This is a genomic window from Streptomyces sp. NPDC031418 (assembly GCF_055581605.1).
Genome location: NZ_JBVIJC010000016.1, coordinates 113084 through 168066 on the forward strand (window position 1 = coordinate 113084; position 54983 = coordinate 168066).

Genomic DNA, 54983 nt, shown 5'->3' on the forward strand with positions numbered 1-54983 from the left:
AACCATCAAGGCGTTCGCCGCCGATCTCGTCGTACGCCTGGAACTCGGTGCCGGGGACGGCCTGCCCGGCTGAGCTGCCGGGGGCCGGCCGGGCGTGAAGGAAAGCTGAGGCGGCGGTTAAGAAAAGCTCGATGGACCCCGGCTCGCGCATACGGCAGATTGCAGGGTGATTCCACCCCTCTGACCCGGTGCGGGCTTCTTCGGTATGCCCGCGGCCGGGACCTCACCCACAGGAGCCGTACGCGTGAAGGCGCTGGTCAAGCAGAAGGCGGAGCCGGGACTCTGGCTGATGGACGTCCCGGACCCCGTGGTCGGCCCGGGTGATGTACTGATCAAGGTCATGCGGACCGGTATCTGCGGTACCGATCTGCACATCCGGGCCTGGGACGGCTGGGCGCAGCAGTCGATCCGGACGCCGCTCGTGGTGGGGCACGAGTTCGTCGGACAGGTGGTCGAGGTCGGCCGGGACGTGAGCGACATCCGCATCGGCGACCGGGTCAGCGGCGAGGGCCACCTGGTGTGCGGCAAGTGCCGCAACTGCCTGGCCGGCCGCCGGCACCTGTGCCGGGCCACCGTCGGCCTCGGTGTCGGCCGGGACGGCGCGTTCGCCGAGTACGTCACCCTGCCCGCGTCCAACGTGTGGGTCCACCGGGTGCCCGTCGACCTCGATGTGGCCGCGATCTTCGACCCGTTCGGCAACGCCGTGCACACCGCGCTGTCCTTCCCGCTGGTCGGCGAGGACGTCCTGATCACGGGTGCCGGCCCGATCGGCCTGATGGCCGCCGCCGTGGCCCGGCACGCCGGCGCCCGCAACGTCGTCATCACCGACGTCAGCGAGGAGCGCCTGGCCCTGGCGCGCAAGATCGGGGTCAACCTCGCCCTGAACGTCGCCGAGACCACGATCGCCGACGGGCAGCGGCAGCTGGGCCTGCGCGAGGGCTTCGACATCGGCCTGGAGATGTCCGGCCGCGCCGAGGCCATGCGGGACATGATCGCCAACATGACGCACGGCGGCCGGATCGCCATGCTCGGCCTGCCCGCGCAGGAGTTCCCGGTCGACTGGGCCCGGGTCGTCACCTCGATGATCACCATCAAGGGCATCTACGGCCGTGAGATGTTCGAGACCTGGTACGCGATGTCGGTGCTGCTGGAGGGCGGTCTCGACCTGGCCCCCGTGATCACCGGCCGGTACGACTACCGCGACTTCGAGGCGGCCTTCGCCGACGCCGCGAGCGGCACCGGCGGCAAGATCATCCTCGACTGGACCGCGTAAGCCGCGGATCGCGCACCCCCTCACCCCCGTCAGCACTTTCAGGAGTCCCCATGTTCGAGACCGTCCGCGACGACCTGCGTGCCACCCTCGACGAGATCCGCGCCGCCGGACTGCACAAGCCCGAGCGGGTCATCGGCACCCCGCAGTCCGCGACCGTCAACGTCACCGCCGGCGGCCGCCCCGGCGCGGTGCTGAACTTCTGCGCCAACAACTACCTGGGCCTGGCCGACCACCCCGCCGTGGTCGCCGCCGCCCACCAGGCCCTGGACCGCTGGGGCTACGGCATGGCCTCCGTCCGCTTCATCTGCGGCACCCAGGAGGTGCACAAGGAGCTGGAAGGCCGGCTCTCCGCCTTCCTCGGCCAGGAGGACACGATCCTCTACTCCTCCTGCTTCGACGCCAACGGCGGTGTCTTCGAGACCCTGCTCGGCGAGGAGGACGCGGTGATCTCCGACGCCCTCAACCACGCCTCCATCATCGACGGCATCCGCCTGTCGAAGGCCCGCCGCTACCGCTACGCCAACCGCGACATGGCCGACCTGGAGGCGAAGCTGAAGGAGGCGACCGAGGGCGGCGCCCGGCGCAAGCTGATCGTCACCGACGGCGTCTTCTCCATGGACGGTTATGTGGCGCCGCTGGAGGAGATCTGCGACCTCGCCGACCGCCACGGCGCGATGGTCATGGTCGACGACTCGCACGCCGTCGGCTTCGTCGGCCCCACCGGCCGCGGCACGCCCGAGCTGCACGGCGTCATGGACCGCGTCGACATCATCACCGGCACCCTCGGCAAGGCCCTCGGCGGCGCCTCCGGCGGCTATGTCGCCGCCCGCGCCGAGATCGTCGCCCTGCTGCGCCAGCGCTCGCGTCCCTACCTGTTCTCCAACACCCTCGCCCCGGTGATCGCGGCGGCCTCGCTCAAGGTCCTCGACCTGCTGGAGTCCGCCGACGACCTGCGGACCCGGCTCGCCGAGAACACCGCGCTGTTCCGCCGCCGGATGGCCGAGGAGGGCTTCGACATCCTCCCCGGCGACCACGCCATCGCGCCCGTCATGATCGGTGACGCGGCGAAGGCGGCCCGGATGGCCGAGCTGCTGCTGGAGCGCGGCGTCTATGTGATCGGCTTCTCCTACCCGGTCGTCCCGCAGGGCCAGGCCCGCATCCGGGTCCAGCTGTCCGCCGCGCACTCCACGGACGACGTCGACCGCGCGGTCGACGCCTTCGTCGCGGCCCGCGCCGAGCTGGAGTCCTGACCGGCCCGGATCTGCTGGGATAATTGACGGCATGATCGAGGCACGGCGGCTCCACATCCTCCGTGCGGTGGCCGACCACCGCACGGTCACCGCGGCAGCCGCCGCCCTCTACCTCACCCCCTCCGCCGTCTCCCAGCAGCTGACGGCCCTGGAGCAGGAGACCGGCCACCGGCTGGTCGAGCGCGGCGCCAAGGGCGTACGGCTCACTCCGGCCGGCGAGATCCTGCTCAGCCACACCAACGCGGTCCTCGCCCAGCTGGAGCGCGCCGAGGCCGAGCTGGCCGCCTACGGCTCGGGCGAGGCGGGTACGGTCACCGTGGCGGCCTTCGCGACCGGCATCGCGCAGGTCGTGGCCCCGGCGGTGGCCCGGCTCGCCCGCACCGCCCCGGGCATCGGCATCCGCGTCCAGGACGCCGAGGGCGACGCCAGCCTGCCCATGGTGCTGGACCGGCAGGTCGATGTGGCGGTCGCCGTCGAGTACCGCGGCGCCCCGCCCGCCGACGACCCCCGGCTGACCCATGTCCCGCTCTACGCCGAGCCCTTCGACGCCGTCGTCTCCCTCGGCCACCGCCTCGCCGACGTCGTCGAGGTGCCCCTCGCCGAGCTGGCCAAGGACCCCTGGATCAGCCCCTACCCCGGCAACCCCTGCCATGACGTGGTCGTCCTGGCCTGCGAGAGCGCCGGTTTCCAGCCCCGCCTGGAGCACTCCTCGGACGACTTCCGCGCCGTCGTCGCCCTCGCCGCCGCCGACGCGGGCGTGGCCCTCGTACCGCGTTCCGCGCTGCGCGGCATGGACCTGAGGGACGTGGCCGTACGCCCCGTCGACGGGGTGGCCCCGACCCGCCGGGTCTTCGCCGCCGTACGGCGCGGAGCGGAGGGACATCCGCTGATCCGCCCGGTGCTGGAGGCGCTGGGGGAGGCGGCACAGGCGTGAAGGTGCCGCGCTGAACGCGCCGAGGCCGGACCCACCCCCGCCGTGACCGAGCCGGCGCTGCCCCTGCCTGCGGCCACCGGCGGGGTGACTGTCAGTGGCAGGGGCTACGGTGCGTGGCATGCCGGATGCAGAAGACGTACGCCGTATCGCCTTGTCCCTGCCGGACACCACGGAGAAGGTCGCCTGGAGCATGCCCACGTTCCGGGTGGCCGGGAAGATGTTCGCGACCCTGCCGGAGGACGAGACCTCCCTCGCGGTGCGTTGTCCGAAGGACGAGCGCGACGAACTGGTGCTGGCCGAACCGGAGAAGTTCTGGATCGCGGCCCATGAGGCCCAGTTCGCCTGGGTGCGGGCGAGACTCGCGGCGCTGGAGGACGAGGACGAGCTGCGGGACATCCTCGCCGACTCCTGGCGCCAGGCGGCTCCGCCCCGACTCCTGGAGGCCTACCCGGAGTTGGGGCTGCTGCCGGGCGAGTGAGCGGTGCCGGGAGGGCGGTTCACACGCCCGCGGCCACCCGCCCCGCGCTCAGGAACCGGCCGATCCGCTGCCGCAGGCCGCTCGCGTCCAGCCCGTGCGCGGTGACATGTTCCTCGATGGTTCCGTAGCGGCGCAGCTCGCGGCGGCCGACACCCAGGCCCAGCACCCGGTGCGGCACGTCCGCGAGCGCCTCGCTCACCGCGGCCGTGGAGGTGCCCGCGAGGTACGGCTCGACCAGGACGACATCGGTGCCCGCGCCCTGTGTCGCCCGGCGCAGACCGGCCGCGTCGAAGGGCCGTACGGTCGTCGCGTACAGCACGGTCGTGTCCAGCCCCTCGGTGGCCGCCAGGACGGCGTCCAGCATCGGGCCGACGGCGACGACCACACCGGAGCGGCCCTCGCGGACGGTCAGGAACCCCTGGCCGTCGACCGCCCGGCCCCGCTGGTTGGCCTGCAAGGACAGTCGCACGTACACCTTGTCGTCGCCCGCGGCGACGGCGTGCCGCAGCAGGGTCTCGGCCTCGTCGGGGTGGCCGGGCACATGCACGGTCCAGCCGTCCAGGGTGTCCAGCAGCGCCACGTCGCCCGGAGCCATATGGGTGAAGCCGCCGGCCGGCCAGTCGAAGGAGGCGGCCGCGCTCACCAGCACCGCCCCGGTGTCCTGGTGGCCCAGGTCCAGCTTGACCTGCTCGAACGGCCGCTCCACGAGAAAGCTGGCGAAGGTGTGCACGACCGGCCGCAGCCCGGTGAGCGCCAGCCCGGCCGCCGCCCCGACCAGGAGCTGTTCGCGGATGCCGACATTGATCACCCGGTCCGGATGGCGGGCCATGGCGTCGCGGAAGGCGTCCTTGCCGATCTCGGCGAGGACCACGGCGACACGCGGGTCCTCGTCCAGCATCCGGGAGACGACGGGAGCGAAGCGGTCACGCATGGTGTCCATGGAAAGGTGTCCTTCTTTCTGGCTTTCTGGGCAGGAAGTGCGGGTCAGGCGTTCTTCGGTTCGACGCGGGCCACCACGGCGTGCGGCCGGCCGGGGTGCGGTGCCGTGAAGGCGGCGTACAGCGCCTCGTGGTCGCGTCCGTCGACGTTCACCGCCGACCAGCCCGCGGCCTCGAACCGGGCGGCGATCCCGCCCGGCAGCGCATGGCTGGCCGAGGAGTTGTCGATCACCACCGTGTGCAGCCGCTCCAGGGCGGCCGGCCCGGCGAACGCGATCGCCTCGTGATTGCTGCCCTCGTCCAGTTCGGCGTCGCCGATCAGCGTCCAGACGGCCGGGTCGTGCCGCCCCTGGGCGCGCAGCCCCAGTGCGGTGCCCACGGCGATCGGCAGGCCGTGGCCGAGCGACCCGCTGCCGATCTCGGCGCCGGGCACCAGCACCCGGTCCGGGTGGTGGCCCAGCGGGGAGTCGTACGACCCGAACCCGGGCAGCCAGTCCACCGGCAGGAACCCCTTCGCGGCCAGCACCGCGTAGTACGCCATGGGCCCGTGTCCCTTGCTCAGCAGAAACCGGTCGCGGTCCGGATCGTCCCGCCGCTCGGGACTCACCCGGAGCACCCGGTCGTAGAGCACCCACAGCACGTCGAGCGTGGAGGTGGCCGCCGGGCCGTGCTTCTCGTCGCCGGTCATCATGCTCATCAGCCCGGCCAGGTCGTCGAAGCCGTAGCGGCGGTCGGCGGAGCCGTGGGCGCGGTGTTCGTTCGCGGTGATCGTCATGACCCACAGCCTGCAACCTCAACCAAAGTCGAGGTCAACCACGGAAAGGGAGGAGCGAGCACCGAGTCGAGTGCGGTATTGTTTCTCTGCGCGTTGCGACCGGGGAAACCCCAGGTCAGACGGCATCGGGACGTGGCGCAGCTTGGTAGCGCACTTGACTGGGGGTCAAGGGGTCGCAGGTTCAAATCCTGTCGTCCCGACAGATGATGTCGGACATGTCCGCGGCTGAGGGGCTCTCTTCTGAGGGCCCCTCACGCATGTGCACACACCCGTGCCCCCGGCCGCCGACATCGGCCAGGGACACGGGTGGCTCGGTGGGGTCAGCGGGCGGTCAGCCGCCACAGGTGGTCGGCCGTGCCGTTGTCGGACCACTGGAGGACCTGGGCGCCCGGTGACGTGCTCATCCCGTCCACGCCCAGCAGCAGACCGCTGTTGTAGTTGGCGATCTTGTAATAGCCGTCGCGGGCCGGGATCACCTGCCAGAGGTGGTCGGCGGTGCCGTTGTCACCCCAGACCAGGGCGGTGCCACCGTCGCCGGTGCCCATGTCCCGGATGCCCAGCAGCAGCCCGCTCCTCTGGTTGACGATGCGGTACAGGCCGGAGCCGGCGGCCACCAGCGTCCAGTTCTGGTCGGTGCCGGTGGTGGCCGTGGCCTGGACCACCGAGGTGCCCTGAGCGGTGCCCCCGTTCAGGGTGTCCAGGGCGAGCCCGCTGTTCCGGTTGGTGATCTGGTAGCGCCCGGCCAGCGAGGTGGAGGTGCCGCTCGGGGTGACGACCAGGTGGTAGCCGTCGGAGGCGTTCATGGTCACCGGCACCGTGACCGAGCCGTTCGACACCGGGTAGTCGGCGTCGGAGACGGTGATCGGGCCGGGCGAGGCGGTCGTACGGCCCGTGCTGGGGGTGTACTCCAGCCTGACGTGGACCGTGCTGCCGAAGGCGGACAGCGAGGACAGGCCGCGCACGGTGACCGCGCAGGAGCCGGTGCAGCCGCCGGTGACGACGCTGAGCTGGTTGCCCGGGCCGTTCAGGGAGGCGATGCCGTCGATGCCCGTCTGCGCCGGGGGAGTGGTGACCAGCATGTTCCCCGACATGTCGCCGTACCACCGGTACATCCAGTACGAGCCGTTGGGTGAGCCGCCGGTGTCGGTGAGGGTGTCGCCGAGGGTGCCGTAGTGGTTCCAGAAGGCCAGCTCGGCGTCGTGCACCCCGGCCCGCTCGAACTTGGCGACATAGCCGATCAGGGCGCCGGGGACCCCCACCTCGTCGGGCTTGGCGTACTCCTCGACGGCGATCGGCCGCGGGCTGATGCCGAGGCTCGACTCCAGTGCGCGGTAGGCGGCGACATGCGCGGCGATGTCGTTGCTGCCTTGCAGCTCGTGCCAGGAGACGATGTCCGGGACGGTGCCGCTCGCCTTGGCGTCGGTGAGGAAGGTGCTCATCGCGGACTGGTTCCAGGTGGAGTAACTCGGGCCCTGCACCGGGGTCCTGGCGTCCTTGGCGCGGACCTCCCGGAAGGTGCGGGCCCATCCCGCGTCGAACGCGCCGGCGTGGGCGGTGTCCCAGGTCCAGTCGGGCTCGTTCCACAGCTCGTAGGCGGCGATGTTCGTGGCGCCGGAGGACTGCACGGACGCCACCTGCTTGTCCACCGCTGTAAGCCAGTCGCTCCAGCTCACCCATTTGTAGGGGAAGTTCGGATACCAGTCGGGCATCCGTACGACCACCTTCGCGCCGGCGCGGGCCGCCTTCGGCGCCACGGTCAGAGCGTCGCCGGCGGGCTTCGGCTCGCCGTTGGGGAGCTGGGAGCCGCCCGGCGCCATCTGCACGAAGGTGTTGGGCTTGAGCGCGCCGACAAGACCGTCGGCGGGCGTGCTGTCGTCGGCGAGGCCGTACAGGCTGCCGGTGGCGACATGGGTGACCGGGCGGAGGGTCCGGTTCGCGTCGACCACCAGGGTGGTGGCGGAGCTGGGGGCCGCCTGGGCCGGGGCCCCGGTGGCCAGGGCGGCGGTGGCGGCCAGGGCACACACGCCCAGGAGGGGGATGAGGGGTCTGGTGCGGCTCATGGGGGAACTCCTCGACGGAGGGGATGAGAGGGATGCGGGCGGTCAGTCCTTGACCGCGCCCGCGGTCACGCCCGCGGCCACATAGCGCTGGGCGAGGACCAGCAGGACCGCCGCGGGAACGGAGGCGACCACGGCGGTCGCCATGATCGCGTTCCACTCCTGGTTGTTGTTGCCGATGTACTTGTAGATCCCGAGGGTGATGGGCCGCAGCTCGCCGCCGCCGTCCAGGGTGGTGGCGAAGACGAAGTCGGACCAGGCCCACAGGAAGCTGAAGAGGGAGACCGTGACGAGCGCGTTCCGGCTCACCGGCAGCACGATCGACCAGAAGGTGCGGAAGGTGCCCGCGCCGTCGATCCGGGAGGCGGCGATCAGCTCGCCGGGGATGCCCGACATGAACGCCGTGAAGATCATGACGCCGAACGGCACGGCGATGGTGGAGTCGGCGACGATCAGACCCCACCAGGAGTTCAGCAGGCCGAGATCGAGGAAGATGCCGTAGAAGCCCATCGCCATGACGATGCCGGGGATCATCTGGGCGATCAGCAGGACCAGGCCGATCGCCCCGCCGCCGCGCGGGCGCAGTCGCGCCAGCGAGTAGCCGGCCGGCGCGGCGATCAGCAGGGTGAGGGCGACCGTGCCGAGGCCGATGAGCAGACTGGTGCCGAGATAGGGCAACTGGTCGTCCAGCACCGCCTGGTAGCCCGCGAAGGTCGGGTGCAGCGGCAGCAGGTCGGGCGGGCTCTTGCGCATGTCCTGCTGCGGGGTGAGGGACACGTTCAGCATCCAGTACACCGGGAACAGCATCAGCGCGGTGAGCAGGAGGCCGACGGCAGTGTGACGCCAGGACTTCACGCTTCCTGCCTCCTCTGGACGCGGATGTACAGCAGGCCGAAGACGAGGGCGATGAGGATGAGCAGGTTGCCGACGGCGGCCCCCGGCCCGAACTTCGGCAGCAGCGAGCCGAAGCCGAGCTGGTACGACCAGGTGGCCAGGGTGGCGGAGGAGTCACCCGGACCCCCCTTGGTCATGATCCAGATCAGGTCGAACACCTTGAGGGTGTAGACGAGGCCGAGGAGCAGGGTGATCGCCGACACCGGCCGCAGCAGCGGGAAGGTGATCCGGCGGAAGGTCTGCCAGGCGCTCGCCCCGTCCAGCGCCGCCGCCTCGTACAGCTCGGCCGGGACGTTCTGGAGCCCGCTGTAGAGGATGACCAGGTTGAACGGGATGCCGATCCAGATGTTCGCGATGATCACCGAGGCCAGCGCCCAGTGCGGCGAGGTGAGCCAGTCGACGGGAGCCACTCCGAGCAGGTGCAGCAGGTAGTTCACCACGCCCGACTCGCTGTTGAACATCCACGACCAGGTCGACGCCGACACGATCAGCGGCAGCAGCCAGGGCACCAGGAACAGCGCCCGCAGCACCGCCGAGAGCCGGAAGTGCCGGTTGAAGAAGACCGCGAGGGCGAGCCCGGCGGCGTACTGGAAGGCGATGGACACGAAGGTGAAGACCATCGTGTGCCGCAGCGCCGGAGCGAACGCCGGGTCGCTCAGCACCGTGTGGAAGTTGTCCCAGCCGGAGAAGGGCGCGTCGCCGGCCACGAAGGAGCGGACGGTGTAGTCCCGCAGGCTCAGATCGAGGTTGCGGTAGAGGGGATAGAGGTAGAAGGCGGCGAGATAGGCGATCAGCGGGGCGACGAACGCGAGGGCGGCGAGCCGGCTGCGGCGCCGCTGTCCGCGCCGCACCGGCAGCGGGCCGGGCCCGCCCGTCCCCGCTGCCGCCGCCCGCCGGGACCGCTCGGCAGGGGCGATGGTCATGGGTCCGGATCCTCAGTTCTTCCGCGCGCTCGCCTGGGCCGTGTCCAGGGCCGCCTTCGGGCTGCTGCCGCCGGACAGCGCGTTCTGCACGGCGGTCCACATCGGCTGCGAGATCTGCGGGTACCTGGTGCCGAGGCCGCCGCTGGTACGGCCGCGCGCCGCGGCGACCGCGGCCACCCAGGGCTTCAGCGCCGGGTTCTGCCTGACCTGCGCGGCCTGGACCGAGGCCGTCGGGGCCACGTACATCAGTGTGCTGTCCGTGGGCAGCAGACTGCTGTCGCTGGTCAGACACTCGACGATCTTCTTGCTGACGCCGTAGCGCGCCGAGTCCTTCTGCACGGGCACGGTGACGAACTCTCCGCCCGTCGGCACCGGCGCCGGACCGCCGTTGCGCGCCGGGATGCTGAGGACGCCGTAGGGGAACCCGGCCTTGCCCGCGTTGCCGAGCTGCCAGGTGCCGTTCTCGCCGAACGCGTAGGCGCCGGTGGCGAACTCCTGCCAGCTGGTGGTCTGGGTGTTCTGGAGGACGTCCTTGGGGGCGTATCCCGCGTCCACCCACTGCTTCCACAGCGACAGGGCGGCGACACCCTGGTCCGAGTCGAGCCGGGTCAGATCGCCGCCCGCGCCCCAGAACCAGGGCAGGAACTGGAAGCTGCCCTCCTCGGTGTTGATCGCGGAGAAGGTGATGCCCTTCTTCCCGGCCGCCTTGACCTTCTTCAGGGCGGCGGTCAGGGAGTCCCAGTCCTTGACCGAGGAGGGGTCGACACCCGCGGCGGACAGGACCCTCTTGTTGTAGTAGAGGGCGAGGGTGTTGGCGCCGATCGGCACCCCGTAGGAGGCGTGGCCGATGGTGCCCGCGCCGATGACGTTCTTCTGGAACGACGCGGTGTCCAGGCCGAGATCGCTGGTCTTGTTGAGGATCCCCGCCTCCACCAGCGTGGAGACGACCGGGTTGTCGACCAGCATCACATCCGGCGCGTTGCCCTGCTGGGCGGCCAGCAGCGCCTTGTTGCCCAGGTCGGTGGTGTCGTACGCGGTGCGCTTCACCGTCACCCCGGCCTTGGTGCCGCACGAGGAGACCAGCTTGCCCCAGGCCGAGGAGGCGTCGAACTGGGGGTAGGGGTCCCAGAAGGTGTACGTCCCCCCGGCTCCGCCCGAGGCGGAGCCCGAGGAGCCGGAACCACCGCCGCAGGCGGCGAGGGAGGCGAGCGCGCCGACAACGGCGACCGCGCGGAGCAGGGTACGACGGGTGGGTATCACGGGGCGACCTCGTTGTCGTGGAGGAGGGGCGGGGGAGGGCTCAGGAGGTGGGCAGCCAGACGCGCATCGCGCCGTCCCGGCGGTTGGCCCAGGCGTAGTAGGGGACGGCAGTCAGCTCGACGGGCTCGCCGTCCTGCCCGGCCGTGTCGCCGGCGGTGGTGTACGGCCACCAGCCCGCGTCCGGGATGCTGCGCCGCCGCCCGGCCGCGGTCACCGTGGTGACCCCGCCCAGCAGGTCCGGGCGGTGCCGGGCGGCGAGCGGGCGGGCCGGGTCCAGGACGATGGCGTCCAGGCCGCCGCCCGGATGGTCGACCTGCTCCAGGCAGTACACGAGCGGCCCGCGTTCGATCGCCACACAGCCGCGTACGGCGTCCACGCGCGGGTCGGCCGCGGTCAGCCGGGGTTCCAGGTCCAGCTCCAGCACGACCCGGTCGCCGGGCGCCCAGTGCCGCTCCAGTCGCAGCCAGCCGTCGGTCACCGGCGAGTCGTACGTCTCCTCCCCGCACCGCACCCGGAACTCCCGGCACCACTCGGGGATGCGCAGCGAGAGGGTCCAGGGACCGTCGGACCGGGTCTCCTCGACGGTGAGCGCGATCGTCCCGTGCCACGGGTAGTCGGTCTCGGCGCGTACGGCGACACCGGCGCCGGTATAGCGTCCGGTGACGTACTGGTGGATCTGGAGGCCGCCGTCGTCGCTGGTGGCGAGGTAGTGCTCCAGGCCGGCCAGCAGCCGCATCACGTTGGGCGGGCAGCAGGCGCAGCGGAACCACCGGGTGCGCCGGGCGGACTGGTCGCCGCCGGTGTCGGTGTGGCCGTCGCGGACCTGGAGCGGGTTGACGTACAGCCAGCGCTCGCCGTCCAGCGACACCCCGGCCAGGAAGCCGTTGAACAGGGTGCGTTCGATCAGGTCGGAGTAGCGGGTCTCGCCGGTGAGCAGGGCCATCCGCCAGCTCCACTGCACGGAGGCGATGGCGGCGCAGGTCTCGCAGTAGGCGCGCTCGTTGGGGAGTTCGTAGGGGTCGCCGAAGTCCTCCTCGTCGTGGTGCGCGCCGAGGCCGCCGGTGACATGGGTCTTGGTGGTGGTCATGGCGTGCCACAACCGCTCGGCGGCGGCGCGGAGTTCGGCCTCCCCGGTCTCGGTGGCGAGGTCGGCGGCGGCGGCCAGCAGATACAGCTGCCGTACGGCGTGACCCTCCACGGTGGCCGCCTCGCGCACCGGCACCCGGTCCTGGCAGTAGGCCTCACCGCCGAGCAGCCCGTGGCCGTGCCGGTCGACGAAGTAGCCGGCCAGGTCCAGATAGCGGCGCTCGCCGGTCTCCCGGTACAGCTCGACCAGCGCGGTCTCGATCTCCGGGTGGCCGTCGATGCCGTCGATGGGCTTGCCGCTGCCGGGCGGGCCGAAGACGGAGTCGACATGGTCGGCGAACCTGCGGGCGACATCGAGGAGTTCGGTCCTGCCGGTGGCCCGGTGGTGGGCGACGGCGGCCTGGATGAGGTGGCCCGCGCAGTACAGCTCGTGCCCCCACCGCAGGTCCTGGTACCGCTCGCCGCCCTTGACCAGCTGGAACCAGGTGTTGAGGTAGCCGTCGGGCTGCTGGGCGGCGGCGACCAGCGCGGTGATCTCCTCGACCTGTGCCTCCAGGTCCTGGTCCGGACCCTGGGCGAGCTGCCAGGACGCCGCTTCCAGCCACTTGTAGACGTCCGTGTCGACGAAGGGGTACGCGCCCTGGAACTCGCCCTCGGCGGTGCCGGCCGCGAGCCGCAGGTTGTGCAGGTTGCCCGCGGACTCCAGCAGCCCGGGACCCTGCGGGATGGAGGTGCGGGCGTTGACCTCGCGCCGGGCGTGCCAGAAGCCCGCGGTGACAGCGGCCGTGGCCGGACGCAGCGCGGCACGGGCGTCCGGACCGAGGCGGACCGGACCGACGCGGACCGGTCCGGCGGAACCGGGGGAGGCGGGGGAGGCGGCGGAAGCGGCGGAGCCGGGAGAGGCGGCGGAGCCGGGGGAGGCGGACGGGGCGGGGCTGGTGCGGGGCATGACTCTCCGGGGGAAGGGGGCCGGGACGACCGGCGGCCGGGCAAGGAGTGAGCAAGCCGTTGAGCAATCGTTTTCCTGCCCGAGAAGTAGAGGGGACCCGGGACCCGGGGTCAAGAGGTGTGGCAAGGGCTTTCTCATCTTTTCCGGGGACTGGCACCCGGCTGCCGCGCCTGCCAGGATGGTCGGATCGCCGTAGTCGAGGAAAAGGTTTGCTCGTGCCCGCTGCCCCAGATGCTCCAGGCTCTTCCCCCGCCGGCCGGGCCAGGCTCGCCGATGTCGCGGCGCTCGCGGGCGTCAGCGTGGGCACGGCCTCCAAGGCGCTCAGCGGCGCCGGCCGGATGCGCCCGGAGACCCGGCAGCGCGTGCTGGACGCGGTGACGGCCCTCGGCTTCCGGCCCAACCAGCACGCCCAGAGCCTGCACACCGGCCGCAGCTGGACCGTCGGCCTGATGACCACGGACGGCATCGGCCGCTTCAGCACCCCGGTCCTGCTCGGCGCGGAGGACGCGCTGGGCGCCGGGAAGATCTCGGTCCTGCTCTGCGACACGCGCGGCGACGCCATCCGGGAGCAGCACCATCTGCGCAACCTCATGGACCGCCGGGTCGACGGCATCATCGTCACCGGCCGGCGCACCGACGCGCGCCCGCCGCTGACCGGCATCACCGGGCTGGAGTCGGTACCGGTGGTCTACGCGCTCTCACCGTCGACGGACCCCGGCGACATGTCCGTCGTCTCGGACGACCGGCGCGGCGCCGAGTTGGCGATGGAACACCTGCTGTCCACCGGCCGCACCCGGATCGCCCATGTCACCGGCCCCGAGCACCACGCTGCCGCCCGGCACCGGGCCCGCCACGCGGTGCGGCACCTGGCACAGGCGGGTCTCGGGCCGGCCGGCGACCGGGTCCTCTTCGGCGAGTGGAGCGAGGCCTGGGGCCGCCGCGCGGTGGCCGCCGTCCTGCGCACGGCGCCCGACACGGACGCGTTCTTCTGCGGCAACGACCAGATCGCCCGCGGGGTCACCGACGCGCTGCGCGAACAGGGCGTCGGCGTCCCCGGGGACATCGCGGTCGTCGGCTACGACAACTGGGACACCATGGCGCTGGCGAGCCGGCCGCCGCTCACCACGATCGACATGAACCTCGCGGAGATCGGCCGGATCGCGGCCCTGCGCCTGCTGGAGGCGATCGACGAGGGCGAGGCCACACCGGGCGTGCGCACGGTGCCGTGCCGGCTGGTGGTGCGGGAGTCGACGTGAGGCGGGCCCGGCCCCGGGGCGTGCCCGCGCGCGGCAGGGAGAAGGCCCCGCGGTCTCGGGGCCGCCCGTGCGCGGCAGGAAGAAGGCCCCGCTTCCCGGCGCCGGGCGGCGGGAAGCGGGGCCCATGTCGGAGGGGCGGGGCGGGCGCTGCCCCGAGGCGCCGCTCGGGCCGGGGGAGGGCGGCTGCTCGCCGGTGAGGCGAAGGTGAGGCGAAGGTGGAGCGAAGCCCCCGGGCCGTCCCGAGCGGGCTGGATCAGCCGAGGTCGGCGGTGTCGCGGCGGGACACCGAGAGGAAGGCCACGAAGCCGATGATCGCCACGGTCCAGGCCAGGGTCACCGGCCCGAGCCCCCAGGCCAGTCCGCCCCGGGAGGCCGGCAGGGCCATCCAGTCGGCCAGCGAGGCGCCGAGCGGGCGGGTGATGACGTAGGCCGCCCAGAACGCGCTCACCGAGCCGAGCAGACCGGTGCGGTGGGCCAGGGCGGGCACGCAGATCGCCACGGCGAACAGCACGACCGAGCCGAGATAGCCGAGGCCGATGGTGGCGCTGAGGTCGCCCGCAGCCGTGCCCAGGGCGAACGTGGCGAGGACGGCCGCCCAGTAGAAGGCCTCGCGGCGGCGGGTGCGGACGGAGTGGATGGACAGCGTCCGCTCCACGGTGTGCCAGAGGGCGAAGACGGCGGCCAGGGCGATCAGGAACAGCGGGGTGGACAGGGTGTAGGGGACGCCGAGGCCGACGTGCAGCACATCCGCGGCCATCGTGCCGAACACGCTGACCATGACGATCGCCGTCCAGTAGATCCAGGCCACGTACCGGCGGGCGGCGAACTGGAGCACGAGCGCGGCCACGAAGGCGAGACCGCCGACCCCCACCGCCGGGATCGGCCCCAGCAGATGGGCCAGGAAGTCGGAGGCCGTCTCCCCCATGCCGGTGGTGAGGACCTTGATGATCCAGAAGTAGACGGTGACCGCCGGGACCTTGGTCGCAGTCTCGCGTACGCGCGCGCGTGCGTGGCCTGTGGGCCGGTGGTCGAGGACGTGCTCTGTGCTCATGATCCGCACCCAAGCACAACCCGCCGTTCCGGCCCCAGCCCCCTTTGCCATTGTTTTGTGGCCTCTGGTGCAGGAGTTGCCGCGGCCTTGGGTCCGGGATCAGAACACCAGGCCCACATGGGCGAGCGCCTGCTTCAGCAGGACCCCGTGCCCGCCCGGCATCTCGCTGTGCAGGGCCGCCGAAGCCGCCTCCTGCGGGCTGAACCAGACGAGGTCCAGCGCGTCCTGCCGGGGCCGGCAGTCGCCCGTCACCGGCACGATGTAGGCGAGGGACACCGCGTGCTGCCGGGGGTCGTGGTACGGCGTGATCCCCGCCGTCGGGAAGTACTCGGCGACGGTGAAGGGCTGGAGGGAGGCGGGGACCCGGGGCAGGGCGACCGGGCCGAGGTCCTTCTCCAGATGGCGCAGCAGGGCGTCACGGACCCGTTCGTGGTGCAGCACCCGACCGGAGACCAGGGTCCGGCTGACCGTGCCGTCCGGGCCGATGCGCAGCAGCAGCCCGATGCTGGTGACTTCGCCGCTGTCGTCCACGCGCACGGGCACGGCCTCGACGTACAGGATCGGCATCCGGGCCCTGGCCATTTCCAGCTCGTCCGTGGTCAGCCAGCCGGGCGTGGTTTCGGTCATGTCAGACATTGCTTGATCATACTTTCCGGGTGGGGCGCGCGCAGTGGTTGCGCGCCGGTTCGGATGCGGTCGGGGGCGGGGCTGTCAGGTGAGTCCGTAGAGGCGTCGGGCGTTGTCGCGGCCGGTCCAGGCGGCGATGCGCAGGGCGTCGGGCAGGCTCAACTCGTCGGCGTCCACCCGGCTTTGCAGCAGATCGGCGAGGCCCTGCCGGAAGCACAGCGCGCCCAGGTGGTGGAATTCGGCCACGCCGTAGGCGTCGGAGCTGTAGAGCAGCTTGCGGAACGGCGTGATCTCCAGTGCCTCCTCCAGCACCGCCCGGCAGCGGGCCGGACCGGTGTGGTGCAGGGCGAGGCCGACGTCCAGGTACACATGCTCGAACACGGCGGCGAGATAGGCGGCTTGGCGGTGGTACGGCCAGCAGTGCAGCAGCAGGACGGGGATCGTGCCGCCGGTCAGATGCAGCCAGTCGGTGAGCAGGGCGGGGTCGGCGCGGTGCAGCCGCAGGTCCGCGTCCCCGAAACCGGTGTGCAGTTGCAGCGGCAGCCCCAGGTCGACGGCGGTCCACAGCAGGTGCCGGACCAGGACGGGGTCGGTGAGCCGGCCGCCGTGCGCGAGCCAGCGGGCGGCCGCCGCGGTCACCTCCGCGTCGGTGGGCCGCGCCGGGTCCAGGGCGAAACCGGTGCGGTAGGCGGCGATCGACTTCACCGCCACCACGCCCGGCCGGCGGACGGCCGCCTCGGCGGACGCGCGGAGCGCGCCCGCGTACGCGTCCGGCTCGACGCCCCGCGCGGTCACCGCCTCGGCGAGCTGCTCCAGCCGTACGACCTCGCGGGCGGCGGCGCCGGCGGCCTCCGCCAGGGCCGCGGGTGAGGTCACCGGGTGCGGGGCGTAGCCGGTGTCCACGCAGAACAGCTCCGCTCCGGACGCCCGGAGGAAGCGGCGGTTGACCTCCTGCCAGCCGAGCCGGGAGCGGCGCTCCACATAGGCCTCGGGCGGTGCGTGCCGGGGCAGGTCGAGCAGGGGTGCGCAGTGCCGGCGTACGGCCACCCCGGCCGGCGTGTCGAAGGGCGAGACACCGGCCCAGGCCGCGCCCTCGGTGAGCAGGGACTCGAACTCCGCCGGCGCGAGGTCGGCGGTCACCGCGCCATGGCAGTGGTGGTCGACGAGCGGCAACCCTGCGAGAACCTCGTGCACCGGCCCGGACGCGATCACGGACACCACCTTCCCGGCCAGGTCGTCGGGATAACCCGGCGGAGCGTTGTCGGCATGGGCTGGTGCCGTGCGGGCATCGCCGGGTGCATGGCGGGTGTTCCCGGGTGGCTGCTCGGCGTGTTCCGGGGGCCCCGGTGCCTCCCCGGCGTCCTCGGGGACACCATCCGTGCTGCCCGGGATCCTCTCGGCACGCCTGGGTCCTTTCGTCGGTTCGTCAGTACACCCAGCGGTAGGCCGCCGCCACCCCGGCATCGTCCAGGTCTGCCACGGTCGCCGCCTCGCCGAGCCGGACGGCGGTGATCGCGTCGGCGAGGACCGGGCCCAGCGCGGCCCGCAGCACCGGGTCGGCGCGGAACTCCTCGACGGCCCGCGGCAGCGACTCGGGCAGCCGGTGCACCCCGCGGGCCGTCGCCTCCTCGGGGCCGTACCGGGCCGGGTCCCCGGTGATCTCCTCGGGCAGCCGCAGCGCCCCGGCCACTCCGTCGAGACCGGCGGCGATCACGCAGCCGAGCGCCAGATACGGGTTGGCGGCCAGGTCCACCGGCTTGACCTCCAGGTTGGCCTCCTGGTCGCGGCGGCCCGCCGTACCGGTGACCAGCCGCAGCGCGGCCTCGCGGGTCTCGTGGCCCCAGGCCGTGAAGACCCCGGCCCACTGGGACGGCCTGAGCCGCAGATAGCTGGCCGGGCTGGGGGCGGTGACCGCCGTCAGCGCGGGCAGACGGGCCAGGACACCGGCCGCGAAGGACTCCGCCGCGGCCGTCATGCCGTACCGCCGCTCCCCGCCCGCGTGCAGGTTCACGCCCGCGCGCCAGCAGGAGAGGTGCAGATGGCCGCCGTTGCCGACGCCCTCCGCGAGCACCGCGGGCGCGAACGACACCCGCAGACCGTGCCGCTGCGCGACCGCGCGGACGGTCTGCCGTACCAGCACACTGCGGTCGGCCGCCGCCACCGGGTCCTGCGCGCCCACCGAGATCTCGAACTGCCCGGCCGCGTACTCCGGATGGAGCTGGTCGACGGCCACGTCCTGGGCGGCGAGCGCGGCGAGCAGGTCGGCGGTGTAGTCGCTCAGCTCCACCTGGCGGATCGCGCCGTACGCCGGTCCGGACACCGCCGGGACGAACTCCCCGGCCGGCGCCGAGCCCAGCCCGACCGCCCACTCCACCTCGATCGCCGCCCGGAAGGACAGGCCGTGCCGCTCCGCCGCCCCGGCGACGATCCGGCGCAGAAAGGTCCGGGTGCAGCCGGGGTGCCGGGCACCCTCCTGGGTGATCCGGTCCACCGGCGCCCACGCCCAGCCGGGCTGCCCGGCCAGCACCGTCAGCCGGTCCAGGTCCGGGTAGAGCCGCAGATCGCCGTCGGGGGAGCCGAGGACGTCCGTGGCGACGATCGAGTCGTGCGCGAGGAACGTGTCGAACACCGGCGACATCCCGACCCCCGAGGACACGGCCGCCGCCAGCCGCGCCGTCGGGATCGTCTTCACCCGGCCGACGCCCGCGGTGTCCACGTACGCCAGTACGATCCCGTGCACGCCCCGCGCGGTCAGCTCGGCGGTGAGCGCGGCGGCCCGGCGCAGATCTCCGGGGCGGCCGCCGGGCACGGGGTCGGCAAGGGCGGTCATACGTCCTCCTCCGCGGGCTGTGCCGGGTGCACGGGCGGGTCAGGGTTTCATGGCCACCGCGCCGTACTGCGGCACCACGGCGGAGGCCGGCCCGGCGCGCCACTGCGAGCACGGCACCAGCCCCGGCTCGACGAGGTCGAGGCCCGCCAGGAAGGAGGCGATCTCCGCGTGGCTGCGGGCGGTGATCGGCGGGGTGGCGTGCGCGTTCCAGAACTCCATCGCGGCGGCGTTGCCCTCGCCGCCCACCTCGGCGTCGTACGTCGGATGGGTGAGGACGAGATGGCTGCCGGAGGGCAGGGCCGCCATGAGCCGGCGCACGATGTCCCGGGCCTCGCCGGTGTCCAGGACGAAGTTGAGGATGCCGAGCATCATCAGCGCGACCGGCCGGCTCAGGTCGAGGGTCTCGGCGGCGCGCTGCACGATGCTCTCCGGGTCGTGCACATCGGCGTCGACGTAGTCCGTGGCCCCCTCCGGGGAACTGGTCAGCAGCGAGCGCGCGTGCACGAGCACGATCGGGTCGTTGTCGACGTAGACGATCCGGGCGTCGGGCGCGATCCGCTGGGCGATCTCGTGGGTGTTGTCGACGGTCGGCAGGCCCGTGCCCACGTCCAGGAACTGCCGGATGCCGCGCTCGACGGCCAGGAAGCGCACCGCCCGCGCCAGGAACTCACGGTCCGCGCGGGCCACCGCCCGGATCACCGGGAACATCCCGGCGACCTGCTCACCGACCCGCTGGTCGACCTCGTAGTTGTCCTTGCCGCCGATCCAGTAGTTCCACACCCGGGCGTTGTGCGCCACGGTGGTGTTCAGCCCGCCCGGACCGGCCGTCGGATCACGCCCTTCGGTCACGTCGCCGCCCTTTCCGTGCACGGTTCCCCGCCGTCATTGTGCCGCCCGTTGATCGTGCTGTCCCGGGAACCGCGCACCACGGGCGGTCCGGGGCGGCCCCGGACCCCGCACAGGCATGCGGAACACTGGGGTGCCGTACCCCCGCCCCGACCGGAAGCAGGACATGCCCGCCACGCCCGCCCCCCTCCTCGACCACCCCGCCGGCCTGCCCGAGGGCCCCGCCGACATCCGGCTCGTCGTCACCGACATGGACGGCACCCTGCTGGACGACGCCAAGCGCACACCGGAGGGGCTGTGGCCGCTGCTCGCCGAGCTGCGCCGCCGCGGCGTGCTGTTCAGCCCGGCCAGCGGCCGCCAGTACGCGACGCTGGCCCGGCAGTTCGCCGAGGTCGCCGAGGGCATGGTGTTCATCGCGGAGAACGGCACCTATGTGGTCCGCGACGGCGTGGAGCTGAGCTCCGACCCGCTGGCGCCCGGGGTCGCCGCCGGGGTGGCCCGGACGGTACGGCGGCTGGCCGCCGACGGCGTGGACGTGGGCGCCGTGGTGTGCGGCAAGCGCTCGGCGTACGTCGAACGGACCGACGAGGCGTTCCTGGCCGAGGTGCGCAAGTACTACGTCGAGCACCGGGTCGTCGAGGACGTGACCGCGGTCGAGGACGACATGATCAAGGTCGCGGTGTTCGACTTCGGGGCCGCCGAGCGCTCCACCGCGCCCGCCCTGGCGGAGTTCGCCGACACCCACCGGGTGGTGGTCTCCGGCGAGCACTGGGTCGACGTCATGAACCGCACCGCGGACAAGGGCACCGCCCTGCGCGGCCTCCAGCGGGCGCTGGGCATCACCCCGGCGCAGACCATGGTGTTCGGCGACTACCTCAACGACCTGGAGATGCTCGACGCCGCCGAGTGGTCCTTCGCCATGGCCAACGCCCACCCGGAGGTCGTCCGCCGGGCCCGCCACCTCGCCCCGTCCAACAACGACAACGGGGTGCTGCGGACCATAGCCCGCGTGCTCGGCCTCTAAACGTCGGCCGGACCGGCGCGGGGGGCCGTCGGCCCGGCGGACGCGGGCCTCAGCGGACCGGCTTGCGGCCCACCGCGCCGTACAGCGAGATCGGCCCGGCGCCGTCCGGGGCGGTCTGCGGACGCCAGTCGGCGACCGACACGACGCCGGGGTCCAGCAGCTCCAGTCCGCGGAAGAAGGCGGCCACCTCCTTCTGCGAGCGGGCCACCAGGGTCACCCCGCCCGCCGCGTAGGCGGCGATGCCCTTGCGCACGTTCTCCGGCTCGAAGTCGGCCGTCATCGTGGACAGCACCAGACAGCTGCCCGGCGCCAGCGCGTCGACCAGGGTGGACACCAGGTCGTGGGCGCCGTCCTCGTCGGCGATGAAGTGCAGCAGCGCGATCAGCGACAGGGCCACCGGGCGGTCCAGGTCGAGGACGCGGGCGGCCTGCTCGAGGATCGCCCTCGGGTCCCGGGCGTCGGCCTGGACGTACTCCGTCACGCCCTCCGGGGTGCCGCGCAGCAGCGCCTGGGCGTGCACCAGCACGATCGGGTCGTTGTCGACGTAGACGACCCGGGCGTCCGGCGCCACCGACTGGGCGATCTGGTGCAGATTGGGCTCGGTCGGTATGCCGGTGCCGATGTCCAGGAACTGGCGGATGCCGTCCTCGGCCAGGGCGCGCGTGGTGCGGTGCATGAACTCCCGGTTGGCGCGGGCGGCCCGCGGGGCGCCCCCGTCGATGGCCGCGATGCTGCGGCCCAGCTCCTCGTCGACGGGGTAGTTGTCCTTGCCGCCGAGATACCAGTCGTACACCCGGGCCGGATGCGGCCGGGTGGTGTCGATGCGCTGCGCGGCCGGCTCGGTCCCCGTCACGTACTGCTCCTCGGCTCGGTCACCTACGTCAGTTGCGAGGAGAAGTCTGACACGATCACGCGCTGTGCAGGCACTCCTCGGCCACCCGCTTGTCCAGCGCGGCCCGCACCAACGCGGCCGCCAGCACGGCCGGTTCGGTGTTCCCGGCCAGCGCGGTCAGCTGGTCCGGGTCCTTCGGCAGGCCGAGCCGGGCCGCCCCGGACAGGGCCTTGTCGTCCAGATAGGGGGCGAGTTCGCGCCAGACGCGCTGGGCCTCGCGCAGGAAGATGTCGGCGCCGGCCGGCCCCACGCCCGGCTCCTCCTGGAGCAGTTCCCTGAGTTCTCCGGGGTCGCCGTGCGCCTCCCGGTGCAGCCGGCGCAGGTCACCGCCCCAGCGGTCCAGCAACAGCGCGGCGCCGTCGCCGAGTTGGGTGGCGGTGCGTTCGTCGTAGCGCCGGTAGCCGCCCCGGCCGAGCGCGTCGACCCGCTGCTGCCAGTCGGCCTCGGCCATGCGGCGCGGAGTGTCGAGGTGGTCCTCGTGCAGGGCCCGGGCGGCGGCCACCGCCACCGAGGCCCGGATCCGGGCGCTGAGCAGCAGGGCCAGCACGAGCAGCCGGTACAGCGGCTGCGGGGTGTCCCTCAGCCGGATGTCCGCCTCCTCCGCGTAGGTCCGCCCGTACCGGGACAGCAGTTCGTGCAGCACCCGTTCGTCGCGGTTCATGGCCGTGTCCGGCGCGGGCTCAGGGCTTGAGCGGGTCGTGGCCCAGCGACATCAGCTGGTGGCGGCGTTCGGTGTCCTCCGCCACGGGTTCCTCCTCGATGTCCACGAGGTCGGCGACCGTGTCCACGACCTGGTGCATCGCACCGATGTCGTCCGCGGTCAGGTCGGTACGGCGCTTCTGGAGGATGGCGAGCACGTGCTGGCCGAGCGGCGAGCCCGCCCGTTCGGGCAGCGGCTCGGTGCGCTCGTCGGCGTCCTGGACCCTGAGCCAGGCCGCGAGTTCCGCCGAGGTCATGTTGACCACGCGGTGGAAGTCCTCCCACAGCGCTTCGAGTTCGAGGGCGTCGGCCATGGGTCTCCCCTTCCCTCTGGGTTCTTTCGCTCTTCCTTCGGTCTTTCGTCCCCAGGCGGGTGCCCATCGCCAAAGGGGGCAAAACCGGCCTGGTCAGCGGGGCAGGACCTGGTCCAGGAAGCCGGTCACCTCGGCGAAGACCTCCTCCTTGACCGTCTCGTTGAACACCTCGTGCCGGGCCCCGGGGAAGATCCGCTCGGTCAGCCGGCCGCCGCTCAGCCGCTCGACGCCGATCCGGCTGCCGGGCAGCGGCACCAGCCGGTCGTCGTCGCCGTGCAGCCACAGCACCGGTACGCCGCCCGCGTCGCCGCCCCGGGCGACCGTCTCCAGGGTGCGGGCGAACGCCTCCAGCGTCGGCCGCTTCATCGGCCCGTGCCAGACCAGCGGATCGGCGGCGTACGCGGCGCCCACCGCGGGGTCGCGGGAGAGCGCGGCCGGGCTGATCGGGGTGTCCGGGATCTCGGGCAGGGCCAGCAGCCGCCCGGGCAGCTCCCAGGCCCCGATCACCGGCCCCGAGAGGATCAGCGCGCTCACCTCCGCGCCGTACCGCTGGACGTAACGGGCCGAGATCAGGCCGCCCATCGAGTGGCCGACGAGGACCAGCGGCAGCCCGGGGTGCGCGGCCCGGGCCGACTCGGCCACCGTGTGCACCTCGGTGACCACGTCCTCGAAGTCCTCGATCAGCACCCGCTCGCCGGCCGACCGGCCGTGCCCCCGGTGGTCGGGCGCGTACACCGCCGCGCCGTGCCCGCCGAGCACGCCCGCCAGTTCGTCGTACCGGCCCGCGTGCTCGGCGTACCCGTGCACGACGAGGGCCAGGAAGCGGGGCTCCGGGTGCGGCCACTCGCGTACGGCGATCCCGTCCGGGGCATGCTCGCGGACGTGGGGCATATCTCCTCCAGGTGCCTCGGTGAAGGTTCCGGGGGATCTTCCCAGCGGGCCGGTCCGAGGTCTATAGTCTAAAACTAGCAGTGCTAATTAACCGTGCTGCCGAACACACCCAGCCAGCTGATCCACAGCGTCGTCGGTCAGGAGTCACACCCGTGCGTCCCGTTCACTTCGCGGCCGCCCGCCGCACCCCCATCGGCAAGCTGCGCGGAGCCCTCTCCTCCGTGCGCCCCGACGATCTGGCCGCGACCGTCATCCGCCGGCTGGTGAACGACGTGCCCGCCCTCGACCCGGCCCGGATCGACGACGTCTACTGGGGCGCCGCCAACCAGGCCGGCGAGGACAACCGCAACGCCGCCCGGATGGCCGCCCTGCTCGCCGGACTGCCCGAGTCCGTGCCCGGCGCCACCGTCAACCGGCTCTGCGCCTCCGGCCTGGAGGCGGTCACCCTCGCCGCCCGGACCATCGCGGCGGGCGAGGCGGACATCGTGATCGCCGGCGGCTCCGAGTCCATGAGCCGCGCCCCCTTCGTCCTGCCCCGCCCCGACGAGGCGCTGCCGCCGCGCATCGAGACCTACGACACCCGGCTCGGCTGGCGCCTGGTCAACCCGGCCATGAAGGAGCTGCACGGCCTGCTGTCCATGGGCGAGACCGCCGAGGAGGTCGCCGCCCGGTACGGCGTCTCCCGCGACCGGCAGGACGCGTTCGCGCTGCGCAGCCACCAACTCGCCGCCGCCGCCCGCAAGAACGGGCACTTCGACGACGAACTCCTCTCCGTGGAGCGGCCGGACGGGATCGTGGTGGAGCAGGACGAGTGCGTCCGTGAGGACACCTCGCTGGAGAAGCTCTCCCGGCTGAAGCCGGTGTTCCGGCAGGGCGGCACGGTCACCGCGGGCAACGCCTCGCCGATGAACGACGGCGCCGCCGGACTGCTGCTGGTCAGCGAGGAGGCCCTGAACGAACTGGGCCTGGAGTCCCTGGGCCGCTATGTCGCGGGCGCCTCCGCCGGTGTCTACCCGGACGTGATGGGCATCGGCCCGGTCCCCGCCACCCGCAAGGCGCTGGCCCGGGCCGGCTGGGCGATCGGCGACGTCCAGGAGGCCGAGTTCAACGAGGCGTTCGCCGCCCAGGCGCTCGCCTGCGTCGACCAGCTGGGCATCGACCCCGACCTGGTCAACCCGACCGGCGGCGCCATCGCCCTCGGCCACCCCCTCGGCTGCTCCGGTGCCCGCATCCTGACCACCCTGCTGCACCGCATGCGGCGCACGGGCGCGGCCCGGGGCCTGGCGACGATGTGCGTGGGCGTCGGACAGGGCAGCGCGCTGCTGGTCGAACGGCACTAGAGCCACTCCTCGGCGCAGTCCCAACGGGGGGTCCCGCCAAGGGAATCCGGTACACCAGCCGCAGAAGGAAACGGAGCAGCACTCCATGGCAACCCTGTCCGTCGCCGCCATTCTCGCCGAGAACGCCCGGCGCCGACCCGACAAGACCGCCCTCGTCGAAGGGGACCTGCGGCTGACCTTCGCCGAGGCGTGGCGTCGGGCCCTCGCCCGGGCGGGCGCGCTCACCGCCCTCGGCGTCCGGCCGGGCGACCGGGTCGCCCTCATGGCCCCCAACACCGCGGAGTTCCCCCTCGCCTACTACGCGATCGCCGCGGCGGGCGGTGTCGTCGTCCCCGTGCACCTGCTGCTGTCGGTCGGCGAGGTCGAGCACGTCCTGCGGGACAGCGGCGCCGGCCTGCTGCTCGTCCACCCGGCCCAGGCGGACACCGGGCGCGCCGCGGCCGAGGCGCTCGGCATCCGCGTGGTCACCCTGGGCGAGGAGTTCGCGACCCTCGCGGCCGACGCCGAGCCGCTGCCGTCGTACACCACCCGCGCCGCCGACGACCCCGCCGTGGTCTTCTACACCAGCGGCACGACCGGCGTCCCCAAGGGCGCCGTGCTCAGCCACTTCAACCTGGTGATGAACGCGACCGTCAACGCCTTCGACGCCAACGACGTCCGCGCCGACGACATCGCGCTCGGCGCCCTGCCGCTGTTCCACGCCTTCGGCCAGACCGTCTCGCTCAACTCCACCTGGCGGGCGGGCGCCACCCTGGTGCTGCTGCCCCGCTTCGACGCGGCCCGCGCGATCGAGCTGATGGTGCGCGAGCGCGTGAACACCTTCCAGGGCGTGCCCACCATGTTCGTGGCGCTGGCCGCGGCCGCCGCCGACGCCGCGGAACTGCCCGCCCTGCGCCTGTGCATCTCGGGCGGGGCCTCGCTCCCGGTGGCCGTGCTGGAGCGGTTCGAGACCGCCTTCGGGACGCGGATCTACGAGGGGTACGGGCTGTCGGAGACCTCGCCCACGGCCACCGTCAACCAGCCGGTGTTCGGCACCAAGGCCGGCACCATCGGCCATCCGCTGTGGGGCGTCGACGTGGAGATCGCCCGCGCGGAGACCGAGGGCCGCATCGAACTGCTGCCGCCCGGCGAGCTGGGCGAGGTCGTCATCCGCGGCCACAACGTCTTCTCCGGCTACCTCGGCCGCCCCGAGGCCACCGCCGAGGCCCTGGTCGACGGCTGGTTCCGCACCGGTGACCTGGGCACCAAGGACGAGGAGGGGTTCCTCCGCATCGTCGACCGCAAGAAGGACGTCATCATCCGCGGCGGCTACAACGTCTACCCGCGGGAGGTCGAGGAGGTCCTGATGCGCCACCCCGGCATCGCCCAGGTCGCCGTCATCGGCCTGCCCGACGAACTGCACGGCGAGGAGGTGTGCGCGGTCGTCGTACCGGCCGGGGACACCGCCCCCGACGCCGCGGGGATCACCGAGTGGTCCAGGGAACACCTCGGCAAGCACAAGTACCCGCGGCGCGTGGAGTTCACCGACGCGCTGCCGCTCGGACCGAGCATGAAGGTGCTCAAGCGGGAGCTGCGGACGCGGTACGCCGGGTAGCGGCACACCGGTCGGATCCATGTGCATAGCATCGGTCCCCACATGGACACGATGACGCTCTGGCACATATCCGGCTGGGGGTTCGCGGCACTCGCCTGCGCGGCCCTGCTCGTCGGCTTCTCCAAGACCGCGGTGAGCGGGGCCAACACGGTCAGCCTCGCCGTCTTCGCCGCGGTCCTGCCCGCCCGCGCCTCCACCGGGGTGCTGCTGCCCATCCTGATCGCCGGGGACGTGCTCGCCGTCCTCACCTACCGGCGGCACGCCCACTGGCCCACGCTGTGGCGGCTGTTCCCGGCGGTCGCGGCCGGTGTGGTGGGCGGCACGCTGTTCCTGCTGTGGGCCGACGACGGGATCGTACGGACCTCGATCGGTGCGATCCTGCTGCTGATGGCCGGGGTCACGCTGTGGCGGCGGCGCCGGGCGGACGGGCCGGGGGACGCACCGGACGCCGTGACGACCCGGGCGGGCCGGCTGAAGGCCCGCTCGTACGGCGTGCTCGGCGGCTTCACCACCATGGTCGCGAACGCGGGCGGCCCCGTGATGTCGCTGTACCTGCTCTCCGCCGGGTTCCGGAAGCTGGGCTTCCTGGGCACGTCGGCGTTCTTCTTCCTCATCGTGAACGTGTCGAAGGTGCCGTTCAGCGCGGGCCTGGGCCTCATCGACGGCCGTTCGCTGCTGCTCGACGCCGCGCTCGCCGGGTTCGTCGTGCCCGGTGCGTTGTTCGGCACATGGGCTGTGAACAGGATCAACCAGCGACTCTTCGAACAACTCGTGATCGCGGCGACGGTCGTGGGCGGCGTCCAGCTGCTACTGCCCTAGCCCCAGCAGCCCCGGCAGGTCGGCGAAGGAGTCCAGGACATGGTCCGGGGCGCCGCTCGCGCCGTCGAGCGTCTCCTGCTGGAACTTCCCCGTCCGCACCAGCACCCCCGTCAGTCCGGCCCGCTGGGCGGCGAGCACGTCCGACTCCACGTCGTCGCCCACCATCAGCGCCTCCCCGGCGGCCACCCCGAGCCGGGCCAGCGCCGCCTCGAAGAACGCCCGCGACGGCTTGCCCGTGACCTCGGCCTCCGTCCGGGCCGCCCGCTCCAGCCCGAGCAGGAACGCCCCCGTGTCCAGCTGGAGCCCCGCGTCGGTCCGCCAGTACAGGTTGCGGTGCATGGCGACCAGCCGCGCACCCCGCTGGAGCTGCCCGAAGGCCCGGTTGAGCGCCGCGTAGTCGAACTCCGGCCCGGCACCGCCCAGCACGACCACCTCCGGATCGTCCTCGACCAGGGTGATCTCGCCGAGATCCGCCGCGATGTCCCCGCTGTTCAGCAGCGCACAGCGGGCGCCCGGGTAGCGCTGTGCGAGGTGTACGGCGGTGACGGCGGGCGCGGTCAGGATGTCCTCGGCCGCCACCTCGAACCCGGCCGCCCCCAGGGCCCCGGCGATCGACGCCCGGGTCCGGGACGTCGTGTTGGTCACCAGCGCCACGGGCAGACCCGCCGCGCGGATCCGGCGCAGCGCCGCCACCGCACCGGGCAGCGGCTTCCAGGAGACGGTGAGGACACCGTCGATGTCGATCAGCACGGCACGCACGGACGCGAGGGACTCCATCCTCCGACGGTAGCGACCCGGGCGCCGGTCGGGCCCTCACGACCTCGTACGCTCACCCCCATGCCCACGCACGTGCTGATCCTCGGCGGTACCACCGAGGCCCGACGGCTCGCCGCCGATCTCGCGGCCCGGCCCGGCATCCGGGTCACCACCTCCCTGGCCGGCCGGGTCACCCGGCCCGCAGCGGTCCCGGGCGAGGTGCGCACCGGCGGCTTCGGCGGCGCGGAGGGCCTGGCCGAGTGGCTGCGCACCCACCGGGTGGACGCCCTGGTCGACGCCACCCACCCCTTCGCCGAGGCGATCACCGCCCATGCGGCCCGCGCGGCGGCGGCCACCGGGACACCGGCGGTCGTGCTGCGCCGCCCCGGCTGGCGGCCCGGCCCCGGCGACCGCTGGTACGACGTCCCGTCCCTGGCCGGCGCCGCCGACGCGCTGCCCGGCCTCGGCCGGCGGGTCTTCCTCAGCACCGGGCGCCTCGGCCTCGCCGCCTTCGCCCACCTGACGGACCTGCACTTCGTCGCCCGCTCGGTGGAACCGCCCGAGCCGCCCCTGCCGCCGTCCACCGACGTGCTCCTCGCCCGCGGCCCGTTCACGATCGCCGAGGAGACGGATCTGCTGCGCCGCCACCGGATCGAGGTCCTGGTCACCAAGGACAGCGGCGGCGAGGCGACGGCCGCGAAGCTGACGGCCGCCCGCGAACTCGCGCTGCCCGTGGTCGTCGTACGCCGGCCACCGCTGCCCGCGGGCGTCACCGCGGTGCCCGACACGGCGGGCGTGCTGGCCCGGCTGGGGCTCGTCCCCGGGTGACCACCGCGGCCGCACAAGGGCCGCCCGGCGTGCGCGCACCCGGGGCTCAGCGCGCCCCGCTCGGCTCCGGTTCGGCCGCCGTGCGCTGGGGGAGGCCGTTGCTCAGGTCCTCCACCAGCAGCCGCTTGGCGATGGTGTCCACGGCCGCGCGCAGATCGGCGGCCGCCGGGTGGCCGATGTCGCGCTGCACCCGGTCCGCCAGCCAGGTGCCCCACGCATGGCTGATCACCTCGGCCTCGCGGCGGCCCGCCGGGGTGTGGCTCAGCAGGGAGCCGTGCCGGGTCAGATAGCCCTCGTCGACCATCCGGTCGAACACCGGCAGCAGCACCTCCGGCGGCAGATGGCGGCGGCCCGCGACCAGCCCGAGGCTCGCATGCCCCACCAGCCGGTTCAGCAGCTCCACCTGCATCACCGCCCAGGCCCCGGCGACATCCAGCCGGGTGTCGGACTCGCGGATGATCCGCCGGCCGGTCTCCAGATCGGTACCGCCGATGATCTTCGCCACGGCGGCCTCCAGCACTCGCTGCGAGTCCGGCCCGTGCGGGGAGGCGAAGCCCTCGCCCATGTCGGTCGAACCCATCCGCGCGCTGTCCCGCAGCGGCACCTGCTTGAGGAACAGGGCCACCAGGAAGCCCAGTCCCGCGACCGGCACCGTCCACAGGAACACCGTCTGGATGGTGTCCGCGTACGCCTGCACGATCGGCGCGGCGACCGGGGCGGGCAGCCGGTGCAGGCCGGTCGGGCTGGTGGCCGCCCGGGTCACCGTCGCCGCGTCCACGCCGCCCGCCCGCACGGCCGCGCCGATGCCGTCGCGCAGGTTCGGGGCGAGCGCGTTGGTGTAGATGGTGCCGAACACGGCCGTGCCGAACGAACTGCCCAGCGTACGGAAGAAGGTCACCCCGGAGGTCGCGGTGCCCAGGTCGGCGTAGGCCACGGTGTTCTGCACGGCGATGGTGAGCACCTGCATGCACAGGCCGATCCCGGTGCCCAGCACGAACATGTACAGCGACTCCAGCGCCGTCCCCGTGCCCGGCCCCATCAGGGACATCAGATACAGCCCGGCGCCCATCACCAGCGCGCCCACGACCGGGAACAGCCGGTACTTGCCGGTCTTGCTGACCACATTGCCGCTGAAGACCGACGCGATCAGCAGCCCGACGACCATCGGCAGCGTCCGCACCCCGGAGACCGTGGCCGAGTCGCCGTCGACGTACTGGAGATAGCTCGGCAGGTAGGTCATCGCGCCGAGCATCGCGAAGCCGACGATGAAGCTGAGCACCGAGCAGACCGTGAACACCGGGTTGCCGAACAGCCGCATGGGCAGCATCGGTTCCCGGGCCCGGGTCTCCACCCAGCAGAACAGCGCGAGCGCCACCACACCGCCCGCGAACAGCCCGAGAATGACCCCCGAGGTCCAGGCGTACTCGGTGCCGCCCCAGCTCGTCGCCAGGATCAGCGCGCTCGCGCCGACCGCGACCAACGCGATGCCCGGGTAGTCGATGACCGGCCGGGACGCCGACCGCACCACCGGGATGGTGCGCGCGGCGGCGATCACCACGACCACGGCGATGGGCACGTTGACGTAGAACGCCCACCGCCAGGAGGCGTGGTCGGTGAACAGGCCGCCCAGCAGCGGCCCGATGACCGTCGCCACCCCGAACACCGCGCCGATGGCCCCCTGGTACTTGCCGCGCTCCCGCAGCGGGATGACGTCCGCGATGAGCGCCATCGACGTCACCATCAGACCGCCCGCGCCGATCCCCTGCACCGCCCGCCACGCGATCAGCAGCGGCATGTCGGTGGCCAGGCCGCACAGGAACGAACCCGCGATGAACACGATCGTGGACACCTGGAAGACGGCCTTGCGGCCGAACTGGTCGCCGAACTTGCCGACCAGCACGGTCGCCACGGTCTCCGCGAGCAGATACGAGGTGACCACCCACGACATGTGCGCGGCGCCGCCCAGATCGGACACGATCGTCGGCAGGGCCGTGCCCACGATCGTCTGGTCGAGCGCCGCGAGCAGCATGCCGAGCACGATCGTCAGGAAGACGACGTTGCGCCGCCGGACGTCCAGCACCGGCGGCTCGGCGGCGGCCGGTGCGGAATCCGGGGTCTGCCGGGACGCTTCGTTCTCCTCGGTGACTGCCACGAGGCCACGATCACACGGGTGGATCAGTCACGCATGCGGGGCGGCCCGCCCGGGTGGGGTCAGGAGCTGCCGGGGTGCCGGCGCAGCAGATAGGTGTCCATGATCCAGCCCTTGCGCTCGCGCGCCTCCGCCCGCAGCCGCTCGATGCGCGGCGCGGCCTCGGCGAGCGGCCCGGACACGAGGATCTCGTCCGGGGTGCCTATGTACGCGCCCCAGTAGATGTCCATGTCCTCCCCGGTGTACTGCCGGAAGGCCTGGTGGGCGTCGAGCATCACCACCACGTCGTCCACCTCGTCCGGGAAGCCCTCGGCGAGCCGCCGCCCGGTGGTGATCTGCACCGGCCTTGCCACCCGGTTCAGCCCCGTGCGGTGCCGGGCGACCAGCGCGGAGACGCTGCTGATGCCGGGCACGACGTCGTACTCGAACCCCACCGACCCGCGCTCCAGGATCTCCTCGAGAATCCCGAGCGTGCTGTCGTACAGCGCGGGGTCCCCCCACACCAGGAAGGCGCCGGTGCCGTCCTCGCCCAGCTCCTCGGCGATCAGCTGCTCGTAGATACCGGCGCGGGCGCTGCGCCAGTCCTCGACGGCCGGCGAGTACGCGGCCCCGCCCGCGCGGCGGTCCCGCTCCGGGTCCCGGGCCTCCACCACCCGGTACGACCCCGCGGGCAGATGCGCGTCCAGTATGTCCCGGCGGAGCTGGGTGAGATCGCTCTTCACCTCGCCCTTGTCGAGCAGGAAGAACACGTCCGTGCTCCGCAGCGCCTTGACCGCCTGGAGGGTCAGCTGGTCGGGGTCGCCCGCGCCGATACCGATGACATGAATCTTTCGCACGCCCCGAGTCTGCCGCATGCCACTGACAACGCCTCCATCGCCTCCGGACGCGGCCCCGCCGACCGCCCGCCGGCCCCGGGAACCGGGCCGGAGCGCCGCGCCATCAACGTCACGGACCGAACCGGGGCGCCTCGCCGCCGGCCTCAGGGACCGAGCCGGGGCGCCTCGCCGCGCGCGTCCACCGGAGCGTTTTCGCGCTCCACCCGGGCGGCCAGCTCCCGCGCCCAGCGGGCCAGCCCCGCGAGGTCCAGCCCGTACGGCCGGTCCTCACCCCGCTCCCGCTCCCACTCCTCGACCCCGCCCGCGCCGCGCCGCAGCAGCCGGGCCCCGCCCACGGCGTTCCCCCGCGCCGCGTGCGTGAGCCCCACCGCCAGCTGGGCCAGCCCCCGCCACAGCCCGCGCTCCTCCTCCGGCCCCGACTTCCAGGCGTCCTCGAACACCTCGTGCGCGTGGAACGGCCGGCCCGCGTCCAGCAGCTCCTGGGCCTCCGCGACCGTCTCCCCGGGCGCCCGCACCACCCCCTCGGGCTGCCGCGGCACGCCCTGGGCACCGTACGGCAGCGGCCGCCCCAGCCCGTCCCGGGGCCGCGCGCTGCGGGCCCGCCCGTCCCCGTCCCGGTCCCTGGCCTCCGCACCGCTCACGTTCGTCATACGGCCGATTCTCCACCGCCGTGCGCCCCGCTCCCGCGGACCCTCTTCGGCGCACCCCCGAGCGTGGGGTAAAGTTCTGTTCGCGCGATCACGCGGGACACCGTGGGACGGCGCATCGGGACGTGGCGCAGCTTGGTAGCGCACTTGACTGGGGGTCAAGGGGTCGCAGGTTCAAATCCTGTCGTCCCGACAGAGTGCCCGGGGGTTTTCCCGGGTCAGGGCCTTGTTCCACTTCGGTGGGACGAGGCCCTTCGTCGTATCTCACCCGCGTCGACGATGTGTCGCCTTCTCTCGGCCGAAGAGCTGCGGTGTAATCGGGCCTCATGGCGCATCCGGGGACCCTGGTCCTGATCATGGCCGCGGCGGTGCTCGCGCCGCTGCTCGCGGAGAGCGCCGCGCGCCTGATCCGCGTGCCGCTGGTCATCTTCGAGATCGCCCTCGGGATCGCCGTCGGCCCCGCTGTGCTCGGCTGGGCCCGTCCCGACCAGGTCATCGACACCCTGTCCGACCTGGGACTCGCCATGCTGATCTTCCTCGCCGGGTACGAGATCGACTTCGCGGCGGTCCGGGGCGGCACCCTGCGCCGCGCCCTGGGTGCCTGGCTGTGCTCCCTCGTGCTCGGTATCGGTCTGGGCTTCGCCGTCGCCGGCGGGGACACCTTCAAGGCCTTCGTCATCGGCACCGCCCTGACCAGTACGGCGCTGGGCACGGTGCTGCCGATCCTGCGGGACGACGGCGACCTGCGCAGCCCCTTCGGCACGGTGATGGCGGCGTTCGGCGCGGTCGGCGAGTTCGGGCCGGTGGTCGCCATCGCGCTGCTGCTCAGCGGCCGCAAGCCGGGCGAGTCGACGGTGCTCCTGGTCGCCTTCGCGGCGCTCACCACGGGCGCCGTGTTCTGGGCGCTGCGCCCGCGCCCGCCCTGGTTCTCCCGGCTGACCGACACCACCCTGCACAGCAGCGGGCAGTTCGCCGTCCGCTTCGTCATGCTGCTCCTGGCCGGGATGCTGGGCCTCGCGGAGGTCTTCGGCCTGGACATCCTGCTCGGCGCCTTCGCCGCCGGCGTCCTCACCCGTCTGGTGCTGCACGGCGCCTCGCCCGAGCACAGCGCCGAGGTCCTCGGCCGGGTGGAGGCGCTCGGCTTCGGCTTCCTGGTGCCGCTCTTCTACATCGTCACCGGGATCGAGTTCGACCTGCACGCCCTGCTCCACGACGGGCGGGCCCTCGCCCTGCTGCCGGTGTTCCTGCTGCTGTTCCTCCTGGTGCGGGGCGGCCCGGTGTACCTCCTGGCCCCGCGCGGGCTGCGCCGGGCCGACCGCGCGACGCTCACCCTCTTCGCCGCCACCTGCCTCCCGCTCGTCGTCGCGATCACCACCATCGGCGTGGACCAGAAGGTGCTGCGCACCGGCGAGGCGGCGGCGCTGGTCGGGGCCGCGATGATCTCGGTGCTCGTGCTGCCGGTGCCGGCGATGCGTCTGCGGGCCGGCCGCGGCCGCGAGGAGCCCGTGTCCCTCGCCTCGGCGGAGTCCGAGACCTGGTGACGGCCGCCCGCTGACTCAGCGGTCGTCCTCGTGGCGTCCGGGGCGGGCCGCGGCCCTGGCCTGGACCCGTCTGCTCAGCGAGGCCGCCGCGGCGGTGAGGAAGACGAACGTGTACAGGATCTGGAGGATGGCCACGAGCCGGGCGGTCTGGCCGTGCGGCGTGATGTCGCCGTAGCCGATGGTGGCCACCGTGACGAGGGTGAAGTAGAGGGCGTCGAGACGGGTGTGCAGCCCGGGCACCTCGCCCGGCTGCCGGGCGAGCACGAAGTAGGTGCCGGCGAAGACCAGGATGGCCAGGGACATCAGGACGGGGATGACGAGTGCGGGGTGGACGTCCGGCCGGTCGCGGAGGATGTCGCCGATCTGCCGCAGGATCAGACTGGCGATCGCGGCCAGCACGACGACGAAGAGCGCCCAGCTCAGCCTGGGCCGCTCCGGACCGATGCCGTCGAGTGGCAGCAGGAAGTAGCCCGTGACCATCACGGCCACCAGGAGCACGGCGATGAACACGGGCTGCCAGCGGCGCTGCCCGCGCCCGCTCCCGGCATCCGCCCCGGTCATCGCCGTACCGCCCGCCCGGCCGTCCGGCCCGGGGCACGCCTCCCTCGCCGCTCCACCGGCAGCAGCTGCACGGTGACGAAGGCGACGACGGACGCGATCACGATCAGCGGCATCTGCTGGCGCGCGTCGGCACCGAGCAGCAGCACCGCCAGCACCGCGCTGGTCAGCGGCAGCCCGGTGACCGCCGCGGCCGCCGCCGCCATGCCCAGGGCGAGTGCCGGCGTCGTACCGAGGCCGGGCAGCGGCGCGCAGGCGACGGCCGTGGCCGCACCGATCAGCAGGGCCGGGAAGATCGGGCCACCGCGCATCGCGCCCAGACAGAGCGCCCAGGCCAGGCCCTTGCACGCGACCAGGGCGACGAGGGCGGCGACCGGCCAGGCGCTCGGCTGGCCGGCGAGCCGGCCCAGGGTCTGCTGGCCGGACAGCGCGGCCTCCTCCGGGGAGCGGCCGGTCAGCAGCGCATAGCAGGCGAGGCACCCGCCCACCGCCACGGCACAGGCCACGGTCGCCATGACGGTGTGCCCGCTGACCAGACGGTGGGTACGCCGGCCGAGTGCCCGGGCCGCCGCGATGAGGAGGGCGATGAGCACGGCGAGCGGAACCCCCCACAGGAAGTCACCCGCGTCCGGGACGGTGTCCGGCGGCAGCCGGGGCAGGGCCAGCGCACCGGTCGACAGGCCCGTCCAGTGGCCGAAGCCGGTGAAGACCAGCGATCCGGCGGCGCTCGTGAGCAGGCAGGGCAGCAGCAGCACGACGAGCCGGCTGCCGCCGAGCCCGGCCCCTTCGACGACCATGACGGCACCCGTCAGCGGGCCGCCCAGAATGGTGGAGATGGCCGCGGTGGACCCGGCGGTGGCGAGTACCGGCGTGCCCGGCGCGTCGGGGGCCTGTCGCAGGGCGCGTACGGCGAGCAGCGCGAGCCCGCTGCCGACGGCCATCAGCGGTGCCTCGGGGCCGAGGACGACGCCCAGCGGAAGCGTGGCCAGGGCGGCCACGGCCACACCGGGCAGCGCTTTCGGACCGAGCGGAGGTCCGCCCAGCCCCTGCACCGGCACATGACCGCCCCCGCCCGGAAACCGGGTGACGACCAGGGCGACGATCAGCCCCGCGAGCAGCAGGGCCGGCAGGGGCCACCACCAGGGGGCGCGGTGGTATCCGACGGCTTGCGGCAGCGCCTCCCAGACCTGGTGCTGGAGGGTGTGCTGGAGAGCGACGAAGAAGAAGGACGCGAGCGCGATGGGCACCCCGAGCAGCAGGCACAGCGCCAGCAGCCGCAGGTATCCGGGACTCAGCAGGGCCTGGCGCGTCGTGGGCGTGCCCTCGGGCTGCTCCACCGTGGCCGCCGTCAGTACCGCAGCGCCGTGCCGACCTCGGCCTTGACGCCGCCCGACAGCGTGTGGGTGCTGCGTGCCGTGCCGGTGGCGGAGGCTCCGGCGGCCACGTCCCGCACCGTGACGACCACCGTGTCCAGCAGGTTCCCCCCGGTGTCGCGGAAGACGACCTGGACGGCGAAGGACTTCGTGGCGTTCGCGGTGTTGTGCGCCGTCACGGTGACCGTGCTGCGTCCGGCGCTGTCCGTGCCCACCGCGCCGAGTTTCACATCGTCCTTGGCGTCGATGCCGCCCTTGACCGAGTCCAGCTTGCGCCGTGCCTCGGCGGTGGCGGAGGTGAGGGCCGCGGCGCCCTGGGAGGCGAGGGCGGAGGCCTGGGAAGCCGCCTTGCTCGCGGCACCGGACACCTTCTCCCCGCCGCCGCCCGAGCAGCCGCCCGCCCCCGCGGCGACGAGCGCCACCAGCGCGGCGACCGTCACGCCGCGCGCCATCCGTCCAGCCATGTCGCCTCCCGGTCGGCTCACTGGGGCCGTCACCTCAGTGAAGTGGCGCGGCGCCGGACCGGCATGCGGGGTACGGCCGGATGCGCCGGTGATTCACCCCGGCAGCCCTGCGCCGGCTACCCGGCCTCGGTGAGGAACGCGGTGACCAGCGGGCTCGCCTCGGCCCGGCACTCCTCGAAGTAGGCGTGACGGGCGCCGCGGAAGAGGTGGGTGCGGGCGTCCGGGATGCGGGCGGCGAGCAGGGGCAGGTTGTCGGGCGGGGTGAGGCGGTCCTCGTCACCGTGCAGGATCAGGGTGGGAGCGGTGATGGCGGGCAGCGCGTCCCAGGCGTCGTGGCCGTTGCTGGCGAGAAGATGACCGCGCCGGGCGTGCGGCGGCATGCCGGGGTCGCCGAGGGTGGTGTACGGGCCGGGGTGGGCCGCCTGCCAGGCGGGGGAGTACATCAGATCGGTCAGGGTCTGCCGTACGGCCTCCGGGTCGGGCCCGGCCAGGGCGCGCCGCACCGAGGTGTCCCGTTCGACGGCGTGCGGGCCGCCGGGGGAGGTGCAGCCGAGGACGAGCCGCCGTACCCGGTCCGGGTGGCCTGCGGCGACCCACTGGGCGACCCGGCCGCCCATGGAGGTGCCGTAGACGTCGGCCCGTTCGATGCCCAGATGGTCGAGGACGGCGATCACGTCGTCGGCGAACCGCCGGGTGGAGTACCCCTCGTGGGGCTTGTCGCTGGCTCCGGTGCCCCGGTAGTCCAGGGTGATCGTGGAGTGCGTGGCGTGGAAGTCCGCCCGGACGGTGTCCCACCAGTGGTGGTTGTTGGCCTGACCGGCGAGGAGCACCAGCGGGGGGCCGTCGCCCTGCCGCTGGCAGGCCAGAGCGGTGCCGTCCTGGGCGCGGGCGAAGGTGTGCCGGGGTCGGGTGGTCTCCGTCATGGGCACCCATGATGGCACCGCGGGCAACTCCGCCCGGACGCCGAGGGGTTCCTGCGAACCGGTCCGGCCCGGATCAAGGTCCTGCGCGCCGCCCGGCTCCTCTGCCACAGTCCCTTTCAGCGGGCACACACACGTCACGACTGGGGGTCACCCGGCATGAGCACTCTCGACATCCTGTCCGAGGACGAGCGGTTCGTCGTGCGCACGGTGCGCGACTTCGTCGACAAGGAGGTCCGACCGGTCGTCCGGGAGCTGGAGCACTCCGACACCTATCCCGAGGCGCTGGTCGAGCAGATGAAGCGGCTCGGCGTCTTCGGGCTCGCCGTCCCGGAGGAGTACGGCGGCACCCCCGTCTCCATGCCCTGCTACGTGCTGGTCACCGAGGAGCTGGCCCGCGGCTGGATGAGCCTGGCCGGGGCGATGGGCGGGCACACGGTCGTCGCCAAGCTGCTGCTGCACTTCGGCACCGAGGAGCAGAAGCGCCGGTATCTGCCCAGGATGGCCACCGGCGAGATCCGCGCCACCATGGCCCTGACCGAGCCGAGTGGCGGCTCGGACCTCCAGGCGCTGCGCACGGTGGCCCGCAGGGACGCCGACGGCTATGTGGTCAACGGGGCCAAGACCTGGATCACCAACTCCCGCCGCTCGCGGCTGATCGCGCTGCTGTGCCGGACCGACCCGGAGGCGAGTCCGGCACACCGGGGGATCTCCATCCTGCTGGCCGAGCACGGACCGGGGCTGACCGTCTCCCGCGACCTGCCCAAGCTCGGCTACAAGGGCGTGGAGAGCTGCGAGCTGACCTTCGAGGACTACCGGGCGCCGGCGGACGCGGTGCTCGGCGGGGTGTCGGGCAAGGGGTTCGGGCAGATGATGAAGGGCCTGGAGACCGGGCGGCTGCAAGTCGCCGCCCGCGCCCTCGGGGTGGGCCGGGCGGCGCTGGAGGACGCGCTCGCCTACGCGCAGGCACGGGAGTCGTTCGGCAAGCCGATCTGGCAGCACCAGTCGGTCGGCAACTACCTGGCCGACATGGCGACCTCCCTGACCGCCGCCCGTCAGCTGACCCTGTACGCAGCCCGGGAGGCGGAGGCCGGCCGCCGGGTCGACATGGAGGCGGGGATGGCGAAGCTGTTCGCCTCCGAGACCGCGATGCAGATCGCCCTCAACGCCGTACGCATCCACGGCGGTTACGGCTACTCGACCGAGTTCGACGTGGAACGCTACTTCCGTGACGCGCCCCTGATGATCGTCGGCGAGGGCACCAACGAGATCCAGCGGAACGTCATCGTCGGCCAGCTGGTCAAGCGAGGAGGGCTCGGCATCTGACCGGCCGGGGCCGCACGCGTCAGGACAGGGCCGCGAGGATCCGCCCGGCGACACGGGCGGCGGGGCCGGCGGGCGTCCCGTCGTCCGTCGCGCTCCCGCCCGGTACCGCCGCCTCGGTCCAGACCGCCACGGCGACGAGCCGGCCGTCGGCGTCCTGCCCGTAGCCGGTGAACCAGGACCGGGCGTGACCGGCGAGCGTGGTCCAGCCGGTCAGCCCGGTGACGTCGCCGGTGCCGGTGCCGGTGCCGAGGGCCGAGCGGAGCTGGTCGGCGGTGTGCCGGGAGAGGACCTGGCCGGCGGCTCGGGAGGTGAGGCCGTGCTGCGCGCCGCCGCCGCTCCCCGGGCGCACCCGTGCGACCAGGTGCGCGGCTGCCGCCCTGCCCCCGTCGGCCACCGCCGCCGAGATCCTCGCCGACTCCAGGGCCGTCACGGTGACATCGGCGCCGTTGCCGGTCAGGGCCGTCTGCCCGGCCGACCGCGGATCCGCCGGATAGACGCTGGGGGTGGCCCGGACCGGGATCCGCAGCGCGTCGTCGCCGAAACCGAGCCGCTCGGCCGTCGCGCGGAGGCGGGAGTGGCCCAGATCCGCCGCCAGCTTGGCGAAGACGTTGGAGCAGGCGAGGCGCAGGGCGGTGCGCAGGGACGCGTTCGCGCACCGGGGGGAGCCGCCGCCGATCCGGGCCGTGGTGCCCGGCACCGCGAACACCAGCGGGCTGTGCGTGGCCTGGTCCACGCTGGTGTAGAGCCCCTGCTCCAGCGCGGCGGCGGCGACCACCAGGTGGAACGTGGCACCGGGGGCGGTCGCCTCGCGCAGGGGCCGGTTCAGCAGCGGGTCGTCGGCGTCCCGGGTGACCTGGTGCCAGGCGCCGACGTCGGAGGTCAGGTTTCCGCTGAACGCCCCCGGGTCGTACGACGGGGTGCTCACCAGGGTGAGGACGGCCCCGGTCCGTACGTCGAGGGCGACGGCGGCGCCCTTCTCCTTGCCGAGGGCGTCGAACGCCGCCCGCTGGGCGCGGCCGTCGACGGTCGTCAGGACGTCCCCCGACACACCCCCCGGCGAGGTCCCGGCGCTCAGCACATCGTCGTAGACCGCCTCGAGCCCCGCCTGTCCGAAGGCCATCGAGCGGTAGCCGGTGACGGGCGCGTACAGCGCGCCGTCCGTGTAGGTGCGCCGGTACGGCACCTTCGCGAGGCCCGAGGGCCGGGACCCGGTGACGGCCCGTCCGTCCACCAGGATGTTCCCCAGCCCCGAACTCCCGTGCTTCTCCGCCGTCTTGGCCGTGCCCTGGGAACACCCCGCCAGCGTCGCGCCGAGCGCGGCGAGGAGTCCCGGGACCACCACCGCCCTGATGATCTTCTTATGCATGCCGGACACCCTAGAGGCGCGCGCGGGCGGGTGCCCTGCCGGTTGCGCGGCTCAGCCCTTGTGGGAGCCGAGGGCGGAAACCAACTCGACCGAACAAGGTGGGCGTCATGACACCCCCGCGTCCGCTCAGGCGTCAATAGGTCCGCACGCACCCGACCCTCCCTTGCCCGAACCGTGCCGTCCGCGTGATCGCCCGGTGCCGTTCGCCGTGAGGTGCGGTCTACTGGGCTCATGCGGCCCGGTGCGGGTTCCTCGGAAGGCCGGGGAGTGGATGGTTTGTACTTACATTCGGACCTGCTTGTGAAATGATGTCTTAACAAAGTATTGACAGTGGCCCCGCCAGGGACTTGTATCCCGTGCCAACGCAACAGCGTCCCTCCCCCGTCGCACGCACAGTGAGGTGCAGGAAAGATGGACCGCTCTTCTCGCTCCCGCTCCCGCAGACCGGCCCCGGCCCTGGCCGCGGCCGCCGCGGCAGCCCTCGTCCTCGCCGGCTGCGCCAGCAGTCACGGCGGCAAGAAGGCGGAGGAGGCGGCGCAGAACGCCTCGGCGGGCAAGGCGAACACGCCCCGGATGACGGTGGCCCTGGTCACCCATCAGGCCCCCGGTGACACCTTCTGGGACACCGTCCGCAAGGGCGCGGAGGCGGCGGCCGCCAAGGACAACATCAAGCTGGTCTACTCCGCCGACCCCAACGCCGGCAACCAGGCCAACCTGGTGCAGAACGCGATCGACCAGAAGGTCGACGGCATCGCGGTCACCCTGGCCAAGCCCGACGCGATGAAGGGCGTCCTCGGCAAGGCCCGGCAGGCCGGCATCCCGGTGGTCGGGCTGAACTCGGGGCTGAGCGACTGGAAGCAGCTCGGACTGCTGGAGTTCTTCGGGCAGGACGAGAGCGTGGCCGGCGAGGCGTTCGGCGACAAGCTCAACACCACCGGCGCCAAGAAGGTCGTCTGTGTCATCCAGGAGCAGGGCAACGTCGGCCTCACCCAGCGCTGCGGCGGCGTGCAGAAGACGTTCAAGGGCACCACCGAGACCCTGTACGTGAACGGCACCGACATGCCGTCCGTGAAGTCCACCATCACGGCCAAGCTGAAGCAGGACAGCTCCATCGACACGGTCGTCACCCTCGGCGCCCCGTTCGCCCTGACCGCCGTGCAGTCGGTGGGCGACGCGGGCAGCAAGGCCAAGATCGCCACGTTCGACCTCAACAAGGACCTGGTCAAGGCCGTCCAGAACGGGTCCATCGAGTTCGCCGTCGACCAGCAGCCCTACCTCCAGGGCTATCTGGCGGTCGACTCGCTGTGGCTCTACAAGTACAACGGCAACTACAGCGGCGGCGGGGTCCAGCCGGTGCTCACCGGCCCGGCCTTCGTCGACAAGTCCAATGTCGACAAGGTCGCGGAGTTCGCCGCGAAGGGGACCCGGTGATGAGCATGTCCCAGCAGGCTGAGCCGGCCCTCGGCAGGCAGCCGGCGTCCGGTCCCGGGCAGCGGGACGGCCGCACCGCCCGGCGCTCGCCGGCGCTGCGGCTGCTGGCCCGCCCCGAGGTGGGGGTCTTCCTCGGCGCCGCCGCCGTACTGGTCTTCTTCCTGATCACCGCGCCCGCCGTCCGCCAGGGCAGCTCGATGGCCACCATCCTCTACCAGTCGTCCACCATCGGGATCATGGCGCTGCCCGTCGCCCTGCTGATGATCGGCGGCGAGTTCGACCTCTCCGCCGGCGTCGCCGTGATCTCCTCGGCGCTCACCGCCAGCATGCTCAGCTACCAGCTGACCCTCAACGTCTGGACCGGCGTGGTCGTCGCCCTGATCGCGTCCCTCGCGATCGGCTTCTTCAACGGTTGGATGGTGGTGAGGACCGGCCTGCCCAGCTTCCTCATCACCCTCGGCACCTTCCTGATCCTCCAGGGCGTGAACCTCGCGGTGACCAAGCTGGTCACCGGCAATGTCGCCACCGACGACATCAGCGACATGGACGGCTTCGACCAGGCCAGAAGGATCTTCGCCTCGTCCTTCGACGTCGGGGGCGTGCAGGTGAAGATCACGGTGGTGTGGTGGCTGGTCTTCGCGGCGCTGGCCACCTGGGTGCTGCTGCGCACCAGGTACGGCAACTGGATCTTCGCGGTCGGCGGCAACAAGGAGAGCGCCCGGGCCGTCGGCGTCCCGGTGCGCTTCACCAAGATCAGCCTGTTCATGCTGGTCGGCTTCGGCGCCTGGTTCGTCGGCATGCACAACCTGTTCTCCTTCAACACCGTGCAGTCCGGCGAGGGCGTCGGCCAGGAGCTGATCTACATCGCCGCGGCCGTCATCGGCGGCTGTCTGCTCACCGGCGGCGCCGGCTCGGCGATCGGCACGGTCTTCGGCGCCTTCATGTTCGGCATGGTGCAGCAGGGCATCGTCTACGCCGGCTGGAACCCGGACTGGTTCAAGGCCTTCCTCGGCGTGATGCTGCTCGGCGCCGTCCTGATCAATCTGTGGGTCCAGCGCACGGCGACCCGGAGGTAACCGATGACCGACAAGAACACCGGAACGCACGGCGCCGTCCTCGCCGACACCCCGCCCACCGGCGAGACACCCCTGGTGGAACTGCGCGGCGCCGGCAAGTCCTACGGCAACATCCGCGCCCTGCACGGCGTGGACCTGACCGTGCACGCCGGCCGGGTGACCTGCGTGCTCGGCGACAACGGCGCCGGCAAGTCCACCCTCATCAAGATCGTCTCCGGGCTGCACCGGCACACCGAGGGCGACTTCCTCGTCGACGGCCGGCCGGTGCGCTTCAGCAGCCCGCGCGAGGCGCTCGCCCAGGGCATCGCCGCCGTCTACCAGGACCTGGCCACCGTCCCGCTGATGCCCGTCTGGCGGAACTTCTTCCTCGGCTCCGAGCTGACCCGGGGCCCCTGGCCGGTCCGCCGGCTGGACATCGCCCGGATGAAGCGGACCGCCGACGAGGAACTGCGCAACATGGGCATCGTCCTGGACGACCTCGACCAGCCCATCGGCACCCTCTCCGGCGGCCAGCGCCAGTGCGTGGCCATCGCCCGCGCCGTCCACTTCGGCGCCCGCGTCCTCATCCTGGACGAGCCGACGGCCGCCCTCGGCGTCAAGCAGTCCGGCGTGGTCCTGAAGTACATCGCCGCCGCCCGCGACCGCGGCCTCGGCGTCATCTTCATCACCCACAACCCCCACCACGCCTACATGGTCGGCGACCACTTCAGCGTCCTGCGCCTCGGCACCCTGGAGCTGAGCGCCGACCGCAGCCAGGTCAGCCTGGAGGAGCTGACCAACCACATGGCCGGCGGCGCCGAACTCGCCGCCCTCAAACACGAACTGGCCCAGGTGCGCGGCGTCGACGTGGACGAACTGCCCGAGGAGAACGACCTCACCGCGCCCGTGGCGACCTCGCCGGAAGGGAACTCCTGACCATGTCCCACGCCCTCGACCGGATCCGCGTCGGATCGGCCCCCGACTCCTGGGGCGTCTGGTTCCCCGACGACCCGCGGCAGGTCCCCTGGGAACGCTTCCTGGACGAGGTCGCCGAGGCCGGCTACGACTGGATCGAACTGGGCCCCTACGGCTACCTCCCGACCGACCCGGCCCGGCTCACCGAGGAGCTCGCCCGGCGCAACCTGAAGGTCTCGGCGGGCACGGTCTTCACCGGCCTGCACCGCGGACCCGCCGTCTGGGAGGAGACCTGGGCCCACGTCGGCCAGGTCGCCGCGCTCACCCAGGCGATGGGCGCCCGGCACCTGGTGGTCATCCCCTCCTTCTGGCGGGACGACAAGACCGCCGAGATCCTGGAGCCGCCGGAGCTGACCGCCGAGCAGTGGGCGCACCTGACCAAGGGCATGGAGCGGCTCGGCCACGAGGTCAGGGAGACCTACGGCCTCGACATCGTCGTGCACCCGCACGCCGACACCCACATCGACACCGAGCGGCACGTCGAGCGCTTCCTGGACTCGACCGACTCCGAGCTGGTCAACCTGTGCCTGGACACCGGGCACTACGCCTACTGCGGCGGCGACAGCGTCAAGCTGATCGAGACCTACGGCGAGCGCATCGGCTATCTGCACCTCAAGCAGGTCGACCCGCGGATCCTCGCCGAGGTGGTGGCGCACGAGGTCCCCTTCGGCCCGGCCGTGCAGCGCGGTGTGATGTGCGAACCGCCGTCCGGGGTACCCGAGTTGGGGCCGGTGCTGGAGGCGGCGCAGCGGCTGGGCGTGGATCTGTTCGCGATCGTCGAGCAGGACATGTACCCGTGCGAGCCGGACAAGCCGCTGCCGATCGCCGTGCGCACCCGGCGCTTCCTGCGATCCTGCGGGGCCTGAGCGGCACGGGCGGGAACCGGGTCCCGGCGCGGGGCCCGGTTCCTGCGGGATGGCAACGGATTCGGTCCACGGGTGGCCGGGAACCAACCCTGGGCACGCGGACGTTGTGCACGACGACGGGGGACGCCCGCGCAGACGGGAGGACGAGATGACACAACGCACCGAGTCCCGGGGAGCCGCCCAGGACTCCACCGACGCGGCGGAACACCGCCGCAGCCGCTTCGGCACCCTGCCCGAGCGGATCCGCCCGGAGGACACCGTGGAGACCAGGCCGGCGACCCTGCCGGACCCGGCACGGAACACCTACCACCCGGACGAGTGGCTGATCCGCTACTGCGGCTGACACACACCTGCGGCGCCGGGCGCGCCCGCCCGGCGCCGCAGGTGTGTGTCAGGCCCGGCGCACCTCCGCGATCGTCACCGGCCGGTGCTCGTGCAGCGACAGGGTGCAGGCCTCCGCGATCCAGCCCGCCTCCAGGGCGTCCTCGATGGTGCAGGGAGAGGGCAGGCCGCCGGCCACGACCTCGGTGAACGCGGTGAGCTCGGCGCGGTAGGCGTCGGCGAAGCGGTCCATGAAGAAGTCGTGCGGGGTCCCGGCCGGGAAGGTCGCCCCCGGCTCCAGCGAGCGCAGCGGAAGCTTGTCGTCCAGGCCCACGGCGACCGAGTCCGTGAAGCCGTGCAGCTCCATCCGGACGTCGTAACCCCGGGCGTTGTGCCGGGAGTTGGAGACCACCGCGATCGTGCCGTCGTCCAGGGTGAGCACCGCGCCGGTGGTGTCGGCGTCGCCCGCCTCCCGGATGTAACCGGCGCCCCGGTTGCCGCCCACCGCGTACACCTCGGTGACGTCGCGGCCCGTCACCCAGCGGATGATGTCGAAGTCGTGCACGGAACAGTCCCGGAAGATCCCCCCGGACGCGGCGATGTACGCGGCCGGCGGCGGTGCCGGGTCCAGGGTCGTGCACCGGACCGTGTGCAGCGCGCCCAGCTCCCCGGCCCGTACGGCGGCCCGCGCGGCGGCGAAGCCCACGTCGAAGCGCCGGTTGTAGCCGATCTGGATGGGCACCCCGCTGTCCCGCACCGCGTGCAGCACCGCCACGCCCTCCGCCATGGAGCGGGCCACCGGCTTCTCGCAGAAGACCGGGACACCGGCCGCGACACCGGCCCGGATCAGCGCGGGGTGGGCGTCGGTGGCCGCGGCCACGACGAGGCCGTCCACCCCGGCCGCGAGCAGCGCCTCCGGCGAGTCCGCGACCTCGGCCCCGAACCGCTCCGCGGCGGCCTTGGCGGCGTCCGCGAAGGGATCGGCGACCACGAGCGAGTCGACGGCGTCCAGTCCGGCGAGGGTCTCGGCGTGGAAGGCGCCGATGCGGCCGAGGCCGAGGATTCCGATACGCATGGGTGGTGCAACTCCTCAGATGCTGGGGACGGGGAGAGGAAGGATCAGTCGGTCACAGGAGCGGCGCGGCCCTGTCATTCTTGTCAGTACAAACCCCTCGCACCACCATCAGCACGCCATCAAAAAACCCTCAAGGAGCCGGTCCATGGGCCATCCGTTCCCGATCCGGGAGATCGCACGCCAGGCGGGTCTGAGCGAGGCCACCGTGGACCGGGTGCTGAACGGCAGGGGCGGGGTCCGGGAGAGCACCGCGCAGGAGGTGTACCGGGCCATCGCCGACCTGGACCGCCAGCGCACCCAGGTGCGCCTGGTCGGCCGTACCTTCATGCTCGACATCGTCGTGCAGGCCCCGGAGCGGTTCAGTACGGCCGTACGCTCCGCCCTGGAGGCGGAACTGCCCGCGCTGCACCCGGCGGTGGTCCGCTCCCGCTTCCACTTCCGGGAGACCGGTCCCGCGCAGGAGCAGGCCGCCACGCTGGACCGGATCGCCCGGCGCGGCTCGCAGGGCGTCCTGCTCAAGGCGCCGGACGTCCCCGAGATCACCGCGGCCGTCGGCCGGCTCACCGCCGCCGGGATACCGGTGGTCACCCTCGTCACCGACCTGCCCGCGAGCGGCCGGATCGGCTATGTGGGCAGCGACAACCGCGCCGCCGGGGCGACCGCCGCCTATCTGACGGGCCAGTGGCTCGGGGACCGCCCCGGCAATGTCCTCACCAGCCTCAGCAGCGGCTTCTTCCGCAACGAGGAGGAGCGCGAGATGGGCTTCCGGAGCGTGATGCGGGCCCGGCATCCCGAGCGCACGCTGGTGGAGATCGCCGAGGGGCAGGGCCTGGACGCCACCCAGTACGACCTCGTCCGCGCCGCCCTCGCCCGCGACCCGGAGATCCGCGCCGTGTACTCGATCGGCGGCGGCAACAACGCCACCCTGCGGGCGTTCGCCGACCTCGGCCGGGAGTGCGCCGTGTTCGTCGCGCACGACCTCGACCACGACAACACCCGGCTGCTGCGCGAGCACCGGCTGTCCGCCGTGCTCCACCACGACCTGCGGCACGATCTGCGCGAGGCCTGCCACGCGGTGATGCGCTTCCACGGCGCGCTGCCGCCCGCCGGACCGCTGCTGCCGTCGGCGATCCAGGTGGTCACGCCGTACAACATGCCTCCAGGCTGACCCAGCCGCCCTGCGCCGCCGACCGGGCCATGGCCTCCAGTACGGCCGCGCTGTGCACGGCGTCCGCGAGCGTGGCGCCGTACGGCGTGCCCTCGGCGATGGAGCGGACGAACCGGTAGGCCTCGATCACCTTCAGGTCGTCGTAGCCCATCGCGTTGGCCGCGCCCGGCTGGAACGCGGCGAACTCACCGGCGCCCGGGCCCACGTACACCGTGCTGACCGGCTGGTCCTGGTAGGTCGTACCGCGGCTGACACCCAGCTCGTTCATCCGGCGGAAGTCCCAGAAGACCGCGCCGCGGGTGCCGTGCACCTCGAAGCCGTAGTTGTTCTGCTCGCCGACCGAGACCCGGCAGGCCTCCAGCACCCCGCGGGCACCGGAGGCGAAACGCAGCAGGCAGTTCACATAGTCCTCGTTCTCGACCGGACCCGGTACGCCCCCCGAGGCGAGGGCGTGACCCGCCGTGGCGCCGGCCGGACGCGCCCGCTCCGGGAGGAAGATCGCGGTGTCCGCGGTGAGCGCGGCGATGTCGCCGAGCAGGAAGCGGGCCAGGTCGGCGCCGTGCGAGGCCAGATCGCCGAGCACCCCGCTGCCGCCGCGCTCCCGCTCGTAGCGCCAGGTCAGCGCGGACTCCGGGTGGGCCGCGTAGTCGCTGAACAGCCGGATGCGGGCATGGGTGACCGTGCCGATCTCGCCGGAGGCGATCAGCTCCCGGGCCGCCTCCACCGCGGGCGCGCCCCGGTAGTTGAAGCCCACCGTGCCCTGCACCCCGGCCCCGGCGACCGCGTCGGCCACCGCGCGGGCGTCCCCGGCGGTCAGGCCCACCGGCTTCTCGATCCACAGGTGCTTGCCGGCCTCGGCCATCGCCACCCCGATCTCCCGGTGCAGGAAGTTCGGCGCGGTGACGCTGACCGCCTGGACGCGCGGATCGGCGGCCACCTCGCGCCAGTCCCGGGTGGCGGAGGCGAACCCGAACTGCTCGGCCGCCTCCTCGGCCCGCCCCGGCACCTCCTCGGCGACCGTGACCAGCCGGGGCCGCAGCGGCAGCTGCGGATAGTGGTGCGGCAGCCGGGCGTACGCCTGGGTGTGCACCCGGCCCATCCAGCCGAACCCGACGACGGCGACACCCAGCGCTTCCACCATGAGAGCCCCTTGTGGTTGGACCGTTCCAACTCCTGTCGACGCCACCTTTGTGCGGACATAGCTGGGCTGTCAAGGACATTGACAGCGCCTCGGCCGCATGGAACGGTCCATCCCATGAGACCACCGACGATCCGGGATGTGGCCGAGCGGGCCGGGGTGTCCAAGTCGCTGGTCTCGCTGGTGCTGCGCGACTCCGGCCCGGTCCGCCCGGAGAAGCGGGACGCGGTGCTGCGGGCGGTACGCGAGCTGGGCTACCGGCCCAACGCGGCCGCCCGGTCCCTGAGCGAGCAGCGCACCCGGACCGTCGGCGTCCTCCTGGACGACCTGCGCAACCCCTGGTTCGTCGAGCTGCTCGACGGCCTGAACTCCCTGCTGCACACGGCCGGTCTGCACATGCTGCTCGCGGACGCCCGGCTGAACCGGCGACTCGGCCACGACCTCGCCGAACCCTTCCTGGACCTGGGCGTCGACGGTCTGGTGGTGGTCGGCACGGTCCCGGACGCGGGCGGAATCGGCGCGCTCGCCCGGCATCTGCCCGTCGTCGTGGCGGGCGCCCGCGAGCCGCGCCCCGACCGGGTCGACGTCGTCGCCGGGGACGACGAGCACGGCGCCCGGCTCGTCACCGAGCACCTCCTCGCCCTCGGCCACCGCAGGATCGCGCACCTCGCCGGCCATGGCGCCGTCGGCGAGCTGCGCCGGCGCGGCTTCGAGACGGCGATGCGCGCCCACGGCGCCGAGCCGCTCACCGAGCCCGGAGACCTGACCGAGGAGGGCGGCTACCGCGGCACGGTACGGCTGCTCAGCCGGGCCGAGCGGCCCACGGCGCTCTTCGCCGTCAACGACATGGCCGCCGTGGGCGCCCTGTCCGCGGCCGCGGAGCTGGGTCTGCGGGTGCCGGCCGATCTCTCGGTCGCCGGTTACGACAACACCAGCATCTCCCGGCTGCGGCACCTCTGGCTGACCACCGTCGACACCTCTCCCTACGAGATCGGCCGCCGCGCCGCCCGCTGTCTGCTGGACCGGTTCGAGCGGCCGGAGCAGGAGGGCGGCGTCCGGCTGGCCGCGCCGACCCTCGAGATCCGGGGCACGACGGCCCGGCCGCCTTCCCCTACAGCGTGATCGCGTACACCTTGCGCAGCGTCTCGTGCACGGTCCACGTCGTACGGTCGCCCGCGTGCAGCACCGCCAGGTCGCCCGGTCCCACGGTGAGCGTGGGACCGCCCTCGACCTCGATCGTCGCCGACCCGCTGACCACGACGAACACCTCGTCCGCCTCCGTGTCGGTGACCACGCCCGGCGTGATCTGCCAGATCCCGCGGAGCTGCCTGCCGTCCGCCGACTCCCAGACCACCTTTCCGGTGACCTCCGGGGCGCCGGAGACGATCTGCTCCGGGTCCAGGGGCTCGGGCTGGAGATCGGCGTCGGGGACATGGAGCGCGAAGCTGCGCGTGATCGGGGCGTGGCTCATGGGACGGACCCTAACGAGGCCGCACCCCCCGCCGCCGTCGACACTGTGTGCGGCATCGGGCCTGGTCGGAGGACACTTCGTCGGCCCACGCGAACTGGCGGCGGTGCGCGGCCCGGGCGATCGTGGAGTGCATGGCTGACTCCATGGCGGCCGCCGCGGCACCGCCTCGCACGCACGACACGCGCGAGGCCGTCCTCTTCGGCGGGGTCTACGGCGCCGTCCTCGCCAGCTCGATGGTCGCCGCGCTCAGCCAGTACGGCCGCACCTCCCCCGCGGGCCGCCGCTACGACGCCGTCTGGCTGCTGGTCACCGCGCTGGCCTCGGCCCTCGCCCACGGCTACGCCCACTACATCGCCGAGCGCGCCCCGCACCGCCGCTGGGACGCGCTGCGGGCGATGCGCGACGAGTGGCCGCTGGTCACGGCCGTACTGCCGACCGTGTTCCTTTTGGCGGGCGCGGGCTGGGGCTGGTGGCCCGCGAACGGCGTCGAGTACCCCGCCTTCGCCCTCAACATCGTGCTGCTCTTCACCCTCGGCCTGGTCACCGCCCGCTGGTCGGCCCGGCGCTGGCCGGCCGCCGTCCTCATCGGCCTGGCCGACGCGCTGCTCGGCATGATCGTGGTGGTGGCGAACGCGCTGATCAAATAGCCGACACCGGCCGGGCCGCCCGGCGGGCCCGGCACCGGCACCCGTGCGAGTGCGGTAGGGTTGACCTGCGTGATCACGCGGAACACCCCGCGTGCGAGTGCAACGGGACGTGGCGCAGCTTGGTAGCGCACTTGACTGGGGGTCAAGGGGTCGCAGGTTCAAATCCTGTCGTCCCGACGTGAGTCGGAAAAGGCCGTCGGCCGGGAGAAATCCCAGGCCGGCGGCCTTTTGCGCAGGGTGCTGCGGCAGCGGAACGGGAGCCCGCCCGCGGAAACGGCCCGCCAGGGACTGACGGGCCGTCATACGGGAGCGGGAACTACGCGCCGTTGAGGAACGGCAGCACGTCCACGGCATCGGTGATGCCGGGCGGCGGGCCGTCGACCCGGGTGCCCGGAAGCGCGTTCTGGATGATCATCGGTGCGAGCGTCGGGGTGGTGTTGACCTCGATGAAGTGGTTGACACCGAAGTTCTCCTGGAGGTCCGCGACGGATTCGATCAGGTTCGCGGGTTTGGTCCAGATGGTGAGTGACGCCTTCCTGACGGTGTCGGTTTCGATGATGGGCCGGCACTCGGTGGTGAAGTACAGCGGCGGCAGCACGGGCTGCACGGTCCGTTCCTCCGACCGCTGGATCGCCTGGAGGGCTGCCGGCTTGAACAGAGGGGTGTGGATGGGGAGGAGGGCGGCGAGCCGCCTGGAGGAGACTCCCTTGCGTTCCGCGTGACTCTGGAGAAGGTCCAGGTCGCCGTCCCGGCCGCAGACGACCGTCTGGTTCGGGGCATTGATCATGCCGACATAGAGGCCGTCCTCCGAGACCTGCCGGCACAACGCCCAAGCGGTCTGCTGGCCGGCGTTGAGGGCGAGCATTCCGCCCCGCAGCGAAAGCTTCTTGGCCTCCATGAAGCCCGTGAGCAGAACGTCGATCGTCTCTGCCATGGTCATGAGGTCGGTGATGACACTGCCGACGTTGAAGCCCGCGCCATGGCCGAGAATGATGGACGGCTGGACCTTCAGATCCAGCGCCATGTACACGGAGTACGGCACGAGCGTTGCCGAGACCAGGTTGTGGACGTACTCCGTTTCCTCACTCGGGGCCGGTCCGGAAGCGTCGGCGGTGAGCCGGGGTGTGACGGGTGGATGGCCTATGTCCGCGAGCTTCTCGTCGGTCAGCTCGAGGGCGGCGGCCACGCTCGGGTTGGTGTGGGCCAGCGTGCGCAGGATCCCTGCCGGATACGGGTTGCTGAACGGCGGAAAGGCCAGGGCTGTCGTGAGCGGCATGTGTTCTCTCCCGGGATATCCAGAAAACGGATTCGGCTCGTCTCGCTGCCGAATCCGTTTTCTGGACGACTAACGCGGGTCTGTCAGGACTGGGTCTCGGGACGCAGGTGGTTGAGGACGGTGGTGGCGATGGTGGTGAGAGGTGCGGTCATGACCTCGGAGGCCGGGATCGCGCAACCGGTGTGGCGGCGGATGTGGCCGATGAGCTCGGTGGCGGTCAGCGAGTCGGCGCCGAGCTGGTCGATGCGGCGGTTGACGTCGACGCGTTCGGGCGTGGTGTGGAGGCCGGAGGCCAGCCAGGACGTGAGGGCCTCCAGCAGGATCGGGCGGGCTTCCTCGGCGGTGGCGGCGGCCCGCACACGCGGCAGCAGGCTGTCGTCGTCGCCGGTGTCCGGCGTGTGGACCAGCGTGGCCGTACGCGGTGCGGTCACCGTGGGCAGGAAGGCCATCAGCGCCTGCTCCCGGCCCCGGGATTCGGCGACGACCGCCGTCACCGCGGTGTCCGGGTGGAGAAGCAGCGTGTCGAAGCGGTCCAGCGCCTGCGCCGAGGTCATCGGCAGGATGCCGTAGTCGCTCATCACCCCGGTGATTCCGGTGCGGTTCACGTACCCGACGTCGGAGATGGCGCCCAGCTGGAGGACACAGGCGGGCAGCCCGTCGCGCCGGCGCTGGCGCGCGATGTTCTCCAGGGTGAGGCTGGCGGCGGCGTACGAGGCCTGCCGCCTGTTGCCCAGCAGCGCGGCGAACGACGAGTACATCGCGAAGAAGTCGACGTCGCGTTCGCGGGTGTGGGCGTCGAGGAGCAGCGCTCCGGTGAGCTTGGGGTTCAGGACGGTCAGGTAGCGCTCGACCGTCAGGTCGGTGACCTCGTCGTCGTCGAGGACCATGGCGGCGTGGACCACACCGCCGAGCCGGCGTCCGCTCGCGTCGAGATCCCGGAAGAGCCGGTCGACGGCGCTCGGGTCGGAGATGTCGACGGCGCGGGCGTCCACCTGGACTCCCTGGTCGGTCAGACTGCTGACCAGGGCGACGGCGTTCTCGTTGCGTGCGGTGCCACGCCGGCTGACCAGCGTGAGGTGACGCGCTCCCCGGCGGACCAGGTGCCGGGCGGTCTCGGCGCCGAAGCCGTCGAGGCCTCCGACGACCAGATAGGTCGCCGCGGGATCCAGCACCGGCGTCTCGGGGGCGCGGTCGAGAAGAACCCCGTCGTCGAGGACGATGACGGTCTTTCCGGCCAGGTGACCGGCCAGGACGCCGTCCATGGCCGCGTAGACCTTGTCGGCGGAGTAGACCATGTGCGGCAGCGGCCGGCACTCGCCGCTGTCGATCACCTTTTGCAGCTCGTCCAGGCAGCGGTCCACCGTGGGGGAGGGCTGCTCGAACCAGCCGACGACGTCGACGGCGTGAACGGTGGCGTCCCGGTCCAGGGACGGCATGCTCAGCGGCGCGGCCTGCGGCTCGACGTCGAAGAAGTGCCCCCCGGGCGCCAGCAGGTCCAGCGCACGCCCGCGCAGGTCCGCACTGAGAGCGCTGAGGTTGAGTACGACATCCACGCCGCCCTCGGCGATCTTCCGGACCTCCTCGGCGAAGCCGGCATCACCCGAGTCCACCACCTGGTCGACCCCCGGAAGATCCAGCAGGGCCCGCAGAGCCGGCGTGGGGGCGCCGACGATGACGCGGCTCCCGGCGCGCTGGGCGAAGTCGATCGCCGCCAGCCCGGTCCCGTCGGATCCGCCCAGGACGAGCACGGTGTCGCCGGGACCCACACCCGCCACGTGTCCCAGGACGTGGTGCGTGGTCAGCTGGGCGATGAGCAGCGACGCCGCCGCGGCGAAGGTGACCTGCTCGGGCAGCTTGACGACCCGGTCGGCCCGTAGGTTGATGTGCGAGGCCAGCCAGCCGCCCTGCGTGATACCGGCGACCCGGTCTCCCGGGCGGATGCCGGTGACGTCGTCTCCGACGGCGGTCACGATGCCCGCGCCTTCGCAGCCGAGGTGGACGTCGCCCGGACGCGCGCCATGCGGCGGGAGCAGACGCCCGGTGGCGAAGAGGGCGTCCCGGCCGTTGAGGGCCGCGGCCTGCACACGGACGGTGATCTCACCCGGCGCGGGGGCGGGGACGCTGCGGTCCTGCCAGACCAGCCGGTGCGGGGTGCCCGCCTCGCCGTGGACGGCGAGCGCGAACTGCTCGTCGGCGCCGTGGACGCGGGTCTGCCGGGTCTCCGGCAGCGCCTGCACCCGCACGGCGAAGCGCCCGTGAGGAGTGATCACGCACTCGTCTTCGGCATCCGGGTGGGTGATCTCGTACGCCACGTGGCCGGCCGCCTGCTGTGCCGACTCCGCGGTTCCGCCGACGACACGGATCCGGTGGACGGTCAGCAGCGCCTGCTCGTTGGCCAGGGTGCGGGTGGCACCCCAGAGAGCCGCGCCGGTGTGCGTCATCGGGGCGTCCAGGCTGTCGGCGGTCGCGGCAGCGACCAGCCACAGGGTGGGCTGGAGATCGCTGCCGGTCTGCGCACAGGCGGCCGCCAGGGCACTGAGCTGCGCGAGGGCGTGAGCAGCACGCGCGGTGGTCTGCTCGACGGTCGCCTGCTCGGCGTCGTCGGCGACCAGGACGATGTCGACCGGCCCCGCGGCCGGCAGCAGCGCCGCCCAGTCCGACTGCGGCTGGAGGTCCGAGAGCACCACCTCGCGTGCTCCCGTGGCCGTCAGGGCCGCGGCCACGAAGCCGCCCAGACGGTCGGCGGAGCTGTCCCCGCTCTCGGAGATCAGCAGGCACGGAGCTGTCGCGCCGTCCGCCTCCTCGTCCTGCGGCGAGCCGACGGCTGCGGCGCCCGTGGCGCGCACCGCCGCGATGACCGACGCGGGAACGCCCTCGTACTCCGGCTGGGCGCTGAGGAATCCGCTGGTGGAGAACCCTGCCTCGGCCAGCACCGTCTTCCACTGCTCGCGGGTCAGCGCCGCGCCGGCCGGCCGCAGCTCGGTGTCGGTGGAATCCCAGAAGGAGTCCAGGATGCCGAACAGCGTCGCGACATAGGAGTTGGTGTGCAGCTCGAGGGCGACGAGCTGACCGTTGTCGTCCAGGAGCGTGGCGGCGTGCCGCAGGCCCTGGGTGATGTCGGTCGTCGTGTGCAGGGCGTTGCTCGCCACGACGAGATCGAAGGAGCCCGGGACGAAGCCCTGCTCGGTGGGGTCGATGCTCAGGTCGAGAGCCTGGTACTCGACGAAGTTGAAGGCGGCGAACCGGGCCTCGGCCTTGGGGAAGAACGCCGCGGAGACGTCCGTGTACACGTAGTGCGTACGCTCGGGCGGCAGGTGGGGCAGGATGCGCGCGGTGAAGCCGCCGGTGCCGGCGCCGATCTCCAGGATCCGCAACGGCCGGTCGGCCGGCCACTCGGCCAGGGCGGCCTCGAGGTAGGCCACGGCGGCGTCGGACAGATACGTCAGACCCGGGTCGTGGTTGTACACCTGCGCGGCGATGGGACCGGACTCGCCGAACAGCACCTCCAGTCCCTCTTCCGCACCGGTGAGGACGCCGGCCAGGCTGCGCCCGACCCATGCGGCGGCCTGCCACATCACGATGAGCTCGGGGAACTCGTTCAGCCGCTGCTGCAAGAGCTCCTCGGGCGCGGGGGTACCGCTCTGCACCCAGCCGCCGTCGGCACGGGCGGTCAGCAGCCCGTGCCGGGCCCCGATCGCCAGCATCATCTCGACCAGCGGGGACAGGATCTCCCTGACGCCGGCGGTCTTCAGGTCGTCGAGGGTGAAGACCCGTCCACCGACCGGTCCGTCCAGCT

At 72.7% G+C, this 54983-nt stretch carries 51 protein-coding genes and 3 tRNA genes (2 of these 54 running past the window's edge); 24 read left to right on the forward strand and 30 right to left on the reverse strand.

What is annotated here, in order from left to right; translation table 11 throughout:
• The 5 genes from ACZ5CZ_RS24165 to ACZ5CZ_RS24185 all read left to right on the forward strand — a co-directional run.
• On the forward strand, positions 1 to 73 hold the 3' portion of the coding sequence (locus tag ACZ5CZ_RS24165; RefSeq protein WP_385845798.1) for a GAF domain-containing protein. 503 nt of this gene lie to the left of the window's left edge; 73 of the gene's 576 nt are visible here — the last part of the coding sequence; its start codon lies beyond the left edge, outside the window; it ends in the stop codon at positions 71 to 73.
• 171 nt (positions 74 to 244) lie between these two features.
• Entirely contained in the window at positions 245 to 1273 is a 1029-nt protein-coding gene (gene tdh, locus ACZ5CZ_RS24170; protein WP_468945852.1) for an L-threonine 3-dehydrogenase, read from the forward strand.
• A gap of 50 nt (positions 1274 to 1323) precedes the next feature.
• Positions 1324 to 2523, forward strand: a complete 1200-nt coding sequence (locus tag ACZ5CZ_RS24175) for a glycine C-acetyltransferase (RefSeq protein WP_468945855.1) — start codon at positions 1324 to 1326, stop codon at positions 2521 to 2523.
• Positions 2524 to 2554: 31 nt separating this feature from the next.
• Complete coding sequence (locus ACZ5CZ_RS24180) at positions 2555 to 3457, forward strand: LysR family transcriptional regulator (protein ID WP_385845794.1); 903 nt, start codon at positions 2555 to 2557, stop codon at positions 3455 to 3457.
• A 118-nt stretch (positions 3458 to 3575) separates the two neighbouring features.
• Positions 3576 to 3935 (forward strand): MmcQ/YjbR family DNA-binding protein, encoded by a 360-nt coding sequence (locus ACZ5CZ_RS24185; protein ID WP_385845792.1) that lies wholly within the window; start codon positions 3576 to 3578, stop codon positions 3933 to 3935.
• Positions 3936 to 3954: 19 nt separating this feature from the next.
• Here the strand turns inward: ACZ5CZ_RS24185 and ACZ5CZ_RS24190 are convergent, their stop codons facing one another.
• Both ACZ5CZ_RS24190 and ACZ5CZ_RS24195 read right to left on the reverse strand, forming a co-directional pair.
• Positions 3955 to 4875 carry a transketolase family protein gene (locus ACZ5CZ_RS24190; protein WP_385845791.1) on the reverse strand — a complete coding sequence of 307 codons (921 nt, stop codon included), beginning with the start codon at positions 4873 to 4875 and terminating at the stop codon, positions 3955 to 3957.
• Positions 4876 to 4919: 44 nt separating this feature from the next.
• On the reverse strand, positions 4920 to 5648 hold the full coding sequence (locus ACZ5CZ_RS24195) for a transketolase (RefSeq protein WP_468945858.1): 729 nt from the start codon (positions 5646 to 5648) through the stop codon (positions 4920 to 4922).
• 126 nt (positions 5649 to 5774) lie between these two features.
• Between ACZ5CZ_RS24195 and ACZ5CZ_RS24200 the strand changes: the two genes are divergently transcribed.
• Positions 5775 to 5848: transfer RNA gene (locus tag ACZ5CZ_RS24200), tRNA-Pro, on the forward strand.
• Between the two features lie 120 nt (positions 5849 to 5968).
• On the opposite strand, the gene ACZ5CZ_RS24205 is transcribed toward ACZ5CZ_RS24200, so the two are convergent.
• The 5 genes from ACZ5CZ_RS24205 to ACZ5CZ_RS24225 are packed head-to-tail and all read right to left on the reverse strand — an operon-like array spanning position 5969 to position 12817.
• On the reverse strand, positions 5969 to 7708 hold the full coding sequence (locus tag ACZ5CZ_RS24205) for an RICIN domain-containing protein (RefSeq protein ID WP_468945861.1): 1740 nt from the start codon (positions 7706 to 7708) through the stop codon (positions 5969 to 5971).
• Positions 7709 to 7750: 42 nt separating this feature from the next.
• Positions 7751 to 8512, reverse strand: a complete 762-nt coding sequence (locus ACZ5CZ_RS24210; protein ID WP_468946013.1) for a carbohydrate ABC transporter permease — start codon at positions 8510 to 8512, stop codon at positions 7751 to 7753.
• A 44-nt stretch (positions 8513 to 8556) separates the two neighbouring features.
• The gene (locus ACZ5CZ_RS24215) at positions 8557 to 9522 is read right to left on the reverse strand and encodes a carbohydrate ABC transporter permease (RefSeq protein ID WP_468945863.1); all 966 of its coding nucleotides are present in this window, start codon (positions 9520 to 9522) and stop codon (positions 8557 to 8559) included.
• A 12-nt stretch (positions 9523 to 9534) separates the two neighbouring features.
• Entirely contained in the window at positions 9535 to 10782 is a 1248-nt protein-coding gene (locus ACZ5CZ_RS24220; RefSeq protein ID WP_468945866.1) for a sugar ABC transporter substrate-binding protein, read from the reverse strand.
• Between the two features lie 40 nt (positions 10783 to 10822).
• Complete coding sequence (locus tag ACZ5CZ_RS24225) at positions 10823 to 12817, reverse strand: glycoside hydrolase family 127 protein (RefSeq protein ID WP_468945869.1); 1995 nt, start codon at positions 12815 to 12817, stop codon at positions 10823 to 10825.
• Positions 12818 to 13032: 215 nt separating this feature from the next.
• Here ACZ5CZ_RS24225 and ACZ5CZ_RS24230 point away from each other — a divergent pair, with 215 nt between their 5' ends.
• On the forward strand, positions 13033 to 14073 hold the full coding sequence (locus ACZ5CZ_RS24230; RefSeq protein WP_385845782.1) for a LacI family DNA-binding transcriptional regulator: 1041 nt from the start codon (positions 13033 to 13035) through the stop codon (positions 14071 to 14073).
• Between the two features lie 253 nt (positions 14074 to 14326).
• On the opposite strand, the gene ACZ5CZ_RS24235 is transcribed toward ACZ5CZ_RS24230, so the two are convergent.
• The 5 genes from ACZ5CZ_RS24235 to ACZ5CZ_RS24255 form a co-directional block, all read right to left on the reverse strand.
• Entirely contained in the window at positions 14327 to 15124 is a 798-nt protein-coding gene (locus ACZ5CZ_RS24235) for a COG4705 family protein (protein ID WP_468945872.1), read from the reverse strand.
• 99 nt (positions 15125 to 15223) lie between these two features.
• Positions 15224 to 15751, reverse strand: coding sequence for an NUDIX hydrolase family protein (locus ACZ5CZ_RS24240; RefSeq protein WP_385845869.1), 528 nt, complete (start codon positions 15749 to 15751; stop codon positions 15224 to 15226).
• Positions 15752 to 15835: 84 nt separating this feature from the next.
• Positions 15836 to 16963: an amidohydrolase family protein gene (locus ACZ5CZ_RS24245; RefSeq protein ID WP_468945874.1), complete on the reverse strand. Its 1128-nt coding sequence runs from the start codon at positions 16961 to 16963 to the stop codon at positions 15836 to 15838.
• Between the two features lie 214 nt (positions 16964 to 17177).
• Positions 17178 to 18581, reverse strand: coding sequence for a type I glutamate--ammonia ligase (locus ACZ5CZ_RS24250; protein ID WP_468945877.1), 1404 nt, complete (start codon positions 18579 to 18581; stop codon positions 17178 to 17180).
• Between the two features lie 39 nt (positions 18582 to 18620).
• The gene (locus tag ACZ5CZ_RS24255; protein ID WP_468945879.1) at positions 18621 to 19430 is read right to left on the reverse strand and encodes an SAM-dependent methyltransferase; all 810 of its coding nucleotides are present in this window, start codon (positions 19428 to 19430) and stop codon (positions 18621 to 18623) included.
• A 163-nt stretch (positions 19431 to 19593) separates the two neighbouring features.
• Between ACZ5CZ_RS24255 and ACZ5CZ_RS24260 the strand changes: the two genes are divergently transcribed.
• Positions 19594 to 20451 carry a Cof-type HAD-IIB family hydrolase gene (locus tag ACZ5CZ_RS24260; RefSeq protein WP_468945881.1) on the forward strand — a complete coding sequence of 286 codons (858 nt, stop codon included), beginning with the start codon at positions 19594 to 19596 and terminating at the stop codon, positions 20449 to 20451.
• 49 nt (positions 20452 to 20500) lie between these two features.
• Here the strand turns inward: ACZ5CZ_RS24260 and ACZ5CZ_RS24265 are convergent, their stop codons facing one another.
• The 4 genes from ACZ5CZ_RS24265 to ACZ5CZ_RS24280 all read right to left on the reverse strand — a co-directional run bounded on the left by ACZ5CZ_RS24265 (position 20501) and on the right by ACZ5CZ_RS24280 (position 23247).
• The gene (locus ACZ5CZ_RS24265; protein ID WP_385845774.1) at positions 20501 to 21304 is read right to left on the reverse strand and encodes an SAM-dependent methyltransferase; all 804 of its coding nucleotides are present in this window, start codon (positions 21302 to 21304) and stop codon (positions 20501 to 20503) included.
• Positions 21305 to 21359: 55 nt separating this feature from the next.
• Positions 21360 to 22004: an HhH-GDP family DNA glycosylase gene (locus ACZ5CZ_RS24270; RefSeq protein ID WP_468945885.1), complete on the reverse strand. Its 645-nt coding sequence runs from the start codon at positions 22002 to 22004 to the stop codon at positions 21360 to 21362.
• Between the two features lie 19 nt (positions 22005 to 22023).
• Positions 22024 to 22356, reverse strand: coding sequence for a DUF3140 domain-containing protein (locus ACZ5CZ_RS24275; protein ID WP_385845772.1), 333 nt, complete (start codon positions 22354 to 22356; stop codon positions 22024 to 22026).
• A 93-nt stretch (positions 22357 to 22449) separates the two neighbouring features.
• Entirely contained in the window at positions 22450 to 23247 is a 798-nt protein-coding gene (locus ACZ5CZ_RS24280; protein WP_385845770.1) for an alpha/beta hydrolase, read from the reverse strand.
• 152 nt (positions 23248 to 23399) lie between these two features.
• Between ACZ5CZ_RS24280 and ACZ5CZ_RS24285 the strand changes: the two genes are divergently transcribed.
• The 3 genes from ACZ5CZ_RS24285 to ACZ5CZ_RS24295 all read left to right on the forward strand — a co-directional run bounded on the left by ACZ5CZ_RS24285 (position 23400) and on the right by ACZ5CZ_RS24295 (position 27000).
• Positions 23400 to 24587, forward strand: a complete 1188-nt coding sequence (locus ACZ5CZ_RS24285; RefSeq protein ID WP_468945889.1) for a thiolase family protein — start codon at positions 23400 to 23402, stop codon at positions 24585 to 24587.
• A gap of 85 nt (positions 24588 to 24672) precedes the next feature.
• Positions 24673 to 26181, forward strand: coding sequence for a long-chain-fatty-acid--CoA ligase (locus tag ACZ5CZ_RS24290; protein WP_385845768.1), 1509 nt, complete (start codon positions 24673 to 24675; stop codon positions 26179 to 26181).
• Between the two features lie 42 nt (positions 26182 to 26223).
• Positions 26224 to 27000, forward strand: a complete 777-nt coding sequence (locus tag ACZ5CZ_RS24295) for a sulfite exporter TauE/SafE family protein (RefSeq protein ID WP_468945892.1) — start codon at positions 26224 to 26226, stop codon at positions 26998 to 27000.
• Here the strand turns inward: ACZ5CZ_RS24295 and ACZ5CZ_RS24300 are convergent.
• A complete protein-coding gene (locus ACZ5CZ_RS24300; protein ID WP_468945894.1) occupies positions 26989 to 27777 on the reverse strand; it encodes an HAD-IIA family hydrolase in 789 nt (262 codons plus the stop codon). The two genes, ACZ5CZ_RS24295 and ACZ5CZ_RS24300, sit on opposite strands and share 12 nt — an antisense overlap.
• Before the next feature lie 60 nt (positions 27778 to 27837).
• Here ACZ5CZ_RS24300 and ACZ5CZ_RS24305 point away from each other — a divergent pair, with 60 nt between their 5' ends.
• Entirely contained in the window at positions 27838 to 28584 is a 747-nt protein-coding gene (locus ACZ5CZ_RS24305) for a cobalt-precorrin-6A reductase (protein WP_385845764.1), read from the forward strand.
• A 46-nt stretch (positions 28585 to 28630) separates the two neighbouring features.
• Here ACZ5CZ_RS24305 and ACZ5CZ_RS24310 read toward each other — a convergent pair whose 3' ends face one another.
• From ACZ5CZ_RS24310 to ACZ5CZ_RS24320, 3 genes are all read right to left on the reverse strand, one after another.
• Positions 28631 to 30736, reverse strand: coding sequence for an MDR family MFS transporter (locus tag ACZ5CZ_RS24310; protein WP_468945896.1), 2106 nt, complete (start codon positions 30734 to 30736; stop codon positions 28631 to 28633).
• Positions 30737 to 30795: 59 nt separating this feature from the next.
• The gene (cobF, locus tag ACZ5CZ_RS24315; protein ID WP_468945899.1) at positions 30796 to 31569 is read right to left on the reverse strand and encodes a precorrin-6A synthase (deacetylating); all 774 of its coding nucleotides are present in this window, start codon (positions 31567 to 31569) and stop codon (positions 30796 to 30798) included.
• A 143-nt stretch (positions 31570 to 31712) separates the two neighbouring features.
• The gene (locus tag ACZ5CZ_RS24320; protein WP_468945902.1) at positions 31713 to 32219 is read right to left on the reverse strand and encodes a DUF309 domain-containing protein; all 507 of its coding nucleotides are present in this window, start codon (positions 32217 to 32219) and stop codon (positions 31713 to 31715) included.
• 116 nt (positions 32220 to 32335) lie between these two features.
• On the opposite strand from ACZ5CZ_RS24320, the gene ACZ5CZ_RS24325 reads away from it, so the two are divergent.
• Positions 32336 to 32409 (forward strand) — tRNA-Pro (locus tag ACZ5CZ_RS24325).
• A 133-nt stretch (positions 32410 to 32542) separates the two neighbouring features.
• Complete coding sequence (locus ACZ5CZ_RS24330; RefSeq protein ID WP_385845760.1) at positions 32543 to 33757, forward strand: cation:proton antiporter; 1215 nt, start codon at positions 32543 to 32545, stop codon at positions 33755 to 33757.
• Positions 33758 to 33772: 15 nt separating this feature from the next.
• Here the strand turns inward: ACZ5CZ_RS24330 and ACZ5CZ_RS24335 are convergent, their stop codons facing one another.
• From ACZ5CZ_RS24335 to ACZ5CZ_RS24350, 4 genes are all read right to left on the reverse strand, one after another.
• A complete protein-coding gene (locus ACZ5CZ_RS24335; protein ID WP_385845758.1) occupies positions 33773 to 34318 on the reverse strand; it encodes a potassium channel family protein in 546 nt (181 codons plus the stop codon).
• On the reverse strand, positions 34315 to 35652 hold the full coding sequence (locus ACZ5CZ_RS24340; RefSeq protein WP_468945906.1) for a chloride channel protein: 1338 nt from the start codon (positions 35650 to 35652) through the stop codon (positions 34315 to 34317). The genes ACZ5CZ_RS24335 and ACZ5CZ_RS24340 overlap by 4 nt, the downstream gene beginning before the upstream one ends.
• A gap of 11 nt (positions 35653 to 35663) precedes the next feature.
• Entirely contained in the window at positions 35664 to 36152 is a 489-nt protein-coding gene (locus ACZ5CZ_RS24345) for a hypothetical protein (protein WP_468945908.1), read from the reverse strand.
• Between the two features lie 116 nt (positions 36153 to 36268).
• Positions 36269 to 37075, reverse strand: coding sequence for an alpha/beta fold hydrolase (locus ACZ5CZ_RS24350; RefSeq protein WP_468945910.1), 807 nt, complete (start codon positions 37073 to 37075; stop codon positions 36269 to 36271).
• Between the two features lie 156 nt (positions 37076 to 37231).
• Here ACZ5CZ_RS24350 and ACZ5CZ_RS24355 point away from each other — a divergent pair, with 156 nt between their 5' ends.
• A complete protein-coding gene (locus tag ACZ5CZ_RS24355; protein WP_468945913.1) occupies positions 37232 to 38398 on the forward strand; it encodes an acyl-CoA dehydrogenase family protein in 1167 nt (388 codons plus the stop codon).
• A gap of 19 nt (positions 38399 to 38417) precedes the next feature.
• Here the strand turns inward: ACZ5CZ_RS24355 and ACZ5CZ_RS24360 are convergent, their stop codons facing one another.
• Positions 38418 to 39764 (reverse strand): penicillin-binding transpeptidase domain-containing protein, encoded by a 1347-nt coding sequence (locus ACZ5CZ_RS24360; protein WP_468945915.1) that lies wholly within the window; start codon positions 39762 to 39764, stop codon positions 38418 to 38420.
• A gap of 411 nt (positions 39765 to 40175) precedes the next feature.
• On the opposite strand from ACZ5CZ_RS24360, the gene ACZ5CZ_RS24365 reads away from it, so the two are divergent.
• The 5 genes from ACZ5CZ_RS24365 (at position 40176) to ACZ5CZ_RS24385 (ending at position 44434) form a co-directional block, all read left to right on the forward strand.
• Complete coding sequence (locus tag ACZ5CZ_RS24365; protein WP_385845750.1) at positions 40176 to 41195, forward strand: sugar ABC transporter substrate-binding protein; 1020 nt, start codon at positions 40176 to 40178, stop codon at positions 41193 to 41195.
• Complete coding sequence (locus ACZ5CZ_RS24370) at positions 41195 to 42271, forward strand: ABC transporter permease (protein WP_468945918.1); 1077 nt, start codon at positions 41195 to 41197, stop codon at positions 42269 to 42271. The genes ACZ5CZ_RS24365 and ACZ5CZ_RS24370 overlap by 1 nt, the downstream gene beginning before the upstream one ends.
• A 3-nt stretch (positions 42272 to 42274) precedes the next feature.
• Positions 42275 to 43186 carry an ATP-binding cassette domain-containing protein gene (locus ACZ5CZ_RS24375; protein WP_385845747.1) on the forward strand — a complete coding sequence of 304 codons (912 nt, stop codon included), beginning with the start codon at positions 42275 to 42277 and terminating at the stop codon, positions 43184 to 43186.
• Between the two features lie 2 nt (positions 43187 to 43188).
• On the forward strand, positions 43189 to 44091 hold the full coding sequence (locus ACZ5CZ_RS24380; protein ID WP_468945922.1) for a sugar phosphate isomerase/epimerase family protein: 903 nt from the start codon (positions 43189 to 43191) through the stop codon (positions 44089 to 44091).
• Positions 44092 to 44239: 148 nt separating this feature from the next.
• Positions 44240 to 44434, forward strand: coding sequence for a hypothetical protein (locus ACZ5CZ_RS24385; protein WP_385845744.1), 195 nt, complete (start codon positions 44240 to 44242; stop codon positions 44432 to 44434).
• A 48-nt stretch (positions 44435 to 44482) separates the two neighbouring features.
• Here ACZ5CZ_RS24385 and ACZ5CZ_RS24390 read toward each other — a convergent pair whose 3' ends face one another.
• Complete coding sequence (locus ACZ5CZ_RS24390) at positions 44483 to 45487, reverse strand: Gfo/Idh/MocA family protein (protein ID WP_468945926.1); 1005 nt, start codon at positions 45485 to 45487, stop codon at positions 44483 to 44485.
• Positions 45488 to 45632: 145 nt separating this feature from the next.
• Here ACZ5CZ_RS24390 and ACZ5CZ_RS24395 point away from each other — a divergent pair, with 145 nt between their 5' ends.
• Positions 45633 to 46655, forward strand: a complete 1023-nt coding sequence (locus ACZ5CZ_RS24395; RefSeq protein ID WP_468945928.1) for a LacI family DNA-binding transcriptional regulator — start codon at positions 45633 to 45635, stop codon at positions 46653 to 46655.
• On the opposite strand, the gene ACZ5CZ_RS24400 is transcribed toward ACZ5CZ_RS24395, so the two are convergent.
• The gene (locus tag ACZ5CZ_RS24400; RefSeq protein WP_385845740.1) at positions 46627 to 47796 is read right to left on the reverse strand and encodes a Gfo/Idh/MocA family protein; all 1170 of its coding nucleotides are present in this window, start codon (positions 47794 to 47796) and stop codon (positions 46627 to 46629) included. The two genes, ACZ5CZ_RS24395 and ACZ5CZ_RS24400, sit on opposite strands and share 29 nt — an antisense overlap.
• A 114-nt stretch (positions 47797 to 47910) precedes the next feature.
• On the opposite strand from ACZ5CZ_RS24400, the gene ACZ5CZ_RS24405 reads away from it, so the two are divergent.
• A complete protein-coding gene (locus ACZ5CZ_RS24405) occupies positions 47911 to 48915 on the forward strand; it encodes a LacI family DNA-binding transcriptional regulator (RefSeq protein ID WP_468945931.1) in 1005 nt (334 codons plus the stop codon).
• On the opposite strand, the gene ACZ5CZ_RS24410 is transcribed toward ACZ5CZ_RS24405, so the two are convergent.
• A complete protein-coding gene (locus ACZ5CZ_RS24410) occupies positions 48905 to 49249 on the reverse strand; it encodes a cupin domain-containing protein (RefSeq protein ID WP_450784242.1) in 345 nt (114 codons plus the stop codon). The two genes, ACZ5CZ_RS24405 and ACZ5CZ_RS24410, sit on opposite strands and share 11 nt — an antisense overlap.
• 146 nt (positions 49250 to 49395) lie before the next feature.
• Between ACZ5CZ_RS24410 and ACZ5CZ_RS24415 the strand changes: the two genes are divergently transcribed.
• Positions 49396 to 49911 (forward strand): hypothetical protein, encoded by a 516-nt coding sequence (locus ACZ5CZ_RS24415; protein WP_385845737.1) that lies wholly within the window; start codon positions 49396 to 49398, stop codon positions 49909 to 49911.
• Between the two features lie 103 nt (positions 49912 to 50014).
• Positions 50015 to 50088, forward strand: a tRNA-Pro gene (locus ACZ5CZ_RS24420).
• A gap of 139 nt (positions 50089 to 50227) precedes the next feature.
• Here the strand turns inward: ACZ5CZ_RS24420 and ACZ5CZ_RS24425 are convergent.
• A complete protein-coding gene (locus ACZ5CZ_RS24425; RefSeq protein WP_385845735.1) occupies positions 50228 to 51187 on the reverse strand; it encodes a hypothetical protein in 960 nt (319 codons plus the stop codon).
• A gap of 83 nt (positions 51188 to 51270) precedes the next feature.
• Positions 51271 to 54983, reverse strand: the 3' end of a protein-coding gene (locus ACZ5CZ_RS24430; protein WP_468945936.1) for an SDR family NAD(P)-dependent oxidoreductase. It continues 4054 nt past the right edge of the window; 3713 of the gene's 7767 nt are visible here — the last part of the coding sequence; its start codon lies off the right edge, out of view; its stop codon occupies positions 51271 to 51273.

What these genes read in the sequence shown, in the direction of transcription:
- ACZ5CZ_RS24175 (WP_468945855.1), top strand. Translation starts at nt 1,324, where the DNA reads ATGTTCGAGACCGTCCGCGACGACCTGCGTGCCACCCTCGACGAGATC.
- ACZ5CZ_RS24225 (WP_468945869.1), bottom strand. Translation starts at nt 12,817, where the DNA reads ATGCCCCGCACCAGCCCCGCCCCGTCCGCCTCCCCCGGCTCCGCCGCC.
- ACZ5CZ_RS24425 (WP_385845735.1), bottom strand. Translation starts at nt 51,187, where the DNA reads ATGCCGCTCACGACAGCCCTGGCCTTTCCGCCGTTCAGCAACCCGTAT.
- ACZ5CZ_RS24400 (WP_385845740.1), bottom strand. Translation starts at nt 47,796, where the DNA reads ATGGTGGAAGCGCTGGGTGTCGCCGTCGTCGGGTTCGGCTGGATGGGC.
- ACZ5CZ_RS24240 (WP_385845869.1), bottom strand. Translation starts at nt 15,751, where the DNA reads ATGACCGAAACCACGCCCGGCTGGCTGACCACGGACGAGCTGGAAATG.
- ACZ5CZ_RS24390 (WP_468945926.1), bottom strand. Translation starts at nt 45,487, where the DNA reads ATGCGTATCGGAATCCTCGGCCTCGGCCGCATCGGCGCCTTCCACGCC.
- ACZ5CZ_RS24405 (WP_468945931.1), top strand. Translation starts at nt 47,911, where the DNA reads ATGAGACCACCGACGATCCGGGATGTGGCCGAGCGGGCCGGGGTGTCC.
- ACZ5CZ_RS24190 (WP_385845791.1), bottom strand. Translation starts at nt 4,875, where the DNA reads ATGGACACCATGCGTGACCGCTTCGCTCCCGTCGTCTCCCGGATGCTG.
- ACZ5CZ_RS24375 (WP_385845747.1), top strand. Translation starts at nt 42,275, where the DNA reads ATGACCGACAAGAACACCGGAACGCACGGCGCCGTCCTCGCCGACACC.
- ACZ5CZ_RS24180 (WP_385845794.1), top strand. Translation starts at nt 2,555, where the DNA reads ATGATCGAGGCACGGCGGCTCCACATCCTCCGTGCGGTGGCCGACCAC.
- ACZ5CZ_RS24275 (WP_385845772.1), bottom strand. Translation starts at nt 22,356, where the DNA reads ATGGCCGACGCCCTCGAACTCGAAGCGCTGTGGGAGGACTTCCACCGC.
- ACZ5CZ_RS24355 (WP_468945913.1), top strand. Translation starts at nt 37,232, where the DNA reads ATGAGCACTCTCGACATCCTGTCCGAGGACGAGCGGTTCGTCGTGCGC.
- ACZ5CZ_RS24250 (WP_468945877.1), bottom strand. Translation starts at nt 18,581, where the DNA reads ATGACCGCCCTTGCCGACCCCGTGCCCGGCGGCCGCCCCGGAGATCTG.
- ACZ5CZ_RS24370 (WP_468945918.1), top strand. Translation starts at nt 41,195, where the DNA reads ATGAGCATGTCCCAGCAGGCTGAGCCGGCCCTCGGCAGGCAGCCGGCG.
- ACZ5CZ_RS24215 (WP_468945863.1), bottom strand. Translation starts at nt 9,522, where the DNA reads ATGACCATCGCCCCTGCCGAGCGGTCCCGGCGGGCGGCGGCAGCGGGG.
- ACZ5CZ_RS24350 (WP_468945910.1), bottom strand. Translation starts at nt 37,075, where the DNA reads ATGACGGAGACCACCCGACCCCGGCACACCTTCGCCCGCGCCCAGGAC.
- ACZ5CZ_RS24270 (WP_468945885.1), bottom strand. Translation starts at nt 22,004, where the DNA reads ATGAACCGCGACGAACGGGTGCTGCACGAACTGCTGTCCCGGTACGGG.
- ACZ5CZ_RS24380 (WP_468945922.1), top strand. Translation starts at nt 43,189, where the DNA reads ATGTCCCACGCCCTCGACCGGATCCGCGTCGGATCGGCCCCCGACTCC.
- ACZ5CZ_RS24235 (WP_468945872.1), bottom strand. Translation starts at nt 15,124, where the DNA reads ATGAGCACAGAGCACGTCCTCGACCACCGGCCCACAGGCCACGCACGC.
- ACZ5CZ_RS24210 (WP_468946013.1), bottom strand. Translation starts at nt 8,512, where the DNA reads ATGCTGTTCCCGGTGTACTGGATGCTGAACGTGTCCCTCACCCCGCAG.
- ACZ5CZ_RS24335 (WP_385845758.1), bottom strand. Translation starts at nt 34,318, where the DNA reads ATGACCGGGGCGGATGCCGGGAGCGGGCGCGGGCAGCGCCGCTGGCAG.
- ACZ5CZ_RS24295 (WP_468945892.1), top strand. Translation starts at nt 26,224, where the DNA reads ATGGACACGATGACGCTCTGGCACATATCCGGCTGGGGGTTCGCGGCA.
- ACZ5CZ_RS24290 (WP_385845768.1), top strand. Translation starts at nt 24,673, where the DNA reads ATGGCAACCCTGTCCGTCGCCGCCATTCTCGCCGAGAACGCCCGGCGC.
- ACZ5CZ_RS24365 (WP_385845750.1), top strand. Translation starts at nt 40,176, where the DNA reads ATGGACCGCTCTTCTCGCTCCCGCTCCCGCAGACCGGCCCCGGCCCTG.
- ACZ5CZ_RS24195 (WP_468945858.1), bottom strand. Translation starts at nt 5,648, where the DNA reads ATGACGATCACCGCGAACGAACACCGCGCCCACGGCTCCGCCGACCGC.
- ACZ5CZ_RS24185 (WP_385845792.1), top strand. Translation starts at nt 3,576, where the DNA reads ATGCCGGATGCAGAAGACGTACGCCGTATCGCCTTGTCCCTGCCGGAC.
- ACZ5CZ_RS24385 (WP_385845744.1), top strand. Translation starts at nt 44,240, where the DNA reads ATGACACAACGCACCGAGTCCCGGGGAGCCGCCCAGGACTCCACCGAC.
- ACZ5CZ_RS24415 (WP_385845737.1), top strand. Translation starts at nt 49,396, where the DNA reads ATGGCTGACTCCATGGCGGCCGCCGCGGCACCGCCTCGCACGCACGAC.
- ACZ5CZ_RS24395 (WP_468945928.1), top strand. Translation starts at nt 45,633, where the DNA reads ATGGGCCATCCGTTCCCGATCCGGGAGATCGCACGCCAGGCGGGTCTG.
- ACZ5CZ_RS24300 (WP_468945894.1), bottom strand. Translation starts at nt 27,777, where the DNA reads ATGGAGTCCCTCGCGTCCGTGCGTGCCGTGCTGATCGACATCGACGGT.
- ACZ5CZ_RS24305 (WP_385845764.1), top strand. Translation starts at nt 27,838, where the DNA reads ATGCCCACGCACGTGCTGATCCTCGGCGGTACCACCGAGGCCCGACGG.
- ACZ5CZ_RS24330 (WP_385845760.1), top strand. Translation starts at nt 32,543, where the DNA reads ATGGCGCATCCGGGGACCCTGGTCCTGATCATGGCCGCGGCGGTGCTC.
- ACZ5CZ_RS24280 (WP_385845770.1), bottom strand. Translation starts at nt 23,247, where the DNA reads ATGCCCCACGTCCGCGAGCATGCCCCGGACGGGATCGCCGTACGCGAG.
- ACZ5CZ_RS24345 (WP_468945908.1), bottom strand. Translation starts at nt 36,152, where the DNA reads ATGGCTGGACGGATGGCGCGCGGCGTGACGGTCGCCGCGCTGGTGGCG.
- ACZ5CZ_RS24260 (WP_468945881.1), top strand. Translation starts at nt 19,594, where the DNA reads ATGCCCGCCACGCCCGCCCCCCTCCTCGACCACCCCGCCGGCCTGCCC.
- ACZ5CZ_RS24320 (WP_468945902.1), bottom strand. Translation starts at nt 32,219, where the DNA reads ATGACGAACGTGAGCGGTGCGGAGGCCAGGGACCGGGACGGGGACGGG.
- ACZ5CZ_RS24205 (WP_468945861.1), bottom strand. Translation starts at nt 7,708, where the DNA reads ATGAGCCGCACCAGACCCCTCATCCCCCTCCTGGGCGTGTGTGCCCTG.
- ACZ5CZ_RS24360 (WP_468945915.1), bottom strand. Translation starts at nt 39,764, where the DNA reads ATGCATAAGAAGATCATCAGGGCGGTGGTGGTCCCGGGACTCCTCGCC.